The sequence below is a fragment of the Empedobacter sp. UBA7611 genome, assembly GCF_002484365.1.
In the GTDB taxonomy this organism is placed as follows: Bacteria; Bacteroidota; Bacteroidia; order Flavobacteriales; family Weeksellaceae; genus Empedobacter; species Empedobacter falsenii_B.
Genome location: NZ_DLJR01000071.1, coordinates 1 through 57,671, shown reverse-complemented (window position 1 = coordinate 57,671; position 57,671 = coordinate 1). Strand labels below are relative to the sequence as shown.

The 57,671-nt window shown below is 31.7% G+C and carries 55 protein-coding genes and 1 tRNA gene (1 of these 56 running past the window's edge); 29 read left to right on the top strand and 27 right to left on the bottom strand.

Features of this window, described 5'->3' with window-relative positions:
* On the top strand, positions 1-1,599 hold the 3' portion of the coding sequence (locus B3R94_RS12725) for a CocE/NonD family hydrolase (RefSeq protein ID WP_291101261.1). It extends 252 nt beyond the left edge of the window; 1,599 of the gene's 1,851 nt are visible here — the last part of the coding sequence; the start codon falls outside the window, past its left edge; the stop codon is at positions 1,597-1,599.
* 51 nt (positions 1,600-1,650) lie between these two features.
* On the opposite strand, the gene B3R94_RS12720 is transcribed toward B3R94_RS12725, so the two are convergent.
* Positions 1,651-2,067, bottom strand: a complete 417-nt coding sequence (locus B3R94_RS12720; protein WP_115000360.1) for an OsmC family peroxiredoxin — start codon at positions 2,065-2,067, stop codon at positions 1,651-1,653.
* A 247-nt stretch (positions 2,068-2,314) separates the two neighbouring features.
* A complete protein-coding gene (locus tag B3R94_RS12715) occupies positions 2,315-3,331 on the bottom strand; it encodes a YCF48-related protein (RefSeq protein WP_291101258.1) in 1,017 nt (338 codons plus the stop codon).
* Between the two features lie 184 nt (positions 3,332-3,515).
* Between B3R94_RS12715 and glsA the strand changes: the two genes are divergently transcribed.
* The 5 genes from glsA to B3R94_RS12690 all read left to right on the top strand — a co-directional run bounded on the left by glsA (position 3,516) and on the right by B3R94_RS12690 (position 8,828).
* Positions 3,516-4,457 carry a glutaminase A gene (glsA, locus tag B3R94_RS12710; RefSeq protein ID WP_376741536.1) on the top strand — a complete coding sequence of 314 codons (942 nt, stop codon included), beginning with the start codon at positions 3,516-3,518 and terminating at the stop codon, positions 4,455-4,457.
* Positions 4,458-4,463: 6 nt separating this feature from the next.
* The gene (locus B3R94_RS12705) at positions 4,464-5,357 is read left to right on the top strand and encodes a LysR family transcriptional regulator (protein ID WP_291101255.1); all 894 of its coding nucleotides are present in this window, start codon (positions 4,464-4,466) and stop codon (positions 5,355-5,357) included.
* Positions 5,358-5,430: 73 nt separating this feature from the next.
* The gene (locus B3R94_RS12700; protein ID WP_038330610.1) at positions 5,431-6,390 is read left to right on the top strand and encodes a YeiH family protein; all 960 of its coding nucleotides are present in this window, start codon (positions 5,431-5,433) and stop codon (positions 6,388-6,390) included.
* A 52-nt stretch (positions 6,391-6,442) separates the two neighbouring features.
* Positions 6,443-7,126, top strand: coding sequence for a peptidylprolyl isomerase (locus B3R94_RS12695; RefSeq protein ID WP_291101253.1), 684 nt, complete (start codon positions 6,443-6,445; stop codon positions 7,124-7,126).
* Positions 7,127-7,178: 52 nt separating this feature from the next.
* Entirely contained in the window at positions 7,179-8,828 is a 1,650-nt protein-coding gene (locus B3R94_RS12690) for a B12-binding domain-containing radical SAM protein (RefSeq protein ID WP_291101250.1), read from the top strand.
* A gap of 57 nt (positions 8,829-8,885) precedes the next feature.
* On the opposite strand, the gene B3R94_RS12685 is transcribed toward B3R94_RS12690, so the two are convergent.
* The 5 genes from B3R94_RS12685 to B3R94_RS12665 all read right to left on the bottom strand — a co-directional run bounded on the left by B3R94_RS12685 (position 8,886) and on the right by B3R94_RS12665 (position 15,996).
* On the bottom strand, positions 8,886-10,292 hold the full coding sequence (locus B3R94_RS12685; RefSeq protein ID WP_291059976.1) for an efflux transporter outer membrane subunit: 1,407 nt from the start codon (positions 10,290-10,292) through the stop codon (positions 8,886-8,888).
* Between the two features lie 2 nt (positions 10,293-10,294).
* Complete coding sequence (locus tag B3R94_RS12680; protein WP_291101247.1) at positions 10,295-13,450, bottom strand: efflux RND transporter permease subunit; 3,156 nt, start codon at positions 13,448-13,450, stop codon at positions 10,295-10,297.
* Positions 13,451-13,463: 13 nt separating this feature from the next.
* A complete protein-coding gene (locus B3R94_RS12675) occupies positions 13,464-14,705 on the bottom strand; it encodes an efflux RND transporter periplasmic adaptor subunit (RefSeq protein WP_291101244.1) in 1,242 nt (413 codons plus the stop codon).
* 7 nt (positions 14,706-14,712) lie between these two features.
* Positions 14,713-15,207 (bottom strand): GbsR/MarR family transcriptional regulator, encoded by a 495-nt coding sequence (locus B3R94_RS12670; RefSeq protein WP_038330593.1) that lies wholly within the window; start codon positions 15,205-15,207, stop codon positions 14,713-14,715.
* Positions 15,208-15,435: 228 nt separating this feature from the next.
* Complete coding sequence (locus tag B3R94_RS12665) at positions 15,436-15,996, bottom strand: hypothetical protein (RefSeq protein ID WP_291101241.1); 561 nt, start codon at positions 15,994-15,996, stop codon at positions 15,436-15,438.
* 192 nt (positions 15,997-16,188) lie between these two features.
* Here B3R94_RS12665 and B3R94_RS12660 point away from each other — a divergent pair, with 192 nt between their 5' ends.
* The gene (locus B3R94_RS12660; protein WP_115000382.1) at positions 16,189-16,722 is read left to right on the top strand and encodes a hypothetical protein; all 534 of its coding nucleotides are present in this window, start codon (positions 16,189-16,191) and stop codon (positions 16,720-16,722) included.
* Between the two features lie 56 nt (positions 16,723-16,778).
* Entirely contained in the window at positions 16,779-17,225 is a 447-nt protein-coding gene (locus B3R94_RS12655; RefSeq protein ID WP_038330588.1) for a KTSC domain-containing protein, read from the top strand.
* 71 nt (positions 17,226-17,296) lie between these two features.
* Here B3R94_RS12655 and B3R94_RS12650 read toward each other — a convergent pair whose 3' ends face one another.
* Entirely contained in the window at positions 17,297-18,271 is a 975-nt protein-coding gene (locus B3R94_RS12650) for a deoxyhypusine synthase family protein (protein ID WP_038330586.1), read from the bottom strand.
* A 31-nt stretch (positions 18,272-18,302) separates the two neighbouring features.
* A complete protein-coding gene (locus B3R94_RS12645; protein ID WP_291101238.1) occupies positions 18,303-19,685 on the bottom strand; it encodes an arginine decarboxylase in 1,383 nt (460 codons plus the stop codon).
* A 415-nt stretch (positions 19,686-20,100) separates the two neighbouring features.
* On the opposite strand from B3R94_RS12645, the gene B3R94_RS12640 reads away from it, so the two are divergent.
* The 8 genes from B3R94_RS12640 (at position 20,101) to B3R94_RS12605 (ending at position 28,710) form a co-directional block, all read left to right on the top strand.
* A complete protein-coding gene (locus B3R94_RS12640) occupies positions 20,101-20,874 on the top strand; it encodes a ParA family protein (protein WP_038330582.1) in 774 nt (257 codons plus the stop codon).
* Between the two features lie 5 nt (positions 20,875-20,879).
* Complete coding sequence (locus B3R94_RS12635) at positions 20,880-21,770, top strand: ParB/RepB/Spo0J family partition protein (protein ID WP_291101235.1); 891 nt, start codon at positions 20,880-20,882, stop codon at positions 21,768-21,770.
* Entirely contained in the window at positions 21,760-22,338 is a 579-nt protein-coding gene (locus tag B3R94_RS12630) for a DUF5683 domain-containing protein (RefSeq protein WP_115000384.1), read from the top strand. The genes B3R94_RS12635 and B3R94_RS12630 overlap by 11 nt, the downstream gene beginning before the upstream one ends.
* Positions 22,339-22,347: 9 nt before the next feature.
* Positions 22,348-23,052 carry a 4-hydroxy-tetrahydrodipicolinate reductase gene (dapB, locus tag B3R94_RS12625; protein ID WP_115000386.1) on the top strand — a complete coding sequence of 235 codons (705 nt, stop codon included), beginning with the start codon at positions 22,348-22,350 and terminating at the stop codon, positions 23,050-23,052.
* A 26-nt stretch (positions 23,053-23,078) separates the two neighbouring features.
* On the top strand, positions 23,079-24,641 hold the full coding sequence (lepB, locus tag B3R94_RS12620) for a signal peptidase I (RefSeq protein WP_038330574.1): 1,563 nt from the start codon (positions 23,079-23,081) through the stop codon (positions 24,639-24,641).
* Positions 24,642-24,741: 100 nt separating this feature from the next.
* Positions 24,742-25,347 carry a WbqC family protein gene (locus B3R94_RS12615; protein ID WP_180904454.1) on the top strand — a complete coding sequence of 202 codons (606 nt, stop codon included), beginning with the start codon at positions 24,742-24,744 and terminating at the stop codon, positions 25,345-25,347.
* 4 nt (positions 25,348-25,351) lie between these two features.
* Complete coding sequence (locus B3R94_RS12610; RefSeq protein WP_038330569.1) at positions 25,352-26,953, top strand: S8 family serine peptidase; 1,602 nt, start codon at positions 25,352-25,354, stop codon at positions 26,951-26,953.
* Positions 26,954-27,075: 122 nt separating this feature from the next.
* Positions 27,076-28,710 (top strand): S8 family peptidase, encoded by a 1,635-nt coding sequence (locus B3R94_RS12605; RefSeq protein ID WP_291101231.1) that lies wholly within the window; start codon positions 27,076-27,078, stop codon positions 28,708-28,710.
* Positions 28,711-28,774: 64 nt separating this feature from the next.
* Here B3R94_RS12605 and pepE read toward each other — a convergent pair whose 3' ends face one another.
* Positions 28,775-29,497 (bottom strand): dipeptidase PepE, encoded by a 723-nt coding sequence (gene pepE, locus B3R94_RS12600; protein ID WP_291101228.1) that lies wholly within the window; start codon positions 29,495-29,497, stop codon positions 28,775-28,777.
* 177 nt (positions 29,498-29,674) lie between these two features.
* On the opposite strand from pepE, the gene B3R94_RS12595 reads away from it, so the two are divergent.
* Entirely contained in the window at positions 29,675-30,571 is an 897-nt protein-coding gene (locus B3R94_RS12595) for a hypothetical protein (protein ID WP_291074625.1), read from the top strand.
* A 69-nt stretch (positions 30,572-30,640) separates the two neighbouring features.
* Here the strand turns inward: B3R94_RS12595 and B3R94_RS12590 are convergent, their stop codons facing one another.
* The 3 genes from B3R94_RS12590 to B3R94_RS12580 are packed head-to-tail and all read right to left on the bottom strand — an operon-like array spanning position 30,641 to position 33,296.
* Positions 30,641-31,960 carry an ABC transporter permease gene (locus tag B3R94_RS12590; protein ID WP_291101225.1) on the bottom strand — a complete coding sequence of 440 codons (1,320 nt, stop codon included), beginning with the start codon at positions 31,958-31,960 and terminating at the stop codon, positions 30,641-30,643.
* Between the two features lie 12 nt (positions 31,961-31,972).
* A complete protein-coding gene (locus B3R94_RS12585) occupies positions 31,973-32,905 on the bottom strand; it encodes an ABC transporter ATP-binding protein (RefSeq protein ID WP_291101222.1) in 933 nt (310 codons plus the stop codon).
* A 58-nt stretch (positions 32,906-32,963) separates the two neighbouring features.
* Positions 32,964-33,296, bottom strand: coding sequence for an MGMT family protein (locus tag B3R94_RS12580; protein WP_115000393.1), 333 nt, complete (start codon positions 33,294-33,296; stop codon positions 32,964-32,966).
* Between the two features lie 41 nt (positions 33,297-33,337).
* Between B3R94_RS12580 and B3R94_RS12575 the strand changes: the two genes are divergently transcribed.
* Positions 33,338-33,883 carry a hypothetical protein gene (locus B3R94_RS12575; RefSeq protein ID WP_115000395.1) on the top strand — a complete coding sequence of 182 codons (546 nt, stop codon included), beginning with the start codon at positions 33,338-33,340 and terminating at the stop codon, positions 33,881-33,883.
* A 54-nt stretch (positions 33,884-33,937) separates the two neighbouring features.
* Here the strand turns inward: B3R94_RS12575 and B3R94_RS12570 are convergent, their stop codons facing one another.
* A complete protein-coding gene (locus B3R94_RS12570) occupies positions 33,938-34,129 on the bottom strand; it encodes a cold-shock protein (RefSeq protein ID WP_038330556.1) in 192 nt (63 codons plus the stop codon).
* 126 nt (positions 34,130-34,255) lie between these two features.
* On the opposite strand from B3R94_RS12570, the gene hemW reads away from it, so the two are divergent.
* The 4 genes from hemW to B3R94_RS12550 all read left to right on the top strand — a co-directional run bounded on the left by hemW (position 34,256) and on the right by B3R94_RS12550 (position 39,647).
* On the top strand, positions 34,256-35,383 hold the full coding sequence (gene hemW / locus B3R94_RS12565) for a radical SAM family heme chaperone HemW (protein ID WP_115000397.1): 1,128 nt from the start codon (positions 34,256-34,258) through the stop codon (positions 35,381-35,383).
* Between the two features lie 17 nt (positions 35,384-35,400).
* The gene (murI, locus tag B3R94_RS12560) at positions 35,401-36,210 is read left to right on the top strand and encodes a glutamate racemase (protein WP_125349482.1); all 810 of its coding nucleotides are present in this window, start codon (positions 35,401-35,403) and stop codon (positions 36,208-36,210) included.
* A gap of 63 nt (positions 36,211-36,273) precedes the next feature.
* Positions 36,274-37,506, top strand: a complete 1,233-nt coding sequence (rocD, locus tag B3R94_RS12555; RefSeq protein WP_115000400.1) for an ornithine--oxo-acid transaminase — start codon at positions 36,274-36,276, stop codon at positions 37,504-37,506.
* Between the two features lie 77 nt (positions 37,507-37,583).
* Positions 37,584-39,647, top strand: a complete 2,064-nt coding sequence (locus B3R94_RS12550; RefSeq protein ID WP_115000402.1) for a M48 family metalloprotease — start codon at positions 37,584-37,586, stop codon at positions 39,645-39,647.
* A 22-nt stretch (positions 39,648-39,669) separates the two neighbouring features.
* Here B3R94_RS12550 and pdxH read toward each other — a convergent pair whose 3' ends face one another.
* Positions 39,670-40,317, bottom strand: a complete 648-nt coding sequence (pdxH, locus tag B3R94_RS12545) for a pyridoxamine 5'-phosphate oxidase (RefSeq protein WP_291101219.1) — start codon at positions 40,315-40,317, stop codon at positions 39,670-39,672.
* A 74-nt stretch (positions 40,318-40,391) separates the two neighbouring features.
* Between pdxH and B3R94_RS12540 the strand changes: the two genes are divergently transcribed.
* Positions 40,392-40,943, top strand: coding sequence for a YqgE/AlgH family protein (locus B3R94_RS12540; RefSeq protein ID WP_219033938.1), 552 nt, complete (start codon positions 40,392-40,394; stop codon positions 40,941-40,943).
* Positions 40,944-40,947: 4 nt separating this feature from the next.
* Here B3R94_RS12540 and B3R94_RS12535 read toward each other — a convergent pair whose 3' ends face one another.
* Together B3R94_RS12535 and B3R94_RS12530 are read right to left on the bottom strand one after the other, a co-directional pair.
* Positions 40,948-41,757, bottom strand: a complete 810-nt coding sequence (locus tag B3R94_RS12535; protein WP_125349477.1) for an aminotransferase class IV — start codon at positions 41,755-41,757, stop codon at positions 40,948-40,950.
* A gap of 11 nt (positions 41,758-41,768) precedes the next feature.
* Positions 41,769-42,152, bottom strand: coding sequence for an START-like domain-containing protein (locus B3R94_RS12530; protein WP_038330532.1), 384 nt, complete (start codon positions 42,150-42,152; stop codon positions 41,769-41,771).
* A gap of 115 nt (positions 42,153-42,267) precedes the next feature.
* Here B3R94_RS12530 and B3R94_RS12525 point away from each other — a divergent pair.
* Positions 42,268-42,341 (top strand) — tRNA-Met (locus B3R94_RS12525).
* Between the two features lie 60 nt (positions 42,342-42,401).
* Here B3R94_RS12525 and B3R94_RS12520 read toward each other — a convergent pair.
* Together B3R94_RS12520 and B3R94_RS14295 are read right to left on the bottom strand one after the other, a co-directional pair.
* On the bottom strand, positions 42,402-43,181 hold the full coding sequence (locus B3R94_RS12520; protein ID WP_369012329.1) for a DUF6515 family protein: 780 nt from the start codon (positions 43,179-43,181) through the stop codon (positions 42,402-42,404).
* Positions 43,120-43,254, bottom strand: coding sequence for a Phr family secreted Rap phosphatase inhibitor (locus B3R94_RS14295; RefSeq protein ID WP_160279569.1), 135 nt, complete (start codon positions 43,252-43,254; stop codon positions 43,120-43,122). The genes B3R94_RS12520 and B3R94_RS14295 overlap by 62 nt, the downstream gene beginning before the upstream one ends.
* Before the next feature lie 231 nt (positions 43,255-43,485).
* On the opposite strand from B3R94_RS14295, the gene B3R94_RS12515 reads away from it, so the two are divergent.
* Complete coding sequence (locus B3R94_RS12515) at positions 43,486-44,535, top strand: nucleoid-associated protein (RefSeq protein WP_038330727.1); 1,050 nt, start codon at positions 43,486-43,488, stop codon at positions 44,533-44,535.
* 42 nt (positions 44,536-44,577) lie between these two features.
* Here the strand turns inward: B3R94_RS12515 and B3R94_RS12510 are convergent, their stop codons facing one another.
* Positions 44,578-45,273 carry a LytR/AlgR family response regulator transcription factor gene (locus B3R94_RS12510; RefSeq protein ID WP_280061525.1) on the bottom strand — a complete coding sequence of 232 codons (696 nt, stop codon included), beginning with the start codon at positions 45,271-45,273 and terminating at the stop codon, positions 44,578-44,580.
* Complete coding sequence (locus B3R94_RS12505) at positions 45,270-46,322, bottom strand: sensor histidine kinase (protein ID WP_291101213.1); 1,053 nt, start codon at positions 46,320-46,322, stop codon at positions 45,270-45,272. Before B3R94_RS12505 ends, B3R94_RS12510 begins: the two co-directional genes overlap by 4 nt.
* Positions 46,323-46,454: 132 nt before the next feature.
* Here B3R94_RS12505 and B3R94_RS12500 point away from each other — a divergent pair, with 132 nt between their 5' ends.
* Positions 46,455-46,910 (top strand): DUF420 domain-containing protein, encoded by a 456-nt coding sequence (locus tag B3R94_RS12500; RefSeq protein WP_291101210.1) that lies wholly within the window; start codon positions 46,455-46,457, stop codon positions 46,908-46,910.
* On the opposite strand, the gene B3R94_RS12495 is transcribed toward B3R94_RS12500, so the two are convergent.
* The 5 genes from B3R94_RS12495 to B3R94_RS12475 all read right to left on the bottom strand — a co-directional run bounded on the left by B3R94_RS12495 (position 46,911) and on the right by B3R94_RS12475 (position 51,283).
* Positions 46,911-47,369, bottom strand: a complete 459-nt coding sequence (locus B3R94_RS12495) for a GNAT family N-acetyltransferase (RefSeq protein WP_291101207.1) — start codon at positions 47,367-47,369, stop codon at positions 46,911-46,913.
* Positions 47,370-47,421: 52 nt separating this feature from the next.
* Positions 47,422-47,940, bottom strand: coding sequence for a hypothetical protein (locus tag B3R94_RS12490; RefSeq protein ID WP_038330521.1), 519 nt, complete (start codon positions 47,938-47,940; stop codon positions 47,422-47,424).
* On the bottom strand, positions 47,937-48,365 hold the full coding sequence (locus tag B3R94_RS12485) for a hypothetical protein (protein WP_038330520.1): 429 nt from the start codon (positions 48,363-48,365) through the stop codon (positions 47,937-47,939). The genes B3R94_RS12490 and B3R94_RS12485 overlap by 4 nt, the downstream gene beginning before the upstream one ends.
* 10 nt (positions 48,366-48,375) lie before the next feature.
* Positions 48,376-49,545: a sigma-54-dependent transcriptional regulator gene (locus B3R94_RS12480; RefSeq protein ID WP_291101205.1), complete on the bottom strand. Its 1,170-nt coding sequence runs from the start codon at positions 49,543-49,545 to the stop codon at positions 48,376-48,378.
* A gap of 97 nt (positions 49,546-49,642) precedes the next feature.
* Positions 49,643-51,283 (bottom strand): AMP-binding protein, encoded by a 1,641-nt coding sequence (locus tag B3R94_RS12475; RefSeq protein WP_291101202.1) that lies wholly within the window; start codon positions 51,281-51,283, stop codon positions 49,643-49,645.
* A 218-nt stretch (positions 51,284-51,501) separates the two neighbouring features.
* Between B3R94_RS12475 and B3R94_RS12470 the strand changes: the two genes are divergently transcribed.
* A complete protein-coding gene (locus tag B3R94_RS12470) occupies positions 51,502-51,993 on the top strand; it encodes a DinB family protein (protein ID WP_291101198.1) in 492 nt (163 codons plus the stop codon).
* 29 nt (positions 51,994-52,022) lie between these two features.
* On the opposite strand, the gene B3R94_RS12465 is transcribed toward B3R94_RS12470, so the two are convergent.
* Positions 52,023-53,552 carry a SulP family inorganic anion transporter gene (locus B3R94_RS12465; RefSeq protein ID WP_291074615.1) on the bottom strand — a complete coding sequence of 510 codons (1,530 nt, stop codon included), beginning with the start codon at positions 53,550-53,552 and terminating at the stop codon, positions 52,023-52,025.
* A gap of 182 nt (positions 53,553-53,734) precedes the next feature.
* On the opposite strand from B3R94_RS12465, the gene B3R94_RS12460 reads away from it, so the two are divergent.
* Both B3R94_RS12460 and B3R94_RS12455 read left to right on the top strand, forming a co-directional pair.
* On the top strand, positions 53,735-56,533 hold the full coding sequence (locus B3R94_RS12460; protein ID WP_291101195.1) for a TonB-dependent receptor: 2,799 nt from the start codon (positions 53,735-53,737) through the stop codon (positions 56,531-56,533).
* Positions 56,534-56,539: 6 nt separating this feature from the next.
* On the top strand, positions 56,540-57,589 hold the full coding sequence (locus tag B3R94_RS12455; RefSeq protein ID WP_291101192.1) for a phytase: 1,050 nt from the start codon (positions 56,540-56,542) through the stop codon (positions 57,587-57,589).
* Positions 57,590-57,671: the final 82 nt, after the last annotated feature.

Below are 57,671 nucleotides of genomic sequence, written 5' to 3'. Positions count from 1 at the left end.
AAAAAATCGCTTGGAAATTTCCCTGCAGAAATGCGTGAAGGGTTTATTTTCGTCTACCAAGATGTGAGAGGAAAATGGATGAGCGAGGGCGAATTTGAAGATGTACGACCAGTTAATAAAACGAAAAATAAAAAGGCAATAGACGAAAGTACAGACACCTACGATACGTTGGAATGGTTGGCAAAAAACATGAAAAATTACAACCAAAAAGCTGGAATCTATGGAATTTCTTATCCAGGATTTTATTCGACAATGAGTTTGGTTAATTCACATCCAACGCTAAAAGCTGTTTCGCCACAAGCACCAGTTACGAATTGGTTTTTAGGTGATGATTTTCATCACAATGGTGTTTTATTTCTGAATGATTCTTTCAAATTTATGTCGTCATTTGGTGTGAAACGTCCGCAACCAATTACGCCAGATAAAGGTCCAAAATCATTAGAATATCCAATCAAAGATAATTACCGTTTTTATTTAGAAGGCGGATCTGTAAAGGAATTGAAGGATAAATATTTCCAAGATAATATCAAATTCTACAATGATTTGTTTGCGCATCCTGATTATGATCAATTTTGGCAAGATCGAAATCCTTTACCGCATCTTACCAATGTGAAACCTGCTGTGATGACGGTTGGTGGTTTCTTTGATGCAGAGGATGTTTATGGTGCATTTGAAACCTATAAAGCAATTGAAAAGCAAAATCCGAATGCAACAAATATTTTGGTAGCTGGACCTTGGTTTCATGGTGGTTGGGTTCGCTCTAAAGCCGATACATTTGGTGATATGCAGTTTGGAACGCCAACAGGTGAATATTATCAACAACAAATTGAGTTGCCTTTTTTCAATTATTATTTAAAAGACAAAGGAAATTTCAAACCGACAGAAGCGCAAATCTTTATCACAGGTTCTAACGAATGGAAACAGTTTGATACTTGGCCACCAAAGAATGTGACAACTCAGAAAATGTATTTGCAAGCCAACGGAAAAATATCTTTTCAACAGACTAATAATACAAGTTTTGATGAATATATAGCAGATCCAAATAATCCTGTTCCATATCAAGGTGGTGTTTTAGAAAGTCGTCCGCGAGAATATATGGTCGATGATCAACGATTTGCGTCAACTCGTCCTGATGTTATGGTTTATCAAACCGATATTTTAACGGAAGATGTAACGATTACAGGTCCAATTATAAATCATTTATTTGTTTCATCAACTGGAACAGATGCTGATTATGTAATAAAATTGATTGATGTTTTTCCTGAAGATACACCAAAATATAATGGGAAATTGATGGCTGGATATCAAAATTTGATTCGTGCCGAAATTATGCGAGGAAAATACCGCAATAGTTTTGAAAAACCCGAAGCAATGGTTCCTAATCTGAAAACAAATGTAACGTATTCTATGCCAGATGTTGGACATACTTTCAAGAAAGGACATCGTATTATGATTCAAGTTCAAAATACATGGTTTCCTTTAGCAGACCGCAATCCGCAACAATTTATGAATGTTTATGAAGCAACCGCGAAAGATTTCTTGAAACAAACACAACGAATTTATCACGATTCTTACATCGAAATTCCAGTTTTGAAATAACAAAAAATCCAACAAGTAATTTGTTGGATTTTCTATTTTGATTCTATCAATTTATTCAACTAAAACTGCAGAAATCAACACTTTTTCGAAACTAAATGAAACACTAATCGGACAGGTTTCTTCTGCCTCTTTTGCTATTTTCTGAAATTCTTCATCTGTAATCGAAGGAATACTTGCTGTTAAACTTAATTCTGATCGAACAACTTTTCCTCCTTCAAAAACAATTTTACAATCGGTTTCTAATTTTTCTGCTGTATAACCTGCGTCTCCAAGTAATGCAGAAGTTTTCATTGTAAAACAACCTGCATGAGCCGCTGCCAGAAGTTCTTCTGGGTTTGTTCCTACTCCTTCTTCAAATCGACTTTTGAACGAATATTGTGTATTATCTAATACTGTACTTTGTGTGGTTAATGTTCCTGATCCTTCTGTAACCGAACCATTCCAAACTGCTTTTGCACTTCTTTTCATTTTTGAATATTTTTTAGATTGAATTTTATTAAAGTTAAAGATTATGAAATCATTAGAAGAATAAATTCTCAACTTTAAGAATAATTTTAACGAAAAAAGTTCAGATAAAATTATCTGAACTTTTGCTAAAAAAACTACTAACCACCCTTTACTATGAATTGTATTAGGTTATTCGAATATACTAAGAAAATGATTATTTATAAAATTGAAAATCAATTTCTAATCTAATTTTAATGTTAGAAATCTTTTACAACGTAACTTTTCCAATCTTTCCTTTATTTCCCACCAAAATCACATATTTTTTATCTGGCGAAACTGTGCAAGTATTGTAACTATCTTCTGTAATAGTAGTCCAATTATGTCCTCCATCCGCTGAATAATCCACTCCAGAATAGCCACAAACCAAGACTTTATCTTTTGAAATAATTGTTACACCAGATTTATATCCCATTGGATATTTCCAAGAATCTTGAAAGGTAATTTTTCCATTTGCCAACTTAAATTTATAGAAATTGTAGCTCGAATCTTCTGGTTTTGTAAAATCTCCGCCAACCAAGTATCCAACATTATTTGTCGCGTCATAAGCCATTCCATTAATTCCAGAAGTAGAACTTTTCGTTTTCTCTAATACGTACATTTGTCCACCTTTTGGCGTATAATAGTACAAATTTGATAACTCTCCACCTGTAGCAATCAAGGTTTGCTTCGCATCTACATACAAATTACTTCCACTTGACGCAAAAAAAGCTTCTTTCGGATTTTTTAGACGTAAAGGTTGACCGTGAAGCGATTTAGCAACTTCCCATTTTGTAGGATCAGTAATCGAAGACGTTAATACAAATGGTTTATCTGGTGACATTGGATCGCCTAAAACAGTAATTTTCTTCGAAGTTTTATCCACATAAATTGCATCTAAAAAAATACCTTTTTCATTATTTTCATACACTTTATTCCACGATTTTCCGCCATCTTTCGTTTGCAAAACATAAGCAGGAGAATCAATTCCTAAAGCTAAATAGTTATCTTTTCCTAAAACTTCTACATCTCTAAAATCTCTATTTTCAACAACTTTCGGGTTAATCCAACTAAATGTTTTACCACCATCTATCGTTTTACCAATTGTATTTTTTGAGCCAGAAACAATAAACGTTTTTGCATCCTGAAAAGCCAAACCTCGGTAACTAACAGACGAATTTTCCTCATTAATCACTTGATAGGTTTGCGCAAAAGACAAACTCGATAACAATAGGACGAAATATTTCATTTTTTTATAAATTTTAGATTCTACATTTTATATAAAACTATTTTATCTCGGCGAATCAACCAAATATTTTTTAAGTTTGTGTTTTACATCAAATAAAATGAAACGATATACATTCTCAACATTACTTCTAAGTCTTACTTTAACATGTTTTAATCCAATTAATCAAACTGTTTATGGACAAAATATGTCAAAAAATAGTTCGAGAAGTTTACAGATTAATGAAAAAACATTAAACGATATTCTTGAGAGAAATAAAGCTTTTTACAAAGAAGGAAAAGTTGCCGATTATATTCCAGAATTAGGAAAAATGCAAGCGGATAAAATTGCTTTTTCTGTAGTTAATGAAAATGGTAAAGTGATAAATGTTGGCGATATCAATCAAAAATTTACAATTCAAAGTATTTCTAAAATCATTGCGTTGATGATTGCTGTTACAGAAAAAGGGGAGAAAAATGTATTTTCTAAAATGGGTTATTTCGGAACAGATAAACCATTTAATCATTACGCAAACCTTGAAACGACAGGAAAACCTCTGAATCCAATGATGAATGCTGGTGCGATTTTAACAACTTCTATGATTGATGGTGAAGGTGAAATTCCTTTCAAAAAAATCCTTGAAATGGTTCGCTACATCACCAAAAATAATTCGATAGATTATAGCAAATCCGTTTATAATTCTGAAAAAGAAACGGGACACAAAAATCGTGGAATGTTTTATTTGATGAAAAATAATGGCTTGATTGAAGGTGATGAAGAAAAGTTGAACAACTATTTCAAACAATGTTCTATCGAAGTAACTGCCGAAGATTTAGCTAAAATTGGTTATTTCTTTGCGCATCAATGCACACGTTTTGATGGTGATACAACGTATAAAAATCCAGAAATCTCACAGTTAATTCAATCTCAAATGTTGACTGCTGGAATGTATGAATTTAGTGGCAAATATTCACGCACCGTTGGTTTACCAAGTAAATCTGGCGTTGGTGGCGGAATTACCGTTTCCGTTCCAAACAAAATTGGTATCGGCGTTTTCAGTCCTGCACTTGACGAACATGGGAATTCCGCAGCTGGATATCATATGATTTTGGATTTGGTAAAGCAATACAATTTAAGCTTATTTCAATAATTTCTTATGTTCGATTTTAGATTAAAAGTTTTTGATACGGTTGCTAAACGATTGAATTTCACGAAAGCAGCAAACGAATTAAACATAACACAACCAGCTGTTACAAAACACATTAAAGAAATTGAATTAAATCTTAACATTAAGTTATTTGAACGAAATGGGACGAAAATAAAATTGACAAAAGCTGGCGAAATTCTATTAAAATATACAGAGGAAATTTTTTCTGTTTATCAAAAAATGGAATTTGAAATTGGACAATTGCAAGAAAAACAAAAGGGAACTTTGCGTTTGGGTGCGAGCACTACAATTGCGCAATATGTATTACCTCCTATTTTGGCAGAATTTCGAAAAAGATTTCCTGAAATTCAATTGAGTTTGGTGATTCAAAATTCTGAAAGAATTGAAGAATTATTAGGAAATCATAAAATCGATGTCGGTTTAATTGAAGCTCAAATCAAAAATAGAACGTTTCATTATTTTCCGTTTATGAAAGATGAAATTGTGTTAGTTTCTCGTCAAAATCATTCTATTTTTACCAAAAATAATATCAAATTAGATGATTTAAAGAACATTCCGTTGGTTTTTCGGGAACCTGGTTCTGGAACTTTAGAAACCATTGATTTAGCTTTAAAATCGAAAAATATAAAGCTAAATGAACTCAATATCGAAATTCAATTGGGAAGTACAGAAAGTATAAAATCGTATGTGTTACATTCTGATGCTTTAGCGTTTTTATCAATTCAATCTATTTTACAAGAACTTAAAAATCAAACTTTAACTATTATTGACATTAAAAACCTTGTGATAGAGCGTAATTTCAATTTTATCATTCCAGAAGGTGAACAATCAAAATTGGCGAATTTATTTATTGATTTCTGTAATCGTTATAACTTAAAGTAATAATAGATTACTTTTTATCATTTCTTTTTGAATAATAAGTACAAGAAATTTGTACCATAAAATTATTCAAATCATGAAAAATATACATTCAGAAAAAGGCTTATTTCAACAATTCACAACACAAAAAATTATCTTTTTAATTTGTGCATTTCTATGTTTAATGCCTTTTATAAGCTCTCCTATCGCATTAGTTTTAGGATTTGCTGTTGCGCAAATATTTGGAAATCCATACGAAGTACAATCACGAAAAGTATCAAGCACTTTACTGAAAGTTGCTGTGGTAGGTTTAGGATTCGGAATGAATATCTTTTCGGCTATACAAGCTGGGAAAGAAGGAATTGTATTCACCGTTGTAAGTATTTCTACGTTGATGATTTTAGGATTTTTATTTACCAAACTCTTCAAAATTGAAAAAGCTACAGGATACTTAATATCAGCAGGAACAGCAATTTGCGGAGGAAGTGCAATCGCAGCAATCGCGCCAATTATAAAAGCAAAACCCAATCAAATTTCGGTTGCATTAGCTGTGGTTTTTACCTTAAATTCAATTGCCTTATTGATTTTTCCACCACTTGGACATTTATTCAATTTATCTCAACACGAATTCGGTTTATGGTGCGCCATCGCCATTCACGACACAAGTTCAGTCGTTGGAGCAGCAAGTAAATACGGCGAAGAAGCCTTACAAGTCGCTACAACAGTGAAATTAGCACGTGCACTTTGGATTATTCCATTATCGTTTTTAACCTTATTGTTTTTCAAAAACACCACATCAAAAATTAATATTCCGTGGTTTATTGGTCTATTTTTAATCGCTATTTGTGTAAACACCTATGTACCTTTTGTTCATCAATTTAGCCCAATTATTATCGATTTATCAAAAGCAGCACTTACACTTACATTATTCTTAATCGGAACAAGTTTATCATTCAAAATGATGAAAAACATCGGTTACAAACCGCTATTAATGGCTATTATTTTGTGGGTAATTATTGGAGTTGGAAGTTTAATTATGATTATGAATTTAGCTTAAAATCATTCAGATTTCTATATTTGTTGCTATCTTTAGAACAAGAAAATTTACAATGAATCATCGATTATTAAAAAATATTGCACTCGGAATTGGATTTTCAATTTCGAGTTTTGTTTCTGCACAAACTTATACTTTAAAATTCAAAACGAATTATGGAAAATTTGATGTGATGCTATACGATTTTACACCCAAACATCGCGATTTGATTTTGAGTGAAATTAACAAAGGAACTTATACAAATGCGCAATTTAACAGAGTTGTGAAAGATTTTGTGATTCAAGGAGGAGAATTGGATGATCCTATTTTGGCGCGAGAAGCCGAACATCCAGAGCAAAAACCGATTCGTTTAGCACCAGAATTCAATCCGAAAGCTTTTCATAAAATGGGTGCTTTAGGCGCTGGGCGAGATGGAAATAAAGAGAAAGCATCATATTACAATCAAATTTATTTTGTTGTTGGAAAGAAAATTACAGCGCAAGAATTAGATAATTTAGAAACAAAAAAAGGAATCAAATTTACAGCAGAACAACGCGCTGAGTATTTGAAAAATGGTGGACAACCTCGTTTAGATCATGATTTTACAGTTTTTGGAGAAATTACAAAAGGCTTAGACAAAGTCATAAAAATTAGTGAAGTTGAAACGAAAAACGAATTACCATTAGAACCAGTTATTTTTTCAATTAAAGTGAAAAAAAAAAAACGCCTACGAAATATAACAAAACAAGTGTTTCACTAGGCGGAACAACGATTGGTTTTTAATTATTATTTTTACACATCAATAACACATTATGCAACCATCAATTTTATTAACGACTTTAAACGCAAAATATATTCATCTCAACTTGGCGATTCGTATTTTGTACGATTTGAATCATCATCGTGGAAATATTTTTTGGAAAGAATTCACGATTAAATCTGACTTTGATGAAGTTGCAGAAAAATGTGCTAAATACGATATTATCTGTTTTAGTTGCTACATTTGGAATATTACTCAGACGTTAGAAGTTTGTAAACGTATCAAACAAATTTCTCCTGAAACTAAAATTTTGTTAGGTGGACCAGAAGTTAGTTACGAATATGACGATGTGATTGCAAATAATTATATCGATTATATTATTGTAGGTGAAGGAGAAATTCCGTTTGAAGAATTTGCTGCGAATTATCCAGCAATAGAAAATGTACCGAATTTAGTTTACAAAAAAGAGAACGAAGTTGTTTTCAATGCGCAAAATATTCAGTTTGATATCAATCGATTAAAAGGTAGAAATCCTTATCAATACGATAATCCAGCGGATTTGGAAAAGAAGGTTTGTTACATCGAAACTTCTCGTGGATGTCCTTATAAATGTGAGTTTTGCTTGGCAAGTTTAGACAATAAAATGCGCTATTTGCCGATGGAAACCATCAAAGAAAATTTGTTGTATTTGATGAAGCATGGGAAAACTATCAAATTTTTGGATCGTACATTTAACATAAAACGTGATTTTACAATTGAATTGTTTCAATTTATTTTGGATCATTATCGTGAAGGAAATGTTTTTCAGTTCGAGATTACAGCCGATATTGTTCATCCAGATATTATAAAATTCATCAACGAAAAAGTGCCGAAAAATCTTTTCCGTTTCGAAATCGGAATTCAAACCGTTAATCAACAAAGTAATCGAGAAGTTTCGCGCAAACAAAATTTTGAGAAAACATCAAATGTTATCAATCAATTGAAAGATCGTATTGAGATGCATTTAGATTTAATTGTTGGTTTACCTTTGGAATATATTGATGATTTGAAATTTAGTTTCGAAGAAACCTTTAAACTATATCCACCAGAATTGCAATTAGGTTTTCTGAAATTTCTGAAAGGGACTCCAGTTCGTCAAAAATATGAAAACTATGGTTACCATTTTGATCCAATGCCGCCTTATCAAATTATAAAAAGTGATTTTTTAAGTGAAAATGATTTAGAAAATATTACTGCTTTAGAAAATGCTCTGGAGATTTATTGGAACAAACCAAGAACGCCAGAAACGCTGAAATATATTAGTCAAAAGTATTCTATTTTCGATTATTTGATGGGATTAGGACAATATTTTGAGCAGCATCATTTGTTTCACAAACATACCTTGAACGATGTTTTTCAAACGATTTACGATTTTGCGCAAACATTTACAAACGACAAAATTATATTAGAATTAATCGCGATTGATTATTATAGTTTTCATAAATCAAAACCAAAAGATTTATTTGAAATGGAACAAAAAATTGAAGAAGATTTGAGTGAACTTGCTTCTCATCCAAAAAGTAAATTTGTTTCGATTCCAATTTCATTTGATTATCTAATTTGGAAAGATGAAAATCGAATCGAAGAAACTACTGAAAATTGGTTAATAGAATTTGTAGGAACTTCTCACAATATTATTCATTGCGAAGTTTTAGAGAAATAGAAGTATAAAAAAACCTCTCAAATATTTGAGAGGTTTTTTTCTTAAGATTAGAATTGCTTATTGCCATCCACCTCCAACAGCGCGATATAATTCGACCATTGATGATAAAGATGATAATTTCGCATCAACAACATTCAATTCAGCATTCAACCCATTGTCTCTTGCTGTAATTACTTCTAAATAGTTTGCCATACCGTAGTTTAACAATTCTTCAGAATAGGTAATTGCTTGATTGAATAATTGATATTCTTTTTGTTTATATTCAGCTTTCTTCGTTGCTGCATCGTATGTGTATAACGCATCAGAAACCTCTTTACTTGCATTTAAGATTTTGCTTTTATAATTAATCAAAGCATTTTCTTGATTTGCTAAAGCAACTTCTTTTTGCGTACGCAATTTACGTTGTTGTAACAAAGGTTGAGTTAAGCTACCGATCACCGTTGCAAATAAAGATTGCGCACTAAATAATTTATCAATATCAATTCCTTGTACACCACCTGTTGCAGTAATAGAAAGAGAAGGATAAAAACTTGCATTCGCAACGTTAACATTCTCAAAAGCGTTCATCAATCCAAACTCTGCAGCTTTGATATCAGGACGATTTTCTAATAATTGAGCTGGAACACCAACAGATAATTTTTCGTCAATTTTTTGAGAAGCTAAGTTTGTACGATTAATAGATTGAGGATTTGTTCCTAACAAAATACTCATCACATTTTCATTCATCTTAATTCCATTTTCAACGTCAACCAATAATGATTTCACATTGAACAATTGCGCTTCTGTTTGGTTAACTGCAACTTCTGTTACATTCCCAGCTTCTTTCAAAGCTTTCGTTGTTTCTAAACTTTGCTCGCGGTTGATTAAAGTTTTATCTAAAATTCTTTTTTGCTCATCTAAAGCCAATAAGTTGTAATATGCATTTGCAATAGATGCAACAATTTGCGTTTTTACCGCTTTGTGTGCTTCTACAGTTTGCAAATAAGTTGCTGCAGATGCACGTTGATTACTTCTAATTTTACCCCAAATATCTGCTTCCCAACTTAAGTTCCCTGAAACTTCGTATTGACTTTGTGCACGTTTTGACATCAATGCACCAAATTGAGTATTACGAGAGTTTTCTGTAAACGTATATTTCGGACCTACAGATAAAGTTGGTAAATAACCTGCTTTACCTTGTTTAGCATACGCCTCAGCAACTGCAATATTTTGCAGTGCTGAACGTATATCTAAATTATTTTGTAAACCTTGATTAATCAAAGCTTGTAATTGAGTGTCTGTAAAAATTTGTTTCCAAGAAACAGTTGCAACACTTGCACTGTCTTTTGCAATAACATCTGTTCTGAAATTTGCTTCATTTACAACAGCTTCAGGACGATGATAATCTTTTGCTACGAAACAAGACTGAACAGCAAACAATCCAGCTGCGATTAAAGTAATATTAAATATTCTGTACTTTTTCATTTTTAGATTGAATTATTATGTTCAATTTCTTCTTGTGGACGATCAAATTTAACTGGTTTAACTTTTTCTTGTAATGTTTGGAAAACAACAAACAATACTGGAATAACAAATAAACCTAAAATTGTACCTACCAATAAACCAAATGCTGCTCCAGTAGCTACAGAACGGTTACCAGCAGATGATACACCTGTTGCAAATACTAATGGCATTAATCCTAAAATAAAGGCAAAAGATGTCATCAAAATTGGACGTAAACGAGCTTTAGCTCCATCTATAGCTGCCTGAACAATTGACATTCCGTGTACACGTCTTTGTAAAGCGAACTCTACAATCAAAATGGCATTTTTAGCGAGTAACCCAACCAACATGATTAAGGCAATTTGGAAATAGATATTATTTTCTAATCCAGCTAACCATTGAGATAAATACGCCCCCATCATACCACAAGGAACAGATAATAATACTGCGAATGGTAAAACATAAGATTCATATTGTGCAGATAAGATAAAGTACACGAATACGATACATAAAGCAAAAATCATTGCTGTTTGAGAACCTGAATTAATCTCCTCACGAGTAAGACCTGTAAAGTCAGTACTATAAGAAGTAGATAATGTTTGTTCAGAAACTTGATTAATTGCTGTAATCGCATCACCTGTAGAGAATCCTGGTTTTACTGCTCCTGTAATATTAGCTGATGTAAATAAGTTGAAACGGTTAACAGAGTTAGGACCATACACACGTTTTAAAGTCACAAATTGTGAAACTGGTGTCATTGAACCTGCATCCGTTTTCACGAACATTTTATTTAAGCTTGTTTCATTGATACGATCATCTGGTGAAGCTTGAATGTACACACGGTATTGTTTACCAAAACGTGTAAAGTCAGCTGCATATAATCCTCCAATATATCCTTGTAAAGTTGAGAAAATAGAACTTACTGAAACACCAGATTGTTTTGCTCTTTCAATATTAACATCGATTTCGTATTGAGGAAAACCTGTGTTTAAAGATGTTTGAGCATACATAATTTCTGGACGTTGCATTAAAGCACCAATATATTCCTTTGCAACTTTATCAAAATCAGCAATATCTCCACCTGTTTTATCTAATAATTTCAACTCGAAACCAGAAGACATACCAAAACCTGGAATTGATGGTGGTTGGAAGAAAATCATTTGAGCATCAGGAATTTGAGCTGCAGCACCAAATAATTGTCCAATGATTGATTGTACTGATAAAGCATCTGTTGTACGTTCTTCGAATGGCTTCAATTTAATGAACATCATACCATAGTTAGAACCAGCTCCAGAAATAATAGAGTTACCCGAGATAATTGTTGCTTTATCTAATCCAGGAATTTTTTCAATTTTTTTCTGGAATTCTTTTTCAACTTCATATACACGGTCCATAGAAGCACCCGCTGGTAACTCGATATTACCAATAATAAACCCATTATCTTCAGTTGGTACGAAACCTGTTGGCATCATCTTTCCAACACCCCAAATTCCTAAACCACTTACAATAATCAATAAGAATGAAATCCATTTGTGTTTAATTAAAAATTTGAATGAATTACCATATTTATGTGTCATACGATCAAATGAAGCATTGAAAGCATCAAAGAATCGCTGAATAAAGTTACGTTTTTGCTCTCCTTCTTGATGTGGTTTTAAGAATAAAGCACACAATGCTGGAGATAATGTCAAGGCATTTAATGCCGAAATTAAAATGGCAACAATTAAAGTAATACCAAATTGTTTGTAGAATACTCCGGTTGGTCCTGAGATAAATGTTACTGGTACGAACACCGCACACATTACTAATGTAATTGAGATAATAGCTCCAGAAATTTCATCCATCGCATTTTTCGTTGCATCCATAGGAGCTTCGTGATGAGACTCCATTCGAGCATGCACGGCTTCCACAACAACAATAGCATCATCCACCACAATACCAATGGCGAGTACTAAGGCAAATAACGTTAATAAGTTTAACGAGAATCCTGCCAAATTAAGGAAAAAGAATGTACCAATAATAGACACTGGTACCGCAATCAATGGTACTAATGTAGAACGGAAATCTTGTAAGAAAATATATACAACAATAAATACTAAAATAAACGCCTCTATCATTGTGTGAACAACTTTAGAAATAGACGCATCTAAGAATGTATTTGTATCCATTAAGATAGTGTAAGAAACTCCTTCTGGTAATAATTTAGAAGCTTTTTCTAACTCAGCTCTTAAGTTTACAATAATTTCTTGTGCATTAGATCCTGGCGTTTGATAAACAGCAAATACAGCAGAAGGATCTCCATCCATTGCAGAACGTCCTGCATAAGATTGAGCACCAAATTCTACATTCGCTACATCTTTTAATCTAAGAACCTGTCCGTTTGGTAAAGATTTAATAACAATATTACGATATTGATCTTCTGTCTTGTATCGTCCAGAATATGTAATTGTATATTGGAATGATTGTCCTGAGTTTTCTCCTAACGAACCAGCAGCAGCTTCAAGAGATTCTTGAGATAAAGCTGCAGAAACTTCAGAAGGAACTAAACCATAACTTGCCATACGAGAAGGATCTAACCAAATACGCATAGAATAAGTCATCGCACCAAATACAGTTGCATCCCCTACACCGTTTACACGTTTTAAGGCTGGAATAATGTTGATGTTCAAATAATTCTGAAGATAAATCTCATCATATTTAGGGTTTGTTGAACTAAACGAAGCAAACATCAATGCTGATGTCTGTTGTTTTTGTGTCACAACCCCAGAACGAGTTACCTCCGAAGGTAATAATGGTGTAGCACGTGCCACACGGTTTTGTACGTTTACCTGTGCGATATCTCCATCTACACCTGGTTTAAATACAACATCGATAGAAGCAGAACCGTTATTAGAGGCAGTAGAAGAAATATAATCCATTCCTTCAACCCCGTTCACCTGTTCCTCTATCGGAATAATTACAGACTCCATTACTGTCTTTGCATTCGCTCCGGGATACGAAGCTGAAATTTTTACAGTAGAGGGTGCAATATCTGGATATTGTGTTACCGGAAGCGATATAAGCCCCAGTATCCCCAATATCAATATAAGGATAGAAATTACCGTAGATAATACGGGTCTTTCAATAAACTTTTTTAACATATCTATTTACAATTTAGAATACCGTTTTTGTAGATTCTACGATTTGATCAAAGTTTGCTGGAGTTGGTTTAACAGCTGTTTTATCACGTAATTTACCTACACCTTGTGCAACAACTTTATCACCTTTTTTTACTCCGTCTTTTACAACTGCCATGTTATTTGCTCTCTCTACAACAGTAATTGGAGTTGCATAAGCTGTATCTTTTGTTACTTTGTAAACATAAGTCATACCTTGCTGTTCAAATGTTGCAGCTTCTGGCACAACCAATACATCAACATAAGTTTTTGGAACACGAATACGTCCTGAGTTACCATTTGCCAAAAGCTTAGCTTCATTATTGAACGTAACACGGAAATCAATTGTACCTGTTGTTGGATTAATTTGACCAGTTACAGTTTGTATTTTACCTTTTTCAGGATAAACATCTCCATTAGCTAATACTAATTCTACTGCTGGAATTTTGTTTAATTTATCTTTTAAACTAGCTCCTTCAGATTTAGAAATAAAGTTTAAATATTCTTTCTCATTCATAGAGAAATAAGCATATACTCTACTTGTATTTGAAACTGTAGTAATTGGAGTTTGATCCGTAGGACCAACTAATGTCCCTTGACGAGAATTAATAGAACCAACTACTCCACTAATAGGTGCTCTTACAACAGAATAGTCAACATTTGCTTGCGCTCCTTTATAACTTGCTTGCGCTTGAGTAACACCAGCCTGCGCTTGAGACTTAGCCGCTACAGCTTGATTGAAACTCGCTTGTGCTTTTGCTAGATTAGCTTTTGCAGTTTCTAATTGTACATTACTAATAATGTTTTTCTGTACCAAAGGAGTTAATTTGTTCACCTCTACCTGAGCTGCTTGCACTGCCGCTTGCGCTGCACTTACATTAGCCTGAGCCGCTTTTACATTAGCTTGCGCAGCACCAACACCAGATTTTAAAGCATCCGCATTTTGAGTTAAAACATTTGTTTCTAATTTGAACAAAGGCTGACCAGCTTGTACATATTGGCCTTCATCAACATAAACTTCTGTAATGTATCCTTGGATTTTTGCACGAACATCATTATTTACGATACCTTGAATATTTGCAGGGTATTCATCATAACTCGTCACCACTTTCGTAGGCACATCAACTACCGGATAAGGCGTTGGACCTTGTGCTTGTTGAGCAGCAACATTGTCTTTCTTTCCACAAGAACTCAAAGCTATTGCCAAAGCACCAACCATTATAACGTTAACGTTTTTCATATTACTTTTACTTATTTTCTAGTTGAATTTTATTTATTTTTTGTATTGTTTCGTCTAATATCACTTTTGTTTGATTAAGATGTTCCAAATAGATATCAACTACTCTATTTTCAACATTTTTAGAAAGCGTATTATTCGCTAGTTTATGTTCTTTTATTCGATTTGTATAACCTATATCTTGAGAAATCATTTCAAATAAAAAATCTAATTTCTCTGTCAAATAATTAAAATTTAATCTAAAATATCTTTTTCTAGAGTTAATTTTATTTATGTACTCGATGTGTTTCATCGATAGTAAGTAGTTAATAGAGTTTGATAAGGAACTTTTACTAACATTAAAAATCTCAAGAAGTTCTTCAAATGTAAACCCCTCCTCATCCGATTCTAAAATCATGTATGCCTGCAATTTAGCCGTCAATGGAGGAAAACTATAAGTTCTCTCCAGAAAAGCGCTAAAGCTGCAAAAAAGATCCGAATTACATGCTTGATTTTTTATATTCATAATGTGTATAATCTACAAAACCATGCAAATATAAAATAGTTAGTTCGGTTTACACAGAACTAACTATACTTTTTTCGATATTTAACAATTAATTAAATTAATAATTTGTTAATTCATATCTAAAATCCTAACAAAAAATAGACCAAACAAATTAAAAATAAAGCTATTATAGCATAATTAATTATTATTTTACACAATATTATATAAACAACCTTTTGTTTAAAAGAGCTATTGAGATTTAAAATTTATAGGAGTTTTTGTTAAAAAATTATTAATTTCATCAACATCGTTCTGGTAATCAAATTTTAAATCTTCATGAAACTTTTCAAAAATAGAAAAAATCAATTTCAATCTCCCAAGTTGATAGTTGTATAATTTTTCTGCATTATCTCCTGTTGTATAAGTTTCAAAAAGATAAGGATAACGGTTAAAAGATTCTTGAATGATATATTTTCTCAATTCAAATTCTGACACTTTATCTTTCGTAATTTGAACATGATAGTTCACAATTCCACTCAATGTTTTTAACGTCAACAACAATTGACGATGACTTCTATTTATGTTAATCTGATTAATTAAGTGATGAGACTTTTCAAACTGAAAATCAATCTTTTCATAAATATTTTTTACACGATCTTGCAAATCATTTTCATTCTCTAATAATTGAAAATGCAAATGTTCTACTAAAGTTTCATCTTTATTGATAAGACGCAAAAGAAGTTTATCTTTTTCTTTTGAAGGAAGATCTAAAATAGAATTTTTCAATTCAGGAACGTCTTTCAATTTCATACTTATTTTGTTTGTTGTTAGCTTGTTTAAAATTACAAAAATATTCGAGATAATTCATTTAACACAAAACGATTAAATCATATAAATAATGTATATTCGAAAAAATAAATCATAACCTAAATGCCAAAATCACTCAAAATCTACATCATTTCTTCAGTTGTTCTCATTTTATTTTTATTGAGTTTAAACCTTATGGGTTTGAATTTAAAAGGAGAATATACCTATCATATTCTTGCTTGGACTTCGATTATCTTCACCTTTTACATCGTTATTAAATTTTGGAAAATTATCTATATCAAAATTTATGGTTTTTTACTTTTTGCTTTAGTTGGATTGAGCATTTTACCAATGGCAATTCTGTTTCTATCTATCGTTAGTTTTTTATTCAATATGAATACAATTCAAACCATTAAAGTAAACGATGAATATAAAATAGTAGTTACGAAAAAAGTTATGGCAATGAAACGTGCTTATATCTATAATTCTGAATCTAAATTTCCTATTTTAGAAAAATCAAACAATATCGCGAGACCAGATTATAGTGATATTGTTTCTGAAACATTAAATATTAATTCTGATGATCCAAAGCTATATGAATACGAAAACGAACCTATTCAGCAAGCTAAACTGATTTCTATAAACAAGGATAGTATTGGAATTGAATATCAAATTCTCAACAAAAAGAAAATTATTTATCATAACCTTAACGAAACTTATGGATATTAAGCGCATTTCGTGATTTATAATCCGTACTTTTGCACTCCGAAAAAAGGATTATAATTATGAAAAGCGTTGTAGAACACAGAAAATTACTTGGAGTTGATAAAAATGTAACTCTAAAAGAGTTGAAAACAATTTACAGAAATACGATGAAAGATGCGCATCCTGATAAATTTATCAACGACGAAGCAGGTAAAATAGAAGCTGAAGAAAAAAGTAAAGTTGTGATCGAAGCATACCACTTTTTAGTAAGTATTAATCCTGAAACGCACGAAAAAAACAAAGAAGAATATACGATTACAACTGCAAAATCTAACATTCATGATTTTTATATGGATGAACAAATTTTGAAAGTAGAACATTTAGATGGAAATCATTACGAGTATTTTGGTGTTCCTAAAAACACGTACATCAAAATGGTAAATTCTGACTCTCCAAGCCGTTTTGCTAGAAGACATATCTATGGAAAATTTACACATAGAAAAGCTGGTGAAGCAATGAAAGATTAATTATCTGAACAATATAAAACCAAAAACCACTTCAATTGAAGTGGTTTTTTTTATGCTTAATATTCTATTGATTAGTTTCCTAAAATATAGTTGAAAATCAATGGCGCTACGATTGTCGCATCAGATTCTATCATATATTTTGGCGTATCAACATCTAATTTACCCCATGTAATTTTCTCGTTTGGAACTGCTCCAGAATAAGATCCGTAAGATGTTGTAGAATCAGAAATTTGACAGAAATATGCCCAGAAAGGAACATCTGTCCACTCTAAATCTTGGTACATCATTGGAACAACACAAATTGGGAAATCTCCAGAGATACCACCAGCAATTTGGAAGAAACCTACACCTTTACCATCAGAATTAGCACGATACCACTCTGTTAAGTAAATCATGTATTCAATTCCAGATTTTACTGTAGACGCTTTTAAATTACCTTTGATTACGTTAGACGCAAAAATGTTTCCTGTTGTAGAGTCTTCCCAACCTGGACAAACGATAGGTAAATTTTTCTCAGCTGCAGCAACAATCCAAGAATCTTTCGGATCAATTTCGTAGTATTGCTCTAAAACTCCAGAATTTACAACTTGGTATAAGAATTCGTGTGGTAAATAACGCTCTCCTTTTTCTTCTGCTGCATGCCAAACATTCTCTAAATGCTCTTGTAAACGACGAAAAGCCTCCTCTTCTGGAATACAAGTATCTGTAACACGATTGAAGTGCGTATCTAACAATTCGCGCTCTTCCTCTGGTGTTAAATCACGGTAATTTGGAATTCTTTTATAGTGTGAATGCGCAACTAAATTCATTACGTCTTCTTCTAAATTTGCTCCTGTACAAGAAATGATGTGCACTTTATCTTGGCGAATCATTTCAGCTAATGAAATTCCTAATTCAGCAGTAGACATTGCTCCACCCAAAGAAATTAACATTTTACCACCTTCTAACAAGTGTTGCTCATATCCTTTTGCAGCGTCAACTAAAGCAGCTGCATTAAAGTGTCTATAGTTGTGTTCTATAAACTGACTGATTGGTCCTTTACTCATTTTATTTGTTTTTTATTTATTTAAAATTCAATTATTTGTACCCCAAAGTATTCAACACATCTTGATGCGTTTGTTCTTCAGAATATACTTTTGCTTCGTAATTTTCGTCAATCAAAATATATTTGGGCTGAGGAATTAAACAGTGATTAATTCCACCAAAACCACTAATATTATCTTGGTAAGCTCCTGTATTAAAGAAACCGATATACAATGGTTTTGCTTGATCATATTTCGGAAGATAAATGGCATTTACATGCTGTTCTGAGTTATAATAATCATCAGAATCACATGTTAAACCTCCTAATAATACACGTTCATACTTATCGTACCAACGGTTAATTGGCAACATTACAAATCGTTTCGAAATTGCCCAAGCATCTGGCAAAGTTGTCATAAAAGAAGAATCGATCATATCCCAATACTCTTTATCATTTTGTTTCTTTTGATAAAGAATTTTGTAGACTACTCCTCCACTTTCTCCAACTGTAAACGAACCAAATTCTGTAAAAATATTTGGAACAGCAATTCCTTCTTCATCACAAATCATTTTAATTTGCAACAAGATTTCTTTCGCCATGTATTCGTAATCATATTCGAAATTCAACGAATTTTTGATTGGGAATCCACCACCAATATTCAAACTATCTAATTCTGGACAAACTTTTTTAAGGTTTACATAAACTCTCAAACATTTTGTCAACTCATTCCAATAATATGAATTGTCTTTAATTCCTGTATTGATAAAGAAATGAAGCATTTTCAGTTTAATGCGTTCATTTGGTTTTACCATTGTTTGATAAAACGGTACAATATCCTTGTACCCAATTCCTAAACGAGAGGTATAAAACTCAAATTTTGGCTCTTCTTCAGATGCAATACGAATTCCGATTTCAAAATCAACTTCAATTGCTTCTGAAAACAAATCAACTTCTTCGTAATTATCAATCACTGTGATTGTTTTACGATGTCCGCTATTTACCAAACGAGCAATATTTTCTACATATTCCTCACGCTTGAAACCGTTACAAACAACATACTGATCGTCTGTAATCAAACCTTCTCCAATCAAATTTTCGACAATATTAATGTCAAATGCAGAAGATGTCTCAATGTGAATATCGTTTTTTAATGCTTCACCTAAAATGTGACGAAAGTGAGAACTTTTTGTACAATAACAATAATTGTAAGTTCCCTCATAGTTTAACTCTTCACGCGCTTTTTCGAACCAACCTTTCGCTTTCTGAATGTTTTGCGAAATTTTAGGCAAATATGTGAATTTTAATGGTGTTCCATGTTCTTCGACCAAAGCTTTTAGGTCAATTCCATTAAATTTTAAGTACTCTCCATCTAATTCAAATTCATCTTGTGGAAAGTCAAATGATTGCGTGATTAAATCTATGTATTTAGTTTTCATTATGCTTTATAAATGTTACGTGTGTTTAATAATTCTAAAAATTTTGCAAAAAAATTAGGGTATTACAGACGTATCGCATAATATACATTGCGAAGCAATAAGGGGAAAGAATAATTCTTAAATTCGTTTCTATTCATTAAAACTACTGCGTTAAAGCTCTTTCTATTCTCAACGCTTTCGAATAAAAGGTTAAAACTCATCAACTTTTTTTATTAAAAAAATTATAAAAATACTTGTCGCAAATATAAGTTTTTTAATTCTGTTAAAAAGATAAAATAATATTAAAATTTAGCTTTACAGAACTGATGTTTTATGATGTAAAACAAATATTCAACAATTATTCAAAAATTTATTTTTTCTTTAAGGTTTAGCAAGGTTAAATATTGTATTTTTGAAATCGTTTTGAACGTAAATTATGGGTAAAATTATTGCTATTGCTAACCAAAAAGGTGGTGTTGGTAAAACGACAACTTCGTTAAACCTTGCCGCTTCATTAGGTGTTTTAGAGAAAAAAGTTTTATTAATTGACGCAGATCCGCAAGCAAATGCAACATCTGGTTTGGGTTTTGATTTGGATGAAATCGAAGCTGGAACCTATGAAGTATTGGAAAATGAAGTGCTTGCGAGCAAAGCTATTTTACAATCAGAATCGCCAAACCTAGACTTGATGCCTGCTCATTTAGATTTAGTTGCTGCCGAGATTGAGATTGTAGATTACGAGAACCGCGAATACATGTTAAAAAACGCGCTATCAGAAATCAAAGATCAATATGATTATATTATTATAGATTGCGCGCCTTCACTTGGTTTAATTACTTTGAATGCGCTTACAGCTGCAGATTCTGTGATTATTCCTATTCAGTGCGAATATTTTGCATTAGAAGGTTTAGGAAAATTATTAAATACGATAAAAGGAATTCAACAACATCACAACAAAGAACTGGATATTGAAGGTTTATTGTTGACGATGTATGATTCGCGTTTACGCCTTTCTAATCAAGTATTAGACGAAGTGAACAATCATTTTCCGCAAATGGTTTTCAAAACAATTATTACTCGAAATGTACGTTTGTCAGAAGCACCAAGTTTTGGCGAAACAATTATTCAGTACGACGCAGCAAGTAAAGGTGCAGAAAATTACTTAAATTTAGCGCGTGAATTTTTAATTAACAACAACGATACAGTTTAAATAAAATGGCAAAGCCAAACAAAAATAATCGCTTAGGACGTGGATTATCTGCTCTATTAAAGGATGAACCAACTGTAAAAACAGCACAAGATGAAGGTGCAAAGAAATTGGTTGGAAACATTTTGGAAATAGATTTAGAAAAAATCACCGCGAATCCTTGGCAGCCACGAACTAATTTCGATAAAAAAGCTTTAGAGGAATTGGTTTCGTCTATTCAAACATTAGGCGTTATTCAACCGATTACGATTCGTAAAAAACCAACTGGTGAATATGAATTGATTTCTGGTGAAAGACGTTTTCGCGCTTCACAATTAGCTGGTAAAAAAACAATTCCAGCTTATGTACGTTTAGCAAATGACCAAGAAATGCTGGAAATGGCATTGGTCGAAAATATTCAGCGTCAAGATTTAGATGCGATCGAGATTGCGCTTTCTTACCAACAATTGATTGATGAAATCAAGTTAACACAAGAAGAATTAAGTAAACGTGTTGGGAAAGACAGAACGTCTATTACCAATTATTTGCGTTTATTAAAATTAGACCCAATTATCCAAACAGGAATTCGTGACGGAATGATTTCAATGGGACACGGTCGCGCTTTGATGGCTATTGATGATACTGATTTACAATTTGATATTTACGAAAAAATTGTCAAAAACAATTTATCTGTTCGCGATACAGAACGTTTAATCAAATCGATAAAAGAAGGTAAACCTGAGAAAAAAGCAACAAATGAATTACCTTCTCAGTACAAAGAAGCATTAAGTTCTATTTCAAATTCATTGAATACGAAAGTTGAAATAAAATGTGCAAATAATGGAAAAGGTAAAATAATTTTGAATTTTACTTCTGATGATGAGTTTGAACGATTAAGAAAATTTTTAAATGAAAATTAAAGCATTCTTACTTGGATTAACGATCTCTTCGACGTTTGCTTTCGGTCAAGTTAAAACGGACTCTTTAGTCGTTGTCGAAAATAATGCTATTGTAAACGATACAATGAGCGTAACTAAAGAAGCATTAATGGAGAAAAGTCCAATTAGAGCCTCTTTGTATTCGGCTATTTTACCTGGTGCTGGACAATTGTATAACAAAAAATGGTTAAAAGCACCTATTGCGCTTGGTTTAGTAGGTACAGGAACAGGTTTCACGATTTATTACAATAATTTGTACAAAAAATACCGAAAAGCTTATATTGCGGTAAGAGAAGGAACACCAAACGAATTCACAGGAATTTTATCTGCGGAGCAATTGGCAGTTATTCAAGATGATTACAAACGCAAACGCGATTATAGTGTCGCTTTAACTGCATTAGCTTATTTATTAAATATTGTAGATGCTACTGTTGATGCGCATTTATTCACAGTTCGTAATGACACAGAAATGTCATTCAAACCAACAGTCATTCAAGATGAAATGACATTAGAGCCAGTTTTAGGATTGGCATTTAACTTAAAATTTTAGAAATTACAGATGAAAATTGCATTAATAGGATACGGAAAAATGGGAAAAGCCATTGAAGAAATTTTAATTCAACGCGGACACGAAGTTGTACTTAAAATATCTCGTACTCCACTTGCGGAAGAATTAAATAATGTTGAAGTTGCAATAGAATTTTCGAGACCAGAATTCGCTTACGACAACCTTAAAGTATTACTTGAAAATAAAATCGCAACAATTTGTGGAACAACAGGATGGTTAGATAAACAAGAAGAAATTAATCATTTAGCAATTTCAAATAACACCGCTTTTTTATATGCTTCTAACTTTAGTTTGGGCGTTAATTTATTCTTCGAATTAAATTCTATTTTAGCTCGAATGATGAATAAATATCGTAACGAATACCAAATTAATCTAGAAGAAATTCATCATACACAAAAGCTTGATGCACCTTCTGGAACAGCGATTACAATTGCAGAAGGAATTATTGACAATTCAACATATAATTCTTGGTCGATGGACGAAAAAGCAAAAGACATTATTCCAGTTGAAGCAAAAAGAATCGAGGATGTTCCCGGAACACATATCGTACAATATAACTCTGATGTAGATACTATTGAGATTTCTCATACGGCGCATTCTCGCAAAGGTTTTGCCTTAGGTGCCGTGATTGCTGCGGAATGGATTTGGAATAAACAAGGTGTTTTCACAATGAAAGATGTACTTGAACTGAACTAAATTAAAATACTAAATATCAAAAACTTATGCATGTACTAATTTACTGGTTAATTGGTTTTATTATTGCCAATATAATCTTTGGAGCTGCAACTTGGAAATTATATAAAAATGCTGGAAAGCAAGCAATTCAAGCTTATATTCCTTTTCTAAATATCTGGAAAGGTTTAGAAATTATCCATCGTCCAAAATGGTGGATTATTCTATTTTATTTGCCAATTGTTGGTCCTATTTTTTGGTTAGTATTCTTTGTTGATTTAGGAGATTCTTACGGAAAAATTGAAACAAAAGACAAAGTCATTATGGTTTTGACTTTAGGTTTATACATTTTTGCGGTTAATTATTCTGATAATCCAAAATATTTAGGTCCAGAAAAACGCAAACCAACATTTGTTTCTTCCTTAATTTTTGCCCTTGTTTTAGCAACTTTGGTTCATAACTGGTTTATTCAACCAATGATTGTTCCAACAGGATCGATGGAAAATACAATCAAAATTGGTGATGCTTTATTTGTAGAAAAAGTAAGTCATGGAGCGCGTGTTCCTATGACACCAATCGGAATTCCATTCTCAGAATTTATTTACCGAGATGGTTTTATCGACAAAGCTCGCCTACCTTATATGCGTATTCCAGGTTGGAGAGATTTAAAATCGAATGATATTGTTGTCTTCAACTATCCTACAGATTCTATTTACAATGCGATCGATCGTAAAGATGCTTATGTAAAACGTTTAGTTGGTTTACCAGGAGAAACTGTACAGATTCGTAATGGAGTTTTATATGTAAACGATAAAAAATTCATTCCGAAAAAAGATGCACAAGTTCAGCATGCTTATACAGTTGTTGTAAAAACTCCTTTCAGTGATAAATTATTATACGATAATTTCGGAATCATAAGTACAGATTATAATGCTGCAAAACAAGGTGACGGAACATTTATTTATCAATTTGCAGCTTTGACTGATGCTCATGTTACAGCAATGAAATCTAATGCAAATGTAGTTTCTGTTGAACCTATTTTACAACCTGTAGGTGAAAAAACGGAACATATTGTAAATGGAAAAATTGATAGTACAAACACTATTTTTCCAGTAAACAAAAACTGGAATCCTGATCAATACGGACCTTTATACATTCCGAAAAAAGGTGATGTAGTTGATGTTAACAAAGAGACTTTAGCGCAATATATTAACATTATTCGTCGCTATGAAAACAATACATTAAGAGTTGATTCTACAAACGGTAAGTTTGATGTATTTATCAATGATCAAAAAACAAATAAATACGAAATCAAACAAAATTACTATTTTATGGTTGGTGATAACAGAAATCAATCATTAGATGCACGTTTCTTTGGTTATGTTGGAGAAGATCATATTATTGGTCGTCCAATTATGATTTGGGCAAATATGAACGGAATGTTCGAGCCTGCTGCTCCTAAGAAATTTATTTGGAATCGTTTCTTTACATCAATTAATAATGATAATCCTGACAAAACTTCTTACGGAATTTATGTTCTAATTGCCTTAATTGGTTGGATTGGATATGATATTGTAAAAGCTCGTAAAGAGAAAAAGAAGAACAAATATTAATAAAAAGAGTGATTAAAATCCTCTAAATTATAAAATTAACAACACTATAAATGTGCATTATAAGCTACTTGTAATGCACATTTCCATATAAAATAATAGAATGAAAAATACGTTTGCAGCTTTTTATTTTGGACCGATTGATTACTATGCAGAAATGGTAAAAAGCCAAACTTTGGATATCGAAGTTCAAGAAAATTTTCAAAAGCAAACTTACCGTAACCGCATGTATATTTTGGGCGCAAATGGTAAATTAATGTTGAATATTCCAATTTTACACAACGGAACACGTTTGTTCAAAGATTTGCAACCTTCTTATGAATATGATTGGCAAAAAGAACACATCAAATCGTTAAAATCAGCTTATCAAAGTTCTCCATATTTTGAATATTATGAAGATGAAATTATTCCAATTTTAGAACAAAAAGAGAAATTTCTTTTAGATTTTAATCTAAAAACAATTGATTTCATCAACAAGAAATTAAGCTTAGATTTGGAGATTTCTAAAACTGAAACCTATCAAGATCTGAATCCTGAAAATGATTTCAGAAATCAATTTTCTGCTAAAAAAGCACCTCAATATAACTTACCAGAATATGCACAAGTTTTTGATGATAAATTTGAGTTTATAGAAGGTTTGAGTATCTTAGATTTACTTTTTAGCGAAGGACCAAGTGCCGCAGTATATTTAAAAAACTTAATAAAATAACAACATGAGAAAATTATTTATTGCTTTAGGATTTGCCTTTACATTAGGGTTTGCTCAAGCACAAACAACAGAAGTACCAAAAGAAAAATGGTATCATGCAGGTGTAGAACAAACAGGTGTTTATGGTGTAAATACTGATCAAGCTTTACAATTCTTAAAAGACAACAAAAGAAAAGCAAATACAATTATTGTAGGAGTTTTGGACAGCGGTGTTGAAAATTTTCACGAAGATTTGAAAGCAAATATGTGGTCAAATCCAAAAGAAATTCCAGGAAACGGAATCGATGATGACAAAAATGGTTACATTGATGACGTACATGGATGGTCTTTTTTAGGAACAGCAAAAGGAATCAATTACAATGATGATACCACTGAATTAACACGTGTTTACAAAGCTTTATCATCTAAATACGCAACTTTCGATCAAAAGAAAAATCATGAAGCTATTGTAAAAAATCCTACTGAATATGCTGAATTTCAAAAAATTGAAAAAGAATATTTAAGCGCTGTAGGAAAAGCAAAATATAACCAACAAGTTGCTCAATCTAAATTGAATGCTGTTGAAGGTGGTGTAAATAAAATGGTTCTTGAATTTGGAGATACTAAATTAACTAAAGATATTTTAAAAAATTACCAACCAACAGATTCTCAAATCTTAGAAGCTTTATGGATTTTTGGTGAATTGAAAGAAGAGCAATGGGTTGGGAAAACGATGAAAGAAGTTTCGAATACCTATTTAGGAGCTGCTCGTCGTGCTGCGAAGGGAGATGCTTTATCTTCTCACTTAAATTTAGATTTGGTTGATCGTAAAGATGTTGACAATCCAAATGATAAGAAAGAGCGTTTTTATGGAAACGGAGATTCTAACGGACCTGAGTCTTCTCACGGAACTCACGTTGCTGGAATTATCGGTGCTGTAAGAGGAAATAATATCGGTTCTGAAGGAACGACTGGAGGAAATAATGTAAAAATTATGTCGGTTCGTACAGTTCCAAATGGAGACGAACGCGATAAAGATGTTGCAAATGCAATTTACTACGCAGTTGACAATGGAGCAAAAATCTTGAATATGTCTTTCGGAAAACCTTATTCTCCTGATGCAGATTTAGTTTGGGATGCGTTCAAATATGCTTCTGATAAAGGTGTTTTAATCGTTAAAGCGGCTGGAAATAGCAACGAAGATATTGATGTTCATGTACATTATCCAACTAATTTCAGAAATGGAAATGTTGTTTCTAAATCTGTTCTTACGGTTGGTGCTTCTACTAAAGATCCAAATGCTTTAAAAGCTCGTTTCTCTAACTATGGTAAAAAATCGGTAGATGTTTTTGGACCAGGACAAGAGATTTATGCAACATATCCAGGGGTTGATCAATATCGTTTCTTAAACGGAACTTCTATGGCTTCACCTGCTGTTGCTGGTGTTGCAGCATTGGTTTGGTCACATTATCCAAAATTAACTGCAGAAGATATTCGTAATATCTTAATGGAAACAGTTAATAAAAATGAGCAATTAAAAGAGATTTCTGTTGCTGGAGGTGTTGTAGATTCTTACAAAGCTGTACAAAAAGCTGAAGAAATTTACAAACAACGTAAATTGAAATAATTTTAAATTTAACACAACATTATAAAAAGGCTTCAAATTTTGGAGCCTTTTTTGCGTTTAAACTCGAGATAATTTTAGATGTAACAATTTCGGTTGTTTCTCGACATATAGATAAATCAATTATGAAAAAATTCTTATTAAGTATATCAGTTGCCATGTTTGTTGGTGTGGCATCGTTCGCACAAGAAACGACAACTGCTCTACCATTGCCTAAAGTTGATCAAAAATATTGGCAACACGAATCTTTCGAAGAAAGTGGTGTTTATGGTGTAAATACTCAAAAAGCTTTACAATTTTTAGAATCAAAAAAACGTAAACCTTCACAGTTAATTGTTGGTGTTTTAGATTCTGGAGTTGAGATTACTCATCCAGATTTAAAAGATAATATTTGGACAAACACCAAAGAAATTGCTGGAAATGGAATTGATGATGACAAGAATGGTTATGTTGATGATATTCACGGTTGGAATTTTATCGGAGGAAAAGATGGTAAAAATGTTGATGGAGATACATTAGAGTTAACACGTCTTTTTGTAAAATACCGTGATTTATTCGAAAAAAGTAAAGATGCAGCTTCAAACAAAACGAAATTCCCAAAAGAATTTGAAGAATATCAAAAAATAAAACCTGCATTCGAAGATAAATTAGCCGAAGCAAAACAAAATGCAGCACAATATACGCAGATGAATGATGTTTTCTCGGTTGCATTTCCTGCTTTGATTAAAGAATGGGGCGAAAAAGATTTGAATGAAAAAAATATGATGTCTTTTAAACCTGTTTCTAAAGAAGCACAACAAGGGATGATTATTTTTGGTATGGTTCCGAAAGAAGCTTGGGAAGGAAAATCGATGAAAGATTTCTTAACAGAAGTTGGAAATGAAATTTCAGAAGGAACAAAATATTACAAAGAACAAGTTGAAATTAACTTGAATACAGAATTAGATCCTCGTCCAATTGTTGGTGATAATTATGCTGATAAATCAGAACGTTTTTACGGAAATAATGATGTAGACGGTCCTGATTCTATGCACGGAACGCACGTTTCTGGAATTATTGCGGCAAAATCTGGGAACGGAATTGGAATGGATGGAATCGCAGGAAATGGTTATGTAAAAATCATGTCAGTTCGTACAGTTCCAAATGGAGACGAACGCGATAAAGACGTTGCAAATGCCATTCGTTATGCTGCAGATAATGGAGCAAAAATCTTAAATATGTCTTTTGGAAAAGCTTATTCTCCAGATAAACAAATTGTTTGGGATGCATTTAAATATGCGGAGAAAAAAGGTCTTTTATTGATTAAAGCTGCTGGAAATGAAAACGTAAATATTGATGACGAAATTCACTTCCCTACTGTTTATGATAACAAAGGTGCAGAAGTTTCTAAAAACGTAATTACAGTTGGAGCAAACACAATGGATAATAATAATTTAAGAGCAAGTTTCTCTAATTTTGGTAAAAAGTCTGTAGACGTTTTTGCACCAGGAAATGAAATATATTCTACCGTTCCTAATAAAGATGGTGAATACAAAAACGAAAGTGGAACTTCCATGGCTTCACCAGTTGTAGCGGGAGTTGCGGCTTTGGTTTGGGCACATTATCCAAAATTAACTGCAACAGATATCAAACAAATTTTGTTAGAATCTGTCAACAAAAATCCTGCTTTAACAGATATTTCTGTAACAGGCGGTGTTGTTGATGCGTACAAAGCTGTTCAATTAGCAGAAAAAATGTATGTTGCTAAAAAATTGAAGTAATTAGTTTTATATAAATTGTTTTAAAATTGAAATCCTCAACTAAATTTAGTTGAGGATTTTTTATTTAAATACTATAAACTTTTTCTTCTATAATACCAGATTCAAACTCAATTGGTTGTTCATTTTGTCTAAAAATTCGGGCAGATAATTTTCCTTTCAACTCCACCACTCCATTTTCTACACGAAGCCAACTTCCTTCTCTCAATCCAACTACAACTTGATGATTAAATTTGTGAAATTCATTGATACGTGTTTCTCTTGTTTCTCCTTTGTGCGTAGAATTTGGATCAGGATCCAAATAATGCGGATTAATATTAAAAGGTAAAAATTGCAATGCATCAAAACTTGGTGGATAAACGATCGGCATATCGTTTGTTGTTCCAATTGTTAAACCTGTCAAATTACTTCCTGCGCTAGTTCCAATATATGGCGTTCCATTATGTACAGCACTTCTCAACTCTTCTACCAAACCAAGTTCATATAACGTTTTTAGCAATAAAAATGTATTTCCTCCTCCAATAAAAATCGCTTTCGCATGCAAAATGGCTTCTTTTTTATTCTCGAAAGTATGCAAACCTTTTACAGAAATTCCAACCGTTTGCAAAGCATCTTTTACATTTTGCGTATAATCATCGTACGAAATTCCCGAAGGACGCGCATAGGGAACAAAAATGATTTCATCAGAATTAATAAATTCTTTGATTTCATCTTTTATATATTCTAAAAAACTATAACCGTGAATAGTACTCGTACTTATCACTAATAGTCTATCATTTGGATTTATCATGTTATCGAATTTTAACTCAAAAGTAAGTTTAAAATAAGAAAGTAGGTGAAAAATTGACAAAAAAATATACCGAATTACTTTACTTTTGTACAATTCTAAAAAATGAAATTTCAAGATTTCTAGATCTTCATGAAAAAAATAGTACACTTCATTATACCTTTATTCATAGTTGTTATTATGCTAATAATTGGAATAGAACAAACACTTCGAAAAATTCCCAATGATTACAAATACAAAGCAAATTATTTAAAAGAAAATGGAAAACAAATAGAAACTTTGATTCTTGGGAGTTCTCATACTTTTACTGGACTCAATCCAAAATTATTTAAAAATAAAACTTTTAATGCTGCGCATTCTGCTCAATCATTGGATTTAGATTATAAAGTTTTTGAACAAAATCGAAAATATTTACCCAATTTAAAAACCATTATTATTCCCATTTCGTATTTTTCGTTTACAAAACAATTGAATGATTTTAACCAAAAAAAGTTAAAATATTATTCCATTTATTGGAATGTTGATATAAATAATAACGAGTTAAATCTTAATTACGAAATTTTTTCAGAGCCTGTTGAAGTTAATTATAATCGAATAAAAGAATATTGGATTGAGGATAAAAATAATTTGACAATAGATACTAATGGATATATAAATAAGCGATACGAACCAAGTTGGAATGATAGTATTTATGCTAAAAAAACGTTTGAAAGACATTGTGCAAATTTGAATTCAAATCAAATACAACATATTATAAAAACACATTATCATGATTTAGAACAAATTATAAAACAAGCAAAATCAAATGATATAAAAGTTGTTCTATTAGCTACTCCTACAACTAATTTGTATAAAAATTATGTTATAAAAACACCTCAGTATTTCAACTTAAAAAATAATATTAATCGCTTATCGGAATATGATAATGTCATTTTCATCGATTATTTTATCAATAATAAAAGTTTCAGTAAAAAAGATTTCAAAAATTCAGATCATTTAAATGCAAAAGGTGCAGATAAATTAACCTTTAAGGTGGATTCTATTATGAATAAAACATTTACGTTGATTACAAAATAAATCGAATATCTATCATCAAAAAAGAGCTTGATAAATCAAGCTCTTTTTTGGTTTTATAGTTGTGTAAAATTAGTTTTTATAGGAAATCCATTTCACCATTTCTTTCACAGTTGGTTTTTTACCATAAATTAAAATTCCAATTCTATAGATTTTTCCAGCAATATAAACCATAAATATGGTGCTGATTAAAAGCAAAAATAAGGATAAAGCTAATTGCCAAATCGGAACATCGAAAGGAATTCGAGTAATCATTGAGATGGGCGAAGTTAATGGAATCATTGATAACCAAAAAGCAACTGGACCATCAGGATTTTCGAAAGTTGTCATACTTCCGTAAAGTCCAATCATCATCGGAACTAAAGGAAAATATGTAAATTGTTGCGTATCTGTATCATTGTCAACCGCAGAACCAATTGCCGCGAAAACAGAGCTGTAGAACAAATATCCTAAGATAAAATAAGAAATAAAAGCAAAAATGATTAACGGATAATTAAACGTTAACAATACTTCGCTAATTTCTGTTACTTTTTGCATCATATCTGGATTAGTCTCAGCTAATTGTGCTTGATTCATCATTTGTTGCGACATATCCATTCTTGAAGCAGCAATTGTTGGAAATAAAATCAATAACCCCATTGTCATTCCAATCCATATAGCAAATTGCGTGACTGCAACCATTGTCGTTCCTAAGATTTTACCCATCATTAATTCGAAAGGTTTTACAGAAGAAATGATAATTTCTACAACGCGATTATTTTTTTCTTCAACCACAGAACGCATTACTTTTACACCATAAATCATCACAAACATGAAAATAATGTAAGTTAAAAACATCGATAATCCGATTTTTAACTCCATTCCTTTATCTTCTTTTCCGTCTGTAACGTTAAAAACATTCAGGTTAACACGTGCCTTAGAAGCTTCTAAAGCCGCTTTGTCAATACCAGATTTTGCCTGTTTTTCTTTTTCTATTTTATCACTAATCGTTCTCGAAAGTTTTTCTCGATCAGTAATTCCAAGATTTCCATTTGTGATTAATTCAGTATTTTTCTCGATATTTTCATAATTTCCATCTGTATTTTTCGGAATATGAAGAATCGCATTCAAATATTCGCTTCCTTTCAAAGTATCTTTGATAGATTTCAACTCTTGAGGCGTGTAAATACTGAACATCATTTGTTTAGTCGATTTAAACGAGGTTACAAACTCTGTACTTTCATCTACAATTGCAATATTTTTCACTTCCGAATTATTCGCAGAACTCAAAAAGAAAATCACCGCTCCTGCCCCAACAATCAACAAAGGCGAAAGAAAAGTCATAACAATAAACGCTTTGTTTTTTACTTGAGAAAAGAACTCGCGTTGTGCAACTAAAAATATATTTTTCATTTGATAATTAGCTTAAAGATTAGGAATTGAACTTTGTTTAACGGCTTCCAAAAACACATCATTCATCGAAGGAATAATTTCTTTGAATTGATGAACTTGCCCCACTTGCATCAATTTATCTAAAATCACATTAGTTGGTGTTTCTTTATTGTATAACAAATTAAATTCAGTTCGTTGATTAATGTTTCGTACATCCGAAATCTCAAATTCATTCGCTAAATTTTGAAGAGAATCAGCGGGAATTTCATTCAATTGAATCGAAAATTTCCCTGTCTTAAATTGATTTCTAACTTCTTCAATTGTTCCATCTAATACTTTATTCGATTGATTAATCAAAGCAACATGATCACACATTTCCTCCACAGATTCCATACGATGCGTTGAAAAAATAATTGTCGTTCCTTTGTCTCTTAATTCAAGAATTTCATTCGCAATAATTTGCGCATTTACAGGATCAAATCCACTAAAAGGTTCATCAAAAATCAGCAAAGAAGGATTGTGAATAACTGTAATCACAAACTGAACTTTTTGTCCCATTCCTTTCGACAACTCGCTCAATTTCTTGTTCCACCAAGACATCATATCAAGTTTCTCGAACCAATATTCGGTACGTTTTTTAGCTTCCGCAGAAGAAAGACCTTTCAGTTTTGCAAAATACAGTGCCTGTTCTCCAACCTTCATATTCTTGTACAAACCACGTTCTTCTGGCATATAACCAACTTGACCGATTGATTTTTTCGTCAAAGGTTCTCCATTCAACAAAATTGTCCCGCTATCTGGCGCTGTAATTTGATTAACAATACGAATAAAAGTCGTTTTTCCAGCACCATTTGGTCCCAAAAGTCCATAAATAAAACCTTGTGGAATATTGATACTAAAATTATTAAGCGCAACTTTATCTTTATATTTTCTTGTTAAGCCTTGAGCTTGCAATAAAAATTCCATTTTCTATATCATTTGATTTGTAAAATTAGTAAGAAGAAAGTAAATTTTGTTACAGATTTTAATGAGATTCATTCGGATCCCATACAATTTCTTTAAAATTAATCACTTTATCATTTATAATCTCCACACCTTCATTCTCTAACAATTGCTGCATCAAACTCGAAGGATTAAAATGATGTTTTCCAGTTAACAAACCATTTCTGTTTACAACACGATGCGCAGGAACATCTTCTCGATTATGTGCATGATTCATTGCATAACCAACCACGCGAGCCGAAAATTTTTCTCCTATATATTTTGCAATCAATCCATAAGTAGAAACACGTCCTTCGGGAATTTGACGAACTATTTCATAAATTTTCTCATAAGTATCAGAAATGATTTTTGTCATAATCTAAACATTTATTGTAAATTTAAAGAAAGTAATAGAATATGAGCCAAAAAGTTCCAATTAAATCTCTTTTAAGCCGACCACGTTTTAAGGTTTTTACGCATTTATCAAAACAAGAATTTATTGATTTAATCAAAAAACACCTTGAAACAAATTCTACTGAATACGGAGGTTATGCCAATCAGGAAGTTGCGATGATTCGTGTCCGCAAAGACAAGGATAAATATTGGCACCCGCAATTACAAATCAGAATTGAAGATGACGATGATCATCCTAACTATTTGGTTGTAAGAGGAATTATTGGTCCGCCTTCTAATGTTTGGACATTTTTCGCATTTTTGTATGGTTTGAGCGGAGCTATTTTTATCACCTTAGGCTCTTATGCGGTTTCCGAATATATTGTACAAGGAAATAGTGTATGGATTTGGAGTATTCCTATTGCATTATTGATTACTTTAGGAACCTATTTAGCGAGTTTATATGGTCATTATTTGGCAAAATATCAGCTAGGAAGATTGTATCATTTCGTGAATGAATTGCTTCGTGATGCAGAGTTTTATCAAAATAGCGACGAAATCAAAGAATAAAAAAAGCGACCTAAATAGGTCGCTTACAAGAAATATGTTGAGATAATATATTAATTAGATTACTTTCACATTAACGGCGTTGATGCCTTTTTTTCCTTGTTCTAAGTCAAAAGATACTTTATCGTTTTGAGCTACTTTGTCTGTTAAACCAGAAACGTGTACGAAGTACTCTTTTCCTGATTCGTCATCTTTAATAAATCCGTATCCTTTTTCTTCATTAAAGAATTTTACAGTTCCTTTATTCATAGTATTTTATTTTCGTTGATAAAGATATAAGATTTATTTACAAAACCAATATTAATTTTTAGTTTTTTTTATAACAATTTTTTTAGCCTATAATTTCATTATAATTTTGCTTCAAATCATAATATTTTGGCAGGAATTTATATTCATATCCCGTTTTGTAAACAAAAATGCAGCTATTGCGACTTTCATTTTTCGACAAATCTTCAACATAAATCAAATTTAATTCAAGCAATTAATAAAGAACTTGAGATCAGAAAAGATGAAATTTCAACACCTTTAGAAACGATTTATTTTGGAGGAGGAACACCTTCTATCCTGTCCGAAATTGAATTAGAAAGTATTTTCGAAACGATTTATAAAAATTATTCAACCAAAAATTTAAAGGAAATTACACTCGAAGCGAATCCTGATGATTTGAATAAAGAAAAACTTAATTTCTTAAAATCAACTCCGATTAATCGTTTTTCGATTGGTGTTCAATCATTTTTTGAAGAAGATTTGAAATTAATGAATCGCGCACATAATGCACAAGAAGCTGAAACTTCGATAAAATTGGCGCAAGATTTTGGTTTCGAAAATATCACTATTGATTTGATTTATGGTTCTACGACCACAACCAACGAAATGTGGAAGCAAAATTTGCAAAAAGCAATTGAGCTGAATGTTCCACATATTTCTTCTTATGCGTTAACAGTCGAAGAAAAAACAATTTTAGATCATCAAATCAAAAAAGGAATCACAAAACCGGTTGATGAAGATCGTCAAAACGAACAATTTCAACTTTTAGTTGACACTTTAACTTCGAATGATTTTATTCAATATGAAATCTCCAATTTCGGAAAAGAAGAGTATTTTTCTTTACACAATTCTAATTATTGGAAAGGAATTCATTATTTAGGAATTGGACCTTCTGCGCATTCTTATAACGGAAAAACTCGTGCTTGGAACATTGCAAATAATTCTAAATACATACAAGCTATCAACGAAAATAATCTACCTCAAGAAATTGAAGTTTTAAATGAAGTAGAAAAATTTAATGAAATGATAATGATAGGATTGAGAACAATTTATGGAATAGATTTAAATCGAATTAATTCAGAATTTTCTCAACCTTTAGTTAATTCTTTTCATCAAGAACTCAATCAATTAATCAACGAAAATTTAGTCGAAAAGAAAGAAAATAAAATTATTTTGAAACCCGAAGCAAAATTTTTCGCAGACGGAATTGCTTCTAGATTATTTTACATCAATTAATTTGTTAAATTTGCGATATGAATGATAACAGACCAATTGGTGTTTTCGACTCTGGAGTTGGTGGTTTGACGTTTGCAAAAGAAATAAAACGTCTGCTACCAAACGAAAGTTTGATCTATTTTGGCGATACTCAAAATTTGCCTTATGGAGAAAAATCGAAAGAAGCGATTACACAATTTTCGGTAGACATTACTAATTTTTTAATAGACAATAATTGTAAAGCGATTTTAGTTGCATGTAATTCTGCAACCGCTAATTCGTTGAAAGAAATTAGAGAAGCTGCAGGAAAAGATGTTCCTGTTATCGATGTTATTTCGCCTGTTGCGGAGAAAGTTTCGTTCGAATTAAGAGAAAAGATAGGTGTTATTGCAACAAAAGCAACTGTAAATTCGGGCGCGTACAAGAAAGCAATTCGTCGTCGAAATAAACATATTACGGTTATTGAAATGGCTACTCCTCTCTTAGTACCTGTTATCGAAGAGGGTTTTACAAATTCTACGATTTCTAAAGCAGTTTTAGAAACGTATTTATTGAACAAAAAATTAGAAGGAATTGATTCGATTATTTTAGGATGTACGCATTATACACATCTGGAAAAAGAAATCAATCAAGTATTTGAAGGAAAAGTTGATATCGTAAATTCACCTTTAATTGTCGTGAATCAAGTAATTTATCAATTGGCAAAAGAAGGAAAATTGGCTGCGAAAGATACTGTTGCAAACTATACATTTTATATTTCTGACAATACAGATAATATTATAAAAGTGGCAAAAAAATTCTTTGGAAAAGATATTCAATTAATTGAGAAAAATTTAGAAACGAAATAGAACCGACCATTATTTGTCGGTTTTTTTATAAAATATTACGAACAAACAATAACAAATCATTACATGGAAAAATCAGCAGAATTAATTGCATTAGAAGAAAAATACGGAGCGCATAACTATCACCCACTTCCAGTTGTATTGGAAAAAGGTGAAGGTGTTTACGTTTGGGATGTTGATGGAAAAAAATATTTCGACTTTTTATCAGCTTATTCAGCTGTTAATCAAGGTCACTGTCATCCTAGAATTATTAAAGCGTTGAAAGATCAAGCCGAAAAATTAACGTTAACTTCTCGTGCTTTTTATAATGCGGAATTAGGAAAATACGAAAAATTTATCACAGAATTATTCGGTTTCGATAAAGTATTGCCAATGAATACGGGTGCAGAAGCTGTAGAAACAGCGCTAAAAATTGCTCGTAAATGGGGTTACGAAAAGAAAGGAATTCCAACTGGTGAAGCGATTATTGTAGTATGTAAAGACAATTTCCATGGTCGTACAACTACTATTATTTCTTTCTCGAATGATGAAGATGCACGTAAAAATTTCAATCCTTACACAAGTGGTTTCGAAGCTGTAGAATACAATGATGTTGAAGCTTTGAAACAAATTTTAGAAGAAAAAGCAGATAAAATTTGTGGATTCTTAGTAGAACCAATTCAAGGAGAAGCTGGTGTTAATGTACCTTCTGAAGGATATTTGAAAGCTTGTGAAGAATTATGTAAACAACATAATGTTTTATTTATCGCGGACGAAATTCAAACAGGAATCGCACGTACAGGAAAAATGTTAGCAATCGATCACGAAAATATTGATGCTGATGTTTTAATCTTAGGTAAAGCCGTTTCAGGTGGAGCTTATCCAGTATCTGCAGTTTTAGCAAATGATGAAATAATGAATGTCATCAAACCAGGACAACACGGTTCTACTTATGGAGGTAATCCATTAGCTGCGGCTGTTGCTACAGAAGCTTTGCAAGTTGTTTTGGACGAAAAATTAGCTGAAAATTCTGAAAAATTAGGACAAATTTTTAGAACAGAAATCACGAAAATGGCTGAAGAATTTCCATTATTCAAATCAGTTCGTGGAAAAGGTTTATTAAATGCAATTTTAATCAACGATACACCAGAATCTGAAACAGCATGGAATTTCTGTGTTGCAATGAAAGACAACGGATTATTAGCCAAACCTACACACGGAAACATCATTCGTTTCGCTCCTCCTTTAGTGATGAACGAAGAACAATTACACGAATGTTTAGCGATTATTCGTAAAACTGCACAAGAGTTTAATAAATAATCAACAATAAAATGATATAGAAAAAACCTGATGAAATTTCATCAGGTTTTTTTATATTCGAAACTTTAATTAACACTATGAATTCTTTTAAAATAAACGTTTCCGAAACGTACAAAAAGGCGCAAAAAAAATCGGCAGTATGGATTGCTCTTTTCTTGATTACTCTCTTCTTTTCTACAATTTTGAGCATCATCATTTTCATAATTTGTGTTTGTGGAGGAATCGCTATCGTCATTGCTAAACCAATGTGGATTACCATTTTTTTAGGTTTGGGACTGTTGGCTTTAGGAGGTTTAATCGTTTACTATAATATTAAATTTATTCTAAATATTTTCAAAAAAACAGCTACAAATGGAATTGAAATTTTTGAAACGGATCAACCAGAATTATTCAAATTAATAAAAGCAACCGCAGATAAAGTTGGCACAAAACATCCCAAAAAAGTATTTATTATTGATGATGTAAATGCATATGTTTCCTACTCGAACAATTTACAAAGTTTAGTTTTTCCAACGAGAAAAAATTTGTCAATTGGTGTTGGTTTGCTTCATGGTATTTCTCAAAATGAGTTAAAAGGAATTATTGCGCACGAATTTGGGCATTTTTCTCAAAAATCAATGACAATTGGTAGTCATGTTGGGAATGCGACCAAAATTATGGAAGATATTTTATACAGTAATCAAACCTTAAAATTTGATGTCGATAATTTAGGTCAAATTAATGGAATTGTTGGTTTTATTTCGATGGGCGCTGTTGCTTACAATAAAATGATTGAATCTATTTTGAAAATAATTCACAAAAAATTAGAATTTAATTATCTAAAATTAAGTCGAGAAATGGAATTTCATGCGGATCAAATTGCAACAAATGTTGTGGGAATTGAGACGATGAGCAAACCATTATTGAGAATAGAATTGTATCAATTTGTTTACCAAGAATTAGCCAATTTTTATACAAGTTTACAAGATGATAAAAAGTTTTCGACTAATATTTATCAAAATATGAATCAATTAGTTGACTTTTATATCGATGATTACGAACTTTCTTTAGAAAATAATTTAGCAATTGTTGGAATTAATGAATTTAATCAAAATCATTCTTTACTACAATTTGAAGATTTATGGTCGACGCATCCAGAAATGGACAAACGTTTAGCAAATATAGCGTCTACAAATCATCATTCTGAGATAGACAAATCTCCAAAAGCCATTACATTACTTCAAAAAAATAATGAATTTGAAGAAGAATTTACATTCAATTTTTTCTTTCAATTAAATTTATATCGTGTCAATGAAATAGACAATTCAGAATTTATTGAAACGTTTAAAAGCATTCATAATAAATACAATTACCCTAAAGTTTACAATCATTTTTTTTCAAATTATGATTTACCTTTTGATCGAATTAAAAAAGCTGATTTAACGGATAAACAACAAAATATTCCTACGAATGAATTGTTTTCGGATGAAAATATTATAGTTGCAAAACAATATTTAGCTTTACAAATTGATTTATTGCAATTAGATTTTTTTTCCAGTCAAAAAAAGCCGCAACCATTCAAATACAACAATGTTGTTTACAATAAAAAACAAGATGTACTGAAAATTAAAGAAGAATTGGAGCAAATAAATAAGGAAAAAGAAGTTGAGTTTTCTGAATATTTAGACAATATCAAAATCTTTTTCAGATCTAATTTAGATGAACAAAAATCTATTTTATTAGAAGATTGTATCAAAGTTGAAGCAGATTTATCAGCGAATATTCAATTGGTAAATGAAATTAGAACTCATATTAATTTTGCAACAAAACCTATTCACGAAAAACTAAGAATTGAGGCTTTAACAGTTCTGAATGATCGAGTAGAACAACTGAAAAAAGTAACAAAAGATATTCTACAAAGTGAAATAGCAAAAGAAAAAATAACAATTCGAGAAATTGAAAATGCGCAATATTTTATAGATGAAGATTGGATTTTCTTTTTTGACTCTACAGGTTATAACAACAATGCTTTTGAGAATTTGATTGAAAATTTATACTTTGTAGATCAAATTTCAAATAATTTATTGTTTCAAAAGAAATCTGCTTTTCTAAAAGAATACGAACCATTGTTAGACTATACATCAAAAACAAAAGCCTCTTAATTAGAGGCTTTTGTTTTATATCTTAAGGTGCTAAACGCTCTTTTTTCCAATCAAAATCGTCTTGTAAAACATAACGAACTCTATCGTGTAAACGACTTGGACGTCCTTGCCAAAACTCTATCTCAGTTGGGCGAATCAAGAAACCTCCCCAATGTGCTGGACGAGGAATTTCTTTTCCTTCGTATTTTTTTTCTAATTCCAATTCCTCTGCCGTCAAATCTTCGTGCTCATCAATCACAGAACTTTGCGCCGAAATCCAAGCACCTAACTGGCTACTTCTTGGACGTGTTTCGAAATATCCATCCGAATTATTATCCGAAGTTTTTTCAGCCACACCTTTTATAATAATCTGTCTTTCTAGAAATGGCCAAAAAAATGACAAACAAACATGCGGATTCTCTAACAAAGCTTTTCCTTTCTGACTATTGTAATTCGTATAAAAAATAAAACCTTCGTCCGTATATCTTTTCAATAAAACAACACGCGTTCTCGGAAATCCATCTTCACCAATCGTTGCAACAGACATCGCATTTGCTTCATCCACTCCATCCGATTCTTCAGCTTGCAGAAACCAATCACGAAATTGTTCGATCGGATTTTCTCTTAACGAATCAAAATTCATCGACTGTTTTTCGTAAACTTTTCTTTTATAACTTAAATCTTGTTTCATTAATGATTATTTTATATTTTTAAACAGCTAATTGTATATTTCGTTAAGATTTACGTAACAAAACCGAAACAAAAATGTCTATCAAAAGTATAAAAAAAGGAGCTATTTTGGTCGCAAAACCAACATTAAGTAACGATATTTTTCAGAGAAGTGTAATTTTAATTACAGAACACTTAGAATCTGGAAGTATTGGTTTTATTCTTAATCATTCTTCTCATATTCCGATTAGTATTTTTGTGTCTGAAATGGAGTCTGCATCTATTGTTTTTGAAGGTGGACCTGTCGATAAAGAAAACATCTATTATATTCACAAACGACCTGATTTAATCAGAAATAGTGAAAAAATTACTGAAAATTTATATTGGTCTGGCGTGTATGAAGATGTGCGTGATGCAGTAAATCAGAATTTGATTAGTCAAGATGAAATCAAGTTTTTTATTGGATATTGTGGTTGGGCACCAAAGCAAATCAAAGATGAATTAAACAATAATTCGTGGGCTGTAACGGATTTGGATTTTGATATTTTTGAGCGTTGGGATGCTGATTTGTGGAAAAAATTGATGAAACAGCTTGGAGGTGAGAACTTAATTTGGCTAAACACCCCCGCTGATCCTTCTATGAATTAATCAATTATAAATACTTAAAAATCGATTTTGTTTTGTCTAAAGTGTATTCTTTTTTACGATTTTTGGTAATTGGTAAAATTCCAATTCCATCAATCAAAATGAAAACTTCTTCTGCCTTCTGAATTTCAAATGGAAAAATTTCGACTTCTTCTACTTTAAATTCTTCGGCTTTATTAATTTTTGTAATGAAATTATTTCTCAAAACACTAGTAATAACACCTTCTTCTTTTTTCGGTGTACGAATCGTTTCTCCATTCACAACAAAAATATTTCCTCGTAAAGAACGCGCCATTTTTTTGTTTGCATTTACCAAAATAATATCAGCATAATCATTCTCTAAACGATAGATTTCTGCAATATTTTCTTCTGGACGATACGTATTCACGAGTGAATAAAATGCAGTATTGATCGCATAATCTTTGTAAACATCAATTTCGTTTTCAGCTTGTAAAAACTCCCAATCATTTTCACTATTTTCAATGGAAATCAAATAATTGATGGATGCTTTTAGATAATCTTCCTCATCATTTCTGAACGCAAAAAATTCTACTTTCCCTGATTTGGTCTGATTTGCTTCTGCTAATAAATTGATTTGTTCTTGAAAAAATTCTGGTGTAAAATCTAACGGAATATTCATGCGGTAAATACGCATAGAAGCCATTAAATTGAAATAATGATCTTCCCAATCAATAATTTCACCATTTACAAATCGCAAAATTTCTTTTACAGCATCACCATTACGAAAAGCTCTGTTCTGAATTCCTATTTCTGCATTTGCTTTTTCGACAATAACGCCACCTAAGTTAATTTTCAAAATAATAGATTTTAAACAGATCCTAAGATTTTTTTTAGATCTTCAATTTGACTTTCCCACAATTGTTTTGATTCTTCTACTTCGTCTTCATCAGCAAAATCTGTAATAACTAATGATACATCGTTCGTTAAATCGTCTTCTACAATTGTTAATTCGAAGAAATATTTTGTATCTTCATCATATTCCCATTGAAAGCGCACGTATCCATCTTGCTTAGATTTCATCAAAAATGCAGATTCTTCGTGTCCATCCCAAATAAAAGTATATTTTTCTCCACGAGAATTTACGTTATCTGCAAACCATTCTGATAAACCAGAAGGGTTTGAAATATAGTTATATAGCAAAGACGGTGAAGACTTGATTGAAAATTCTACTTGATATTTCTTTTTTGGCATAATTCTATTTTATTGAAGTCGCAAGATATAAAATGAATTGTATCTACCAAAGAAAATCAAAATAAGTTTTGTTATAAAATCAAAAAAAAATTACCTTTGCAAAAATTAAAATTTAGGCGAGGTAGCTCAGATGGTTAGAGCGCAGGATTCATAACCCTGAGGTCGGCAGTTCGATTCTGCTCTTCGCTACAAATAAAAAGCCCAAACAGACAATCTGTTTGGGCTTTTACTTAACTACTAAAACCTATACTAATCTAAATAACCTACTACTTGATAAGCTCTTGTTCCTCTATTGTAAATTTTTTGGTACAAAACACCTCCAAATTCATACAGATATTCTCCTCCATAATCTACTCTTTCATATCCTGCTGGTAACGCATATACGATAGCACCTAGTGGAGCTTGAACTACTTCATAATAATTTCTATTAGGGCTGTAATAAACTCCTTCGTAGAAATAATATGGATTTCTATTACCAATATTAATTGTTACATAACCTACTGGTAAAATATTAATTCTAAATCCTACGTATGGCATATATCTCACATATCCATTGTTATAAGGACGATAGTAAATACCGTTGTTTCCGTAGAAATTATAACTGTTGTACGAATACTTGTTATAGTTTCTTACATTCACATTAGAAACTGGTCGGTTTCCTCTGTTGTATGAACTAGAATTTATACGAACTGGATTGTTGTAGAAATCTCTGTTTTTTAAACTCTCAGATCTGTTGCCTTGATTTCCTTGGCTATTTTCTCTGTTATTTCTACTATTATTCCAATCTTTGTTAGAACTTGGTCTACTACTTACAATCGCTGTATTGTTTCTATCTATACGTGTACTCGTTTCACGTTCTGTTCTATTTGTAGAGTTTTTCCAAGATTCATTCGTAGAATTACCGCGATCTATTCTTTCTGTTCTATTTCCTTCAATACGACTAGTTCTATTTTCTGTTCTAGCCATTTCAGAGCGTCCATTTCCTTGACTTCTTGAAGTTGCTTCTCTCACCACCTCTTTGACCTCTATCTTGAGCATTTACACCAACAGCTAACATGGCTGTAAAAGCTACTCCTAAAAGTGTAAATCTAATTTTTTTCATCATCCAACTTTTTAATAAATTAAGACATCTCTCCTAATACTATTTCCGTGCCATAATTATAAATTTTAAGCATACAAAATCAATAAATCATCAAAATAATTTATAAGCCATTCAAATTCAATGAATTGCATTAACAATTTTGTTTGACAATTTTGTTAAATATTTTTATTCCTGACATCGTTTGTATTGATTTCTGAATTGATTACTTTTGTTTTTAAGAAATTATATAAAATGATTGACGTTAAAAATGCTTACATCGCCTTTATTAGTTTACAAAAAGTTGGACATAAAGTTCGAGAAGAAGCTAACATTTTTGCCGATAAAACACTAGAATACGATGAATCTAAGGAAGAACAATTGGTTCCTTTCTTATTAAGTCCGTTCAAAAAAACACTCGAAATTAATCGTTTCACGCATTATACAGAAAAATTAGAATTTAATGTTTTGTACAATCAATGCAAGCAAATGTTTGATGAAGAAATAGATTTTATCGATTTTTCGCAAGAAGTTTTAAGTCATTTATACGAGAAATCATTACATCCGCAGATCAAAAGTGGTGAAGTTTTTATTGCCCTTTTCGAAAATATGATGTTCGACGGAATTCCTTGCCGTGGAATTGGAATTTATAAATTAGAGAATAAGAAGAAATTCTTGCGTTTTGACGAATCACGTGGTTTAGATTACAACATTTGGAAAGGTTATAAGCTAGAAGGAATCGACAAAGCCTGTCTTATTCTTGATGCTTATCGCGACGAAGGTTTCCGCGTCTACTCTATCGATGATAAAAATGTGGAGTCAGAATATTGGAAGAAAAATTTCTTGGAAATTGATTTGATTAAGGATAACAATTACCATACGAAGAAATATATGGAGTTGATTACAGATTTCTCGAATGATTTTCTTTTGGATAAAACAGACAAAAAACAACAAGCAGAATTTATCTCAAATTCGATAAATGTGTTGAATTCGAATGAAGTTGTAACGAATGAAATTTTTGAAGATCAAGTTTTGAAACCTTTCGAAATTATTGATGAATTCAAAGAATATAAGAAAGATTATAGCGAAAATAATCGTGTTGAATTTGTGGAAGCTTTCGAAGTTTCAGTTCCAACTTTGATGAAAGAATCTAAGAAAATTAAAAGTGAAATTAAATTAGATACAAAGATTAACATCAAATTAGATTTGACAAATCCTGATGCAGCCGAAGAATATTTGGAGCGTGGTTTTGACGAAGAAAAGAAAATGTATTATTATAAAGTCTACTTTAACTCAGAACAATAATAGTTAAATAACAATTACAAGCTCCAAAATTTTGGAGCTTTTTTATTTGATATACTTCTCAAAATCAGATTTATATTTCTCTGATAAATTAAATTCTTTCTTTCCTATTATTAAATTATTTTTCCCAAAAGAAGTCACTTTATTAAAATTGATAATATGCGAACGATTAATCTGAATAAAATTATCAGGTAAATTTTCCTTCATTTTTTTCAATGTCATCAACGGAATATACGGTAACTCCTTTTCCTCAGAATATATTTTCAAATAATCCTTCATACTTTCGATATACAAAATAGACGAAAGCTTTATTTTTACTTGCTTTGCATCAATTTTAATGAAAATATCGTCGTTTTGTTTCAATAAATTTTCAAGATTTTTTTGATGTTTTATTTTAGAAATTGTTCGTTCAAAATCTTCAAAACTATAAGGTTTAAGCAAAAAATCTGTTGCCGAAACTTTAAAACCTTCTATCGCATAATTGCTATAAGCAGACACAAAAACAATTGACGCTTTTACATCATTTTCTGACAACGATTTTACAAAATCAATTCCATTTAACTCGGGCATTTCAATATCCAAAAAAATACAATCAACTTGATTTTTAAGTAGAAATAATTGGGCAGATTGAGAAGAATTAAAACTCGCAACCAACTCTAAATCATCAGAATGACGAATAAAATTCTCTAACAATTTCAACGCTAAAGGCTCATCATCAATCGCAATACAGGTTAATTTCATTTCAACTTAATTTTTAGTAAACATTTGTAAACGTTTGATTCTATCTTTGCAACATATTCATAATTTGACGAATACATAATTTCTAAACGTTTTAGCGTATTTTGAATTCCAATATTTTTAGAACGATTAACTCGTTTATTATCAAAGATTTCATTTGTTGTTTCTAAAATTAATAATCCATTTTCAACATTAATCTTCAAACAAATTCCACAATCTTTCGTCGTCGAAATTCCATATTGAAAAGCATTTTCTATAAACGTCAACAATATCATTGGCGCAATTTCTAACTCATTTTCATAAGTAGAAATCTCAACTTTTAACGTTACATTTTCTGGAATCCGAAAACGCATCAAATCAATATAATTTTCGATAAAACTAATTTCATCTTTCAGTAAAACTTTATCATTTTGCTCTTCATTCAACACAAAACGCATCATTTTAGCCATTTTCTGAATTGCAATTCTCGACTTCTCAACTTCAAAATAAGTTAACGAATGAATCGTATTTAATGTATTGAAAAAGAAATGCGGATTAATTTGCGCTTTCAAAACACTTAATTCAGCTTTGGTTTTTTCTTCTTTCAACAAAAATTTTTTCTTTTCTTCTTTGTTCCAATTTTTAATCAAATGAGATGAAATTCCAATCGCGAAAATTAGTAAAGCAAAAATTGAAATATAAATCGAAATGAAAAATGAATTTTGCTTCGCATTTGTTGGCTGATTTGGATGTAATATTTGATGAAGTTTTTGATTTAATTGCAACATTTCTTCTACTTGATTCATCACAAGAATCAGAAAAATGGTCAAAATTATTAACGTTAAAATATACAAAACGCCATTTTTTCTCCAACTAATTTTTGGCAATAAAAAACCTACATTCAAATAATACAATATCATTAAAAAGACAAGTAAAATTGCATGATAAACGTAGTGTTCTAGTGGTAAATTGATGCGATAGGTAAGCGGAAAAATGATGAAAAAGATAAATGCAATTCCGATCCATCCCAATAAATGGAAAATAAGTGGATATTTTTTCACGAAATCTTGCATCTTCAAAACTTTTAGCGAAGTAACGAAAAAGCTTTTGGAAAGTGAACTAATTTGGTCGTGAAAAATTTGTAGTTCGTCTAAAAAAATTGTTCAATTCCGCTGTGACAAATACTTTTGAATAAAAATTATTTCATGATGTCAATTAGTCAAATCGTCGTTTACGGCATGTTAATTTTATCAATATTTGCTCCTTTTATTGCTTTGTATGCGGTAAAATTAGTAAAACAAGGAAAATATGAGCAACATATAAAAGTTCAAAAAAACTTATTTTATGCTTGTGTTACAGGCGTTATTTTATTGGAATTAACGATTCGTTTTTCTGGAGGTTCTGGTAGTTTGGTAAAAGTGAGTCCATATTTAGCAACAACGTTTTTTCATACCACACTTTGGGCACATATTATTGGAGCTGTTTTAACGTATATTGTTTGGGCTTTTACAATTTTCAAATCGAAAAATCAAAATAAGAAAAAACAATTACCTGGAAGATTTTCAACGAGTCATCGTAAGTTGGGTTATGTTGTAATTATCGGACTTTTTTATACAGGAATTACAGCTTTGATGGTTTGCTCAATGGCTTTTTTCTTGTAATTAATTCAATTTCAAAATACATTGATAATTCAAAATCTCAAAACCATTTTTCAGCCAAAAACCTTTTGCAAATTGATTTTCAGCTGTAAATTCTAATTCAATATATGCTTGGTCGTTCAAGAAATTTATCGCTTCTTTAACCAATTTAGAAGCGATGTTTTGATTGCGATAATTTGCATCAACATACAACGAATCTATTCTTCCTTTTGATTTAATCACAAAATATTTCGGACGAAGATGTTTCGAACAAATAATATATCCCGTCAACTGATTTTCTATTTCGGCTACAAATATTTTTATATTCTGTTGATGTAAAATTCCCTTGAAAAAATCATCAATATCATGTTTGTAGGTCAAATCTATTTGATACAATGCATTAAACTCTTGATGATGTTGTAACAATTTTATCATCATTCTTTTCAGTTCAGGAATATCATTTTCTACGGCAATTCTTATCATATCTAAAAATAAAAAAATCCAGTTAAAAAACTCTAACTGGATTTACTAAAAACTATTGTTTATCTAGTTTTATTTTGTCTTGACCTTGTTGCAATTGATACAACTCTATAATATCCTCAATTGGATAATTAAACCAATCAACTTGTTTTTTGATTTTCGAATTTTGATCTAAATACAAATATGTCGTGAATTTCATCGCTGGAAACTTCATTCCATTATAGGTATAAGGCGAAAATTCTCCGTTTGCAATAATCATCGAATCGTTAGAAAATAATTCATTTACTTTCAATAATTTATTATTTTCATATTGCATCGTTTGATCACTCCAACGAATAATATCATTCAATAAATAACGCGGATCTACCGTAGAACCTCCCGAATATTGTGCTACATTTTCATATACCAAACTATCATTGTAAAAAGACAACATTTTCTTGTAATCTTTTCGAGATGAATAATTTTCGAAAAAACGTTTTCCTAATTCATCATTTTTACTGGCTGAAGAAGAATTACAACTTACTAAAAAAGTAATTGCAATAAGACTTAAAATCCATGTAAATTTTATTTTCATTTGTCTGAAATTCTTGTTAAATAATTTTCACCATTATCATCAGCCATTCCATCTTCATTGAGAATCATAATCTCCGAATTGTCCGACCAACGTAAAAATTGAAAAGGTAATTTTTTCTTTTTTGAATCAATCTCCATCAACGATCCATCATCTTTTTTGAATAATTCTCCGTTATAAGATTGACCTTTGTATTCAGCAGTAAATTTATCATCTGCTAATTTCAAAACAATTTTATCCCCAAAATATTTTCCTTCAAAAACACCCTTATAAACAAGCGTTTCATTTGTAAAAACAGAATTTTTTTCTAAAGACAATACATCTTCATGCGATAAGCTATCTGAACTTTTATCCACTTCTACATTGTCCTTTTTACAAGAAAATAAAAAGAGTTGACTGATAAATAGCAAAAAGAAAATCTTTTTCATCTGAGATGAATTATTTTTTCACGAATTGTTCAACATCTTTTCTCGAAATTGGATCATCACCCAAAATCAATAAACGTTCAACAACATTTCTTAACTCACGAATATTTCCTGACCAATCTAATTCTTTCAAAGCATCATACGCTGAATTATCAAAAGATTTTTGACTTGTTGTATCAGTAATAAAATGTTCAACCAAAGCAGGAATATCATCCTTACGATCATTAAGTGCTGGAACATTAATAATAATTACCGCTAAACGATGGTATAAATCCTCGCGAAAACGACCTTCCTCAATCTCTTTTCGTAAGTCTTTATTTGTTGCAGCAATTACACGAACATTTACATTAATCTCTTTCTCAGAACCAACTGGCGAAACTTTTCCTTCTTGTAGCGCACGCAAAACTTTTGCTTGAGCAGAAAGACTCATATCCCCTATTTCATCTAAGAAAATTGTTCCTTCATTTGCTAATTCAAACTTACCTTGTTTGTCTTTCACAGCTCCGGTAAACGACCCTTTCACGTGACCAAATAATTCACTTTCAATTAATTCCGCTGGAATTGCAGCACAATTTACTTCAACTAAAGGTTTTACATTACGATTACTTTTTTCGTGTAAATGATGTGCAACCAACTCTTTTCCTGTTCCATTTGGACCAAGAATCAATACACGAGCATCTGTAGCAGCCACTTTATCTATAATTTGTTTCACTTCTGCAATTGCAGGAGCATCACCAATCATTTCATATTTTTTAGCAACTTTTTTCTTTAATGCTTTGTTTTCTTTCTTCAATTCTTTGTTCGAAGATAGCAACGATTTACGGTCTAAAGCATTACGAACAGTCGTCAATAATTTATTAAGATCTGGTGGTTTTGAGATAAAATCGTACGCACCTTTTTTGATCGCATCAACAGCCAAATCAACATCTCCGTGCCCCGTAATCATCACCATTGTTAGGTCTGGATTATATTCCATCGCTTCCGATAAAACCTCCATTCCATCTTTCAATGGCATTTTTATATCACTTATAATTAAGTCGTATTCTTTTTCTTTTATTTTTTCAAGCCCAACAGCTCCGTTTTCAGCTTCATCCACATTCCATTTTGGATTTTCGTCCATTAAAATGCTTTTCAAAACGTTGCGGATTGCCTGTTCATCTTCGATTAATAAGATATTTGACATCGTTTAGATCGTTTATTTTTATAAATTAAAATAGACTCAAAGATAATTGAAATAATTATTTTTAAGTCTACTTTTTAAATAGATTTTAATACTTTTTTTAAGATGTTTTCACTTTTCGAGCATTTTCTAAACCTAATTCTTTTATCGAAACTTCTCTCATTTCAATTTTTCGAATTTTTCCTGAAATTGTCATTGGAAATTCTTGTACAAATTTCCAATATTTAGGGCGTTTGAAATGAGCGATGGATAAACAATAAGCCTTCAATTCGTCTTCGGTTATAGTAATACCATCTTTCACTTTCACCCAAGCCATTACCTCTTCTCCGTATTTGATACTTGGAACGCCAATAATTTGAACATCCGAAATTGATTCATGTTCGTACAAAAAATCCTCAATCTCTTTTGGTGAAATATTTTCTCCTCCTCTAATGATAATATCTTTAATGCGTCCCGTAATGTTAATGTATCCATCTACATCCATTGTCGCTAAATCACCGGTATGCAACCAATTATTTTCGTCAATAACTTGCGCAGTTGCTTCTGGATTGTTCCAATATTTTTGCATTACAGAATAACCTCTTGTACAAAATTCACCAGCAATTCCGCGAGGTAAAATATCTCCTGTTTGTGGATCTATAATTTTAATTTCTAAATGATCTTGAACCGTTCCAACCGTCGAAACTTGCTTTTCTAAAGGCGTTCCGATAATGGTTTGTGTCGAAACTGGCGAAGTTTCTGTCATTCCATAACAAATCGAAACTTCTTTCATATTCATTTTAGCTTGCACTTTCTTCATAATTTCAATCGGACAAGGCGAACCAGCCATTACACCTGTTCTCAAAGATGTTAAATCGAAACGATCAAAATTTGGTAATTCTAATTCCGCAATAAACATAGTCGGAACTCCGTAAAGTGATGTACATTTTTCGATTTCGACTGCATTTAATGTTTTTGCTGGATCAAAACTATCCGAAGGAATCACCATACAAGCACCATGCGAAGTACAAGCCATATTGCCGATTACCATTCCAAAACAATGATAAAATGGAACAGGAATACAAACACGATCACGATGCGTATAATTTAATCGAACACCAATAAAAAAACCATTGTTCAATAAATTATGATGCGTTAAAGTTACTCCTTTTGGAAAGCCTGTTGTTCCAGATGTATATTGAATATTTACAGCATCATCAAACTGAACAGATTGCTCTATTTGATGCACTTCTGAAGTCGAAATTTCTTCTCCTTTAATCAAAAAATCATCCCAATTTTCTTCAAAAATGATGATATGTTTTAGTGATTTCGCATTGTCTTTTACATTGTTCAACATCACTTTATATTCACTTGTTTTAAAACTTAAAGCAGCGAAAACAGCCGAAATTTCTGCTTGATTTAATACAAACTCGAGTTCATTTTCGCGATAAGCAGGGTTCAAATTAACCAAAATCATTCCCACACGAGCCGTTGCATATTGTAATAACGTCCATTCTGCACGATTTGGCGCCCAAATACCTACGCGATCACCTTTTTGCAAACCAATAGCAATCAATGATTTTGCAATTTGTTCAGTTTGTGAATAAAACTCTGTGTACGTCGCTCTATAATTTTGATCAACGCAAACCAAAGCCTCTTGCTGCGGATATTTTGCAACTGTATTTCGTAAATTTTCGCCAATCGTTTCTCCTAAAAGAGGATATTGTGACGCCCCACTTGAGTATGATAAGTTAGAAATCATGTGCTTATATTCTATGTTTTTAAAATTACTTTCCAACTCAAACTTAGCAACGATTTTCAGGAAAATAAATTTATCAGATAAAAGATTCTAAATTTCTAAAAGAATCGTATTTTTTTATTAAAATCGGAAATATATTCAAAAAAATGAAGGTTTATTTTTAACAAATACTTAAAATAACTCCATCAAATTATCCTTAAATTGTAAAAAATTACTGAATAATGAATACAATAAACCACGACAATTATACTTCTATTTACGATGGAATAGAAGTTGTAGATGCTTTACAGACGCGTATTGCTGATATCAAGAAAACATTAATAATTGTAACAGAATTAGATAAATGGGATTATGCGTACGCAGATGGAAAATGGACTATCAAAGAAATGATACAACATTGTATAGATTGTGAACGTATTTTTTCTTATCGTGCGCAACATATTGCGAGAGAAGATTCGCAAACGTTGAATTTCTTTGATGAAAATGCCTATGTGTTGACTTCGAACGCAAATGAAAGAAAGCCTGAAGAGTTGATAAAAGAATGGACAAATTTGATGAAAGCAACTTACTTTCAGTTTGAATCTTTTAATGATGAAACATTAAACAAAATAGGAAAAGTTGGTGATCGAGAGTTTTCTGTTGAGAAAATTGGTTATGTAATGGCTGGTCATTCTATCCATCATATGAATGTGATTAATGAACGATATTTATAAAAAAATCAGCTTCTAAAAAGCTGACTTTTTTATTTCGGCATCACATTATAAGTTGGATCTTCTTCGATATTTACCTCAATAACGCTTTTTGCATTTTCTAATAATCGAATAGAATCTTTACTCAAATGTTGCAAAATTACAATTTTATCTTGTTGTGCATATTTAGATGTAATAATATTTAAAGCTTCGATTGCACTCATATCAACTATTCTACTCTCTTTCAAATCTATAACAATTATTCTTGGATCAGAATTAATTTCAAATTTCTCTAAAAAAGTAGAAGTCGAACCAAAGAAAAGTGGTCCATAAATCTCATATATTTTTCGTCCATTTTCATCAACAAATTTACGTGCTCGAATACGTTTAGCATTATCCCAAGCAAAAACCAAAGCCGAAACAATAACACCTACAAAAACAGCCAAAGCAAGGTTATGTAACACAATCGTGATAATCGCCACCAAAATACTTACAAACACATCCGATTTTGGCATTTTTGTTATTAATTTAAAAAATCCCCATTTAAAAGTTGAAATCGCAACCATCATCATTACACCAACAAGTGCTGCCATTGGAATTTTCTCAATCACTGGAGCACCAATTAGAATAATAATCAAGATTGTAATTGCACCAATTGCTGGTCCTAATCTCGAACGAGAACCTGCATCTAAATTAACAAATGTCTGAGCAATCATTGCACAACCTCCCATTCCACCGAAAAAACCATTTGTAATATTTGCAGCACCTTGCGCCAAACATTCTTTATTCGACGAACCTTTCGTTTCAGTCACCTCATCCACCAAAGTAAGCGTTAGCAAAGTTTCAATTAACCCAACCGAACCCATAATAATCGAATAAGGCAAAATAATTTTCAAGGTTTCTAACGTAAACGGAACACTCGGAATATGAAAACTTGGCAGTTCTCCTTTGATACTCGCAATATCACCAACAGTCTTTGTATCAATATGAAATCCGATTACCAATAGAAAAGTCACAAGAATTGCAACCAAAGAAGCTGGAATAATTTTCGTTAATTTCGGAAAGAAATAAACTATCAGAACTGTAATTAGCGTCAATCCAGCCATCGTATAAAAAGGTGTACCACTCAACCAACTCGTTATTCCATTCGTAGTTGATTTGAATTGTTCTATTTGTGACATAAAAATAACAACCGCCAAACCATTTAGAAAGCCATACATAACAGGTTGAGGAATTAAACGAACAAATCTTCCTAATTTGAAAACACCAACTACTATCTGGAAAACTCCTGCTAAAGCAACCGCAGCAAAAATATATTGCTCACCATACGTAGCATTCAACGCGATTAAAGTGATAACGGTAGCACCTGCTCCACCCGCAACCATCGCTGGTCTTCCTCCAAAAACCGCCGTTACAATTCCCATGATAAATGCACCATATAAACCTATTAAAGGTGATAAACCAGCTAAAATTGCAAACGAAAGCGATTCAGGAATCATTGTCATAGCAACAGTTAAGCCGGCTAATATTTCGTTTTTATAATTTATTTTTTGATTGAATTTTAAATATTCAGCAATCGACATCAGAAGTTTTATTTCATGCAAAAGTAACAATTACTACGCATCTAAAATTAGTAAAAAGCTAGATTAAATATCAAATTACATACTAATCATTGAAGTAATTTTATAATTGTTAAATATTTCTTAATAAATATTTAACAATTAAGATATATAGCAAGTGTATTTTTGACGAAATTTAATTTCTAATGAAACATCTTTTAAAACTCTCCTTATTCATTCTAGGTCCATTCGTTTTGGCTCAAAGCGGCGTTATCTCAGGAAAAGTTATAGATTCTAACGATCAATTTTCGTTACCAGGAGCTACAATTCGCATCGAGAATTCCAATAAATATACTGTATCTGACCAAAATGGTAATTATCAATTTCTAAATCTTACGCCTGGTATTTATACCATTTATATTGATTATTTGGGATACGAAACCATTTCAAAACAAATAGAAGTTACCGAAAATAAAACAGCCGTTATTGATTTTTCTCTAAACGCAGGTTACAATGAACTAAATGAAGTTGTTATAGTTGGAGATTATTTAAAAGGGCAAGCAAAAGCATTGAATCAACAAAAAAATAACGGAAATATTACCAATATTATTTCTTCAGATCAAGTTGGTCGTTTTCCAGATTCTAACATCGGAGATGCGTTAAAACGTGTGACTGGAGTTACAATGCAAAACGATCAAGGTGAAGCCAGAAACATTATCATTAGAGGTTTATCGCCTGAATTAAATTCGGTCATGTTAAATGGAGATCGTATTCCATCTGCCGAAGGTGATAACCGAAATGTACAAATGGATTTAATTCCTGCGGAAATGATTTCATCTATAGAAGTGAACAAAACTTTGACACCAGATATGGATGCAGACGCAATTGGTGGAGCTGTAAATCTGATTACACGTGCTGTTCCAAACAAAGAACGTATTTCTATAACAGCTTCTGGTGGTTATGCGCCAATTCGCGAAAAAGGTTTGTACAATTCGGCTTTTTTATATGGAAATAGATTCTTCAACAAGAAATTAGGTGTAGTTGTTTCAGGAAGTTATCAGGTTCAAAATTTTGGTTCAGATAATATCGAAGCTGTTTGGGACAAAGATGAAAATAAAACCTATTTGTCACAATTTCAGATTCGTAAATATGACATTCAACGTGTAAGAAGAAGTGCATCTTTTTCAGCAGATTATCAGTTTAATGAAAACAATAGAATTGACCTTTCTGCTATTTACAATTGGCGTGACGACCGAGAAAACCGTTATAGAGTAACTTATCGCGATTTAGAATTTGATGAAAAAACAGGAACTTACAAAGGAAATATACGCCGCCAAACAAAAGGTGGAATTGATAATAACCGCAATAAAAATGCGCGTTTAGAAGATCAACGTGTTTACAATGTTTCGTTGCGAGGAGAGCATTTGTTATCACCAAAAATCGATATGGATTGGGCTATTTCTTACTCAAAAGCGAGCGAAGATAGACCAAATGAGCGCTACATTGATTATCGTGTAAAAGGTGTTACGTTTAATGAAGATTTATCTGATGCAAAATATCCAAATGTAACGACAACTTCTGCAGAAGATTTGACAAAATTCAAAGTTGGTTCGTTATCAGAACAGCACGATTATACAGATGAAACAGAATTTGGTGCAAAGCTTAATTTCAGAGTTCCCTTAAGTGTTATTCCAAATCAAAAAGGACGTTTACGTTTTGGTGGTCGCCTTCGTTTGAAAGACAAAGAGCGCGAAAATATTTTCTATTCGTACGAAAGCATAGATGGAATGGGAAATTTGAGTACTCAAAATCCTGTAAATTGGTCAAGCAATCGTTTCAATGCTGGCAAAAAATATCAAGCAGGATATTTTTATTCGAATCATCAATTAGGAAATTTAGATTTAAACAATACAAATCTTTTCGAATCCAACTTGGAACCTTCTGAATACCTTGCTTCAAACTACAAAGCGAAAGAATACATTTCGGCTGGATATATTCGTTGGGATCAAGATTTATCATCTAAAACATCTTTAATAGTTGGTGTTCGTATCGAAAATACTTCTATAGATTATACTGGGAATTATGTGCAAGATGAGGAAGATTTGATTGGAGAAATCAAACACAAAAACGATTATACAAACGTTTTACCAAGTCTTTCTTTGAAACATAAATTTACAAATGATTTTATTTTGAGAGCGGCTTTCACAACAAGTATTGCACGACCGAATTATTACAGTTTAGCACCTTTTGTAAGTGTTTTGAAAGAAGATACAGAGCTTTTTGCAGGTAATCCAAATCTGAAAGCGACCTACGCCATGAATTATGATTTGATGGCTGAAAATTATTTCGAGAATATCGGAATTGTTTCGGGAGGATTCTTTTATAAAAAGTTAAACGATTTTATCTATACGTACAAAAACAATTCATTAACAACAAATGATTTCCAAACGCTTTTTCCTGACATTGCAAACCCAGTTCCTGCTGGAGAAAACTGGAAAATGACACAAGCTAGAAATGGAGATCACGTGAATGTTTTCGGATTTGAGGTAGCATTTCAGCGTCAATTAGATTTTATTCCAGGTGAATTTTTCAAACATTTGGGAATTTATCTTAATTATACATACACCGATTCGAAAGCGAAAGGAATTACCAATGAAGATGGTGATTTGAGAGAAGATCTTGATTTACCAAAAACAGCTCCGCATATGTTTAATGGTTCGTTAGCATTTGAGAACAAAAAGTTTTCTGCACGTGTTTCGGTTAATTATACAGCCGCTTATTTAGACGAAATTGGAGGAAATGCTTTCGAGGATAGTTACTATGACAAACAATTATTTTTGGATGCAAATGCGTCGTATAAATTCTCGAATCAATTGCGAATTTTTGCAGAAGCAAACAATTTAACAAATCAACCATTACGTTACTACCAAGGAGTTTCGAATCAAACAATGCAACTCGAATATTATCAACCACGTTTTACTTTAGGTCTAAAATTTGATTTCTAAACAATTATGAAAAAAATAATCATCACATTATCACTCTTCACAATTTTATTTTCTTGTGAATCCTCTAAACTGGCTCCAGTTCCTACAAATGCGGTAAAACCAACTGTTACTACAGAGCAAACACAAAATGATACTGATGATCCTGCGATTTGGATCAATTATCAGAATCCTGAAAAATCTTTAATTATTGGAACAGACAAACAAGAAGAAACAGGCGGTTTATATGCCTATGATTTGGATGGTAAAATCGTGAACCAAATCGTTCCGCTTAATCGTCCAAATAATGTGGATGTTATGTACGGTTTTCCTCTGAATGGAAAAAACGTAGACATTGCAGTACTTACCGAACGTGCAAACAATAAAATTAGAATTGTTTCGCTTCCAGATTTTAAATTGATTGACGATGGCGGAATCGAAGTTTTCAAAGACGAAACATTACGCGACCCAATGGGAATTGCGCTATACAAAAGCAAAAACAACAAGTTTTATGCAATCGTTGGTCGTAAAGATGGTGTAAGTGGCGAATATCTACATCAATATGCATTAGAAAACAAGAATGGAAAAATAGAAGCTACTTTGGTGCGTAAATTTGGAAATTATTCGGGTAATAAAGAGATTGAAGCCATTGCTGTTGATGAAGAATTAGGCTTTATTTATTACGCTGACGAAACAGCAGGAATTAGAAAATATTATGCTGATCCAGAAAAAGGAAACGAAGAAATTGCATTCTTTGGGCAAAAAGATTTTAAACGCGACCACGAAGGAATTGCAATTTATAAAACCAATGCAACAGACGGCTATATCCTAATTTCAGACCAACAAGCAAATTATTTTAATGTATACAAACGACAAGGTGAAGCTTCAAATCCAAATGAACACAAATTAATTGCTAAAATCCCAGTTTCTACTATCGAATGTGACGGAGCTGATGCGATAAACTTCAATTTTGGAACTAAATTCCCAAAAGGTTTCTTTGTTGCCATGAGCAATGGAAAAACATTCCAAATCTATGATTGGCAAATCATTCAAAACGAAATTGATAAACAAGCCAAATAATTATACATTCACACATAAAAAATCCGAGCTCATAGCTCGGATTTTTTGGTTTTATGTAATCACTGGATATCCTAACGAAAGT

Bases quoted from the DNA above. Each gene is read 5' to 3' on its own strand.
- B3R94_RS12720 (WP_115000360.1), bottom strand. From the start codon at position 2,067: ATGAAAAGAAGTGCAAAAGCAGTTTGGAATGGTTCGGTTACAGAAGGA.
- B3R94_RS12715 (WP_291101258.1), bottom strand. From the start codon at position 3,331: ATGAAATATTTCGTCCTATTGTTATCGAGTTTGTCTTTTGCGCAAACC.
- glsA (WP_376741536.1), top strand. From the start codon at position 3,516: ATGTCAAAAAATAGTTCGAGAAGTTTACAGATTAATGAAAAAACATTA.
- B3R94_RS12705 (WP_291101255.1), top strand. From the start codon at position 4,464: ATGTTCGATTTTAGATTAAAAGTTTTTGATACGGTTGCTAAACGATTG.
- B3R94_RS12700 (WP_038330610.1), top strand. From the start codon at position 5,431: ATGAAAAATATACATTCAGAAAAAGGCTTATTTCAACAATTCACAACA.
- B3R94_RS12695 (WP_291101253.1), top strand. From the start codon at position 6,443: ATGAATCATCGATTATTAAAAAATATTGCACTCGGAATTGGATTTTCA.
- B3R94_RS12690 (WP_291101250.1), top strand. From the start codon at position 7,179: ATGCAACCATCAATTTTATTAACGACTTTAAACGCAAAATATATTCAT.
- B3R94_RS12685 (WP_291059976.1), bottom strand. From the start codon at position 10,292: ATGAAAAAGTACAGAATATTTAATATTACTTTAATCGCAGCTGGATTG.
- B3R94_RS12680 (WP_291101247.1), bottom strand. From the start codon at position 13,450: ATGTTAAAAAAGTTTATTGAAAGACCCGTATTATCTACGGTAATTTCT.
- B3R94_RS12675 (WP_291101244.1), bottom strand. From the start codon at position 14,705: ATGAAAAACGTTAACGTTATAATGGTTGGTGCTTTGGCAATAGCTTTG.
- B3R94_RS12670 (WP_038330593.1), bottom strand. From the start codon at position 15,207: ATGAATATAAAAAATCAAGCATGTAATTCGGATCTTTTTTGCAGCTTT.
- B3R94_RS12665 (WP_291101241.1), bottom strand. From the start codon at position 15,996: ATGAAATTGAAAGACGTTCCTGAATTGAAAAATTCTATTTTAGATCTT.
- B3R94_RS12660 (WP_115000382.1), top strand. From the start codon at position 16,189: ATGGGTTTGAATTTAAAAGGAGAATATACCTATCATATTCTTGCTTGG.
- B3R94_RS12655 (WP_038330588.1), top strand. From the start codon at position 16,779: ATGAAAAGCGTTGTAGAACACAGAAAATTACTTGGAGTTGATAAAAAT.
- B3R94_RS12650 (WP_038330586.1), bottom strand. From the start codon at position 18,271: ATGAGTAAAGGACCAATCAGTCAGTTTATAGAACACAACTATAGACAC.
- B3R94_RS12645 (WP_291101238.1), bottom strand. From the start codon at position 19,685: ATGAAAACTAAATACATAGATTTAATCACGCAATCATTTGACTTTCCA.
- B3R94_RS12640 (WP_038330582.1), top strand. From the start codon at position 20,101: ATGGGTAAAATTATTGCTATTGCTAACCAAAAAGGTGGTGTTGGTAAA.
- B3R94_RS12635 (WP_291101235.1), top strand. From the start codon at position 20,880: ATGGCAAAGCCAAACAAAAATAATCGCTTAGGACGTGGATTATCTGCT.
- B3R94_RS12630 (WP_115000384.1), top strand. From the start codon at position 21,760: ATGAAAATTAAAGCATTCTTACTTGGATTAACGATCTCTTCGACGTTT.
- dapB (WP_115000386.1), top strand. From the start codon at position 22,348: ATGAAAATTGCATTAATAGGATACGGAAAAATGGGAAAAGCCATTGAA.
- lepB (WP_038330574.1), top strand. From the start codon at position 23,079: ATGCATGTACTAATTTACTGGTTAATTGGTTTTATTATTGCCAATATA.
- B3R94_RS12615 (WP_180904454.1), top strand. From the start codon at position 24,742: ATGAAAAATACGTTTGCAGCTTTTTATTTTGGACCGATTGATTACTAT.
- B3R94_RS12610 (WP_038330569.1), top strand. From the start codon at position 25,352: ATGAGAAAATTATTTATTGCTTTAGGATTTGCCTTTACATTAGGGTTT.
- B3R94_RS12605 (WP_291101231.1), top strand. From the start codon at position 27,076: ATGAAAAAATTCTTATTAAGTATATCAGTTGCCATGTTTGTTGGTGTG.
- pepE (WP_291101228.1), bottom strand. From the start codon at position 29,497: ATGATAAATCCAAATGATAGACTATTAGTGATAAGTACGAGTACTATT.
- B3R94_RS12595 (WP_291074625.1), top strand. From the start codon at position 29,675: ATGCTAATAATTGGAATAGAACAAACACTTCGAAAAATTCCCAATGAT.
- B3R94_RS12590 (WP_291101225.1), bottom strand. From the start codon at position 31,960: ATGAAAAATATATTTTTAGTTGCACAACGCGAGTTCTTTTCTCAAGTA.
- B3R94_RS12585 (WP_291101222.1), bottom strand. From the start codon at position 32,905: ATGGAATTTTTATTGCAAGCTCAAGGCTTAACAAGAAAATATAAAGAT.
- B3R94_RS12580 (WP_115000393.1), bottom strand. From the start codon at position 33,296: ATGACAAAAATCATTTCTGATACTTATGAGAAAATTTATGAAATAGTT.
- B3R94_RS12575 (WP_115000395.1), top strand. From the start codon at position 33,338: ATGAGCCAAAAAGTTCCAATTAAATCTCTTTTAAGCCGACCACGTTTT.
- B3R94_RS12570 (WP_038330556.1), bottom strand. From the start codon at position 34,129: ATGAATAAAGGAACTGTAAAATTCTTTAATGAAGAAAAAGGATACGGA.
- murI (WP_125349482.1), top strand. From the start codon at position 35,401: ATGAATGATAACAGACCAATTGGTGTTTTCGACTCTGGAGTTGGTGGT.
- rocD (WP_115000400.1), top strand. From the start codon at position 36,274: ATGGAAAAATCAGCAGAATTAATTGCATTAGAAGAAAAATACGGAGCG.
- B3R94_RS12550 (WP_115000402.1), top strand. From the start codon at position 37,584: ATGAATTCTTTTAAAATAAACGTTTCCGAAACGTACAAAAAGGCGCAA.
- pdxH (WP_291101219.1), bottom strand. From the start codon at position 40,317: ATGAAACAAGATTTAAGTTATAAAAGAAAAGTTTACGAAAAACAGTCG.
- B3R94_RS12540 (WP_219033938.1), top strand. From the start codon at position 40,392: ATGTCTATCAAAAGTATAAAAAAAGGAGCTATTTTGGTCGCAAAACCA.
- B3R94_RS12530 (WP_038330532.1), bottom strand. From the start codon at position 42,152: ATGCCAAAAAAGAAATATCAAGTAGAATTTTCAATCAAGTCTTCACCG.
- B3R94_RS14295 (WP_160279569.1), bottom strand. From the start codon at position 43,254: ATGAAAAAAATTAGATTTACACTTTTAGGAGTAGCTTTTACAGCCATG.
- B3R94_RS12515 (WP_038330727.1), top strand. From the start codon at position 43,486: ATGATTGACGTTAAAAATGCTTACATCGCCTTTATTAGTTTACAAAAA.
- B3R94_RS12510 (WP_280061525.1), bottom strand. From the start codon at position 45,273: ATGAAATTAACCTGTATTGCGATTGATGATGAGCCTTTAGCGTTGAAA.
- B3R94_RS12505 (WP_291101213.1), bottom strand. From the start codon at position 46,322: ATGCAAGATTTCGTGAAAAAATATCCACTTATTTTCCATTTATTGGGA.
- B3R94_RS12500 (WP_291101210.1), top strand. From the start codon at position 46,455: ATGATGTCAATTAGTCAAATCGTCGTTTACGGCATGTTAATTTTATCA.
- B3R94_RS12495 (WP_291101207.1), bottom strand. From the start codon at position 47,369: ATGATAAGAATTGCCGTAGAAAATGATATTCCTGAACTGAAAAGAATG.
- B3R94_RS12490 (WP_038330521.1), bottom strand. From the start codon at position 47,940: ATGAAAATAAAATTTACATGGATTTTAAGTCTTATTGCAATTACTTTT.
- B3R94_RS12485 (WP_038330520.1), bottom strand. From the start codon at position 48,365: ATGAAAAAGATTTTCTTTTTGCTATTTATCAGTCAACTCTTTTTATTT.
- B3R94_RS12480 (WP_291101205.1), bottom strand. From the start codon at position 49,545: ATGTCAAATATCTTATTAATCGAAGATGAACAGGCAATCCGCAACGTT.
- B3R94_RS12475 (WP_291101202.1), bottom strand. From the start codon at position 51,283: ATGATTTCTAACTTATCATACTCAAGTGGGGCGTCACAATATCCTCTT.
- B3R94_RS12470 (WP_291101198.1), top strand. From the start codon at position 51,502: ATGAATACAATAAACCACGACAATTATACTTCTATTTACGATGGAATA.
- B3R94_RS12465 (WP_291074615.1), bottom strand. From the start codon at position 53,552: ATGTCGATTGCTGAATATTTAAAATTCAATCAAAAAATAAATTATAAA.
- B3R94_RS12460 (WP_291101195.1), top strand. From the start codon at position 53,735: ATGAAACATCTTTTAAAACTCTCCTTATTCATTCTAGGTCCATTCGTT.
- B3R94_RS12455 (WP_291101192.1), top strand. From the start codon at position 56,540: ATGAAAAAAATAATCATCACATTATCACTCTTCACAATTTTATTTTCT.